The 57,064-nt window shown below is 71.7% G+C and carries 49 protein-coding genes, 1 tRNA gene, 5 pseudogenes and 1 riboswitch (2 of these 56 only partly in view); of the genes and pseudogenes, 32 read left to right on the plus strand and 23 right to left on the minus strand.

Features of this window, described 5'->3' with window-relative positions:
* Window positions 1-547, plus strand: the 3' portion of a protein-coding gene (locus AB0M62_RS02980) for a hypothetical protein (RefSeq protein WP_366072322.1). Its footprint begins 152 nt before the window's first position; 547 of the gene's 699 nt are visible here — the last part of the coding sequence; its start codon lies beyond the left edge, outside the window; the stop codon is at window positions 545-547.
* 15 nt (window positions 548-562) lie between these two features.
* Here AB0M62_RS02980 and AB0M62_RS02985 read toward each other — a convergent pair whose 3' ends face one another.
* From AB0M62_RS02985 to AB0M62_RS03005, 5 genes and pseudogenes are all read right to left on the minus strand, one after another.
* Window positions 563-1,360, minus strand: coding sequence for an enoyl-CoA hydratase/isomerase family protein (locus tag AB0M62_RS02985; RefSeq protein WP_366072323.1), 798 nt, complete (start codon window positions 1,358-1,360; stop codon window positions 563-565).
* Window positions 1,361-1,473: 113 nt separating this feature from the next.
* Complete coding sequence (locus AB0M62_RS02990) at window positions 1,474-1,695, minus strand: helix-turn-helix domain-containing protein (protein WP_366072324.1); 222 nt, start codon at window positions 1,693-1,695, stop codon at window positions 1,474-1,476.
* Window positions 1,696-2,058: 363 nt separating this feature from the next.
* Window positions 2,059-3,657 carry an ABC-F family ATP-binding cassette domain-containing protein gene (locus tag AB0M62_RS02995; RefSeq protein WP_366072325.1) on the minus strand — a complete coding sequence of 533 codons (1,599 nt, stop codon included), beginning with the start codon at window positions 3,655-3,657 and terminating at the stop codon, window positions 2,059-2,061.
* Window positions 3,658-3,856: 199 nt separating this feature from the next.
* Entirely contained in the window at window positions 3,857-4,552 is a 696-nt protein-coding gene (locus AB0M62_RS03000) for a hypothetical protein (protein WP_366072326.1), read from the minus strand.
* A 258-nt stretch (window positions 4,553-4,810) separates the two neighbouring features.
* A pseudogene (locus AB0M62_RS03005) lies at window positions 4,811-5,050 on the minus strand (neutral zinc metallopeptidase); the annotation flags it as partial.
* Between the two features lie 2 nt (window positions 5,051-5,052).
* Between AB0M62_RS03005 and AB0M62_RS03010 the strand changes: the two are divergent.
* A pseudogene (locus AB0M62_RS03010) lies at window positions 5,053-5,145 on the plus strand (neutral zinc metallopeptidase); the annotation flags it as partial.
* A 69-nt stretch (window positions 5,146-5,214) separates the two neighbouring features.
* Entirely contained in the window at window positions 5,215-5,613 is a 399-nt protein-coding gene (locus AB0M62_RS03015) for a VOC family protein (RefSeq protein WP_366072327.1), read from the plus strand.
* A gap of 95 nt (window positions 5,614-5,708) precedes the next feature.
* Here AB0M62_RS03015 and AB0M62_RS03020 read toward each other — a convergent pair whose 3' ends face one another.
* The 3 genes from AB0M62_RS03020 to AB0M62_RS03030 form a co-directional block, all read right to left on the minus strand.
* On the minus strand, window positions 5,709-7,100 hold the full coding sequence (locus AB0M62_RS03020; RefSeq protein WP_366072328.1) for a hypothetical protein: 1,392 nt from the start codon (window positions 7,098-7,100) through the stop codon (window positions 5,709-5,711).
* Between the two features lie 77 nt (window positions 7,101-7,177).
* Complete coding sequence (locus AB0M62_RS03025; protein ID WP_366072329.1) at window positions 7,178-8,305, minus strand: hypothetical protein; 1,128 nt, start codon at window positions 8,303-8,305, stop codon at window positions 7,178-7,180.
* 49 nt (window positions 8,306-8,354) lie between these two features.
* Window positions 8,355-9,020 (minus strand): class II aldolase/adducin family protein, encoded by a 666-nt coding sequence (locus AB0M62_RS03030; protein ID WP_366072330.1) that lies wholly within the window; start codon window positions 9,018-9,020, stop codon window positions 8,355-8,357.
* A 342-nt stretch (window positions 9,021-9,362) separates the two neighbouring features.
* Between AB0M62_RS03030 and AB0M62_RS03035 the strand changes: the two genes are divergently transcribed.
* The 9 genes from AB0M62_RS03035 to cobI all read left to right on the plus strand — a co-directional run bounded on the left by AB0M62_RS03035 (window position 9,363) and on the right by cobI (window position 22,301).
* Window positions 9,363-10,619 (plus strand): inorganic phosphate transporter, encoded by a 1,257-nt coding sequence (locus AB0M62_RS03035; protein ID WP_366072331.1) that lies wholly within the window; start codon window positions 9,363-9,365, stop codon window positions 10,617-10,619.
* Window positions 10,620-10,674: 55 nt separating this feature from the next.
* Window positions 10,675-10,905 carry a hypothetical protein gene (locus AB0M62_RS03040; RefSeq protein WP_366072332.1) on the plus strand — a complete coding sequence of 77 codons (231 nt, stop codon included), beginning with the start codon at window positions 10,675-10,677 and terminating at the stop codon, window positions 10,903-10,905.
* Window positions 10,906-11,090: 185 nt separating this feature from the next.
* Window positions 11,091-11,223, plus strand: a riboswitch (cobalamin riboswitch).
* Between the two features lie 152 nt (window positions 11,224-11,375).
* Window positions 11,376-12,335 (plus strand): cobalamin biosynthesis protein, encoded by a 960-nt coding sequence (locus AB0M62_RS03045; protein WP_366072333.1) that lies wholly within the window; start codon window positions 11,376-11,378, stop codon window positions 12,333-12,335.
* Window positions 12,332-13,927: a cobyric acid synthase gene (locus AB0M62_RS03050; protein WP_366072334.1), complete on the plus strand. Its 1,596-nt coding sequence runs from the start codon at window positions 12,332-12,334 to the stop codon at window positions 13,925-13,927. The genes AB0M62_RS03045 and AB0M62_RS03050 overlap by 4 nt, the downstream gene beginning before the upstream one ends.
* On the plus strand, window positions 13,924-17,592 hold the full coding sequence (gene cobN / locus AB0M62_RS03055; protein WP_366072335.1) for a cobaltochelatase subunit CobN: 3,669 nt from the start codon (window positions 13,924-13,926) through the stop codon (window positions 17,590-17,592). Before AB0M62_RS03050 ends, cobN begins: the two co-directional genes overlap by 4 nt.
* Window positions 17,589-19,613 carry a putative cobaltochelatase gene (locus AB0M62_RS03060; protein ID WP_366072336.1) on the plus strand — a complete coding sequence of 675 codons (2,025 nt, stop codon included), beginning with the start codon at window positions 17,589-17,591 and terminating at the stop codon, window positions 19,611-19,613. Before cobN ends, AB0M62_RS03060 begins: the two co-directional genes overlap by 4 nt.
* Window positions 19,613-20,212, plus strand: coding sequence for a cob(I)yrinic acid a,c-diamide adenosyltransferase (gene cobO, locus AB0M62_RS03065; protein WP_366072337.1), 600 nt, complete (start codon window positions 19,613-19,615; stop codon window positions 20,210-20,212). Before AB0M62_RS03060 ends, cobO begins: the two co-directional genes overlap by 1 nt.
* The gene (locus tag AB0M62_RS03070; protein WP_366072338.1) at window positions 20,206-21,573 is read left to right on the plus strand and encodes a cobyrinate a,c-diamide synthase; all 1,368 of its coding nucleotides are present in this window, start codon (window positions 20,206-20,208) and stop codon (window positions 21,571-21,573) included. The genes cobO and AB0M62_RS03070 overlap by 7 nt, the downstream gene beginning before the upstream one ends.
* Window positions 21,570-22,301 (plus strand): precorrin-2 C(20)-methyltransferase, encoded by a 732-nt coding sequence (gene cobI, locus AB0M62_RS03075; RefSeq protein WP_366072339.1) that lies wholly within the window; start codon window positions 21,570-21,572, stop codon window positions 22,299-22,301. Before AB0M62_RS03070 ends, cobI begins: the two co-directional genes overlap by 4 nt.
* A gap of 2 nt (window positions 22,302-22,303) precedes the next feature.
* Here cobI and AB0M62_RS03080 read toward each other — a convergent pair.
* Window positions 22,304-23,030: pseudogene (locus tag AB0M62_RS03080) on the minus strand (ZIP family metal transporter).
* A gap of 103 nt (window positions 23,031-23,133) precedes the next feature.
* Between AB0M62_RS03080 and cobM the strand changes: the two are divergent.
* The 6 genes from cobM to cobC are packed head-to-tail and all read left to right on the plus strand — an operon-like array spanning window position 23,134 to window position 29,583.
* The gene (cobM, locus tag AB0M62_RS03085; RefSeq protein ID WP_366072340.1) at window positions 23,134-23,964 is read left to right on the plus strand and encodes a precorrin-4 C(11)-methyltransferase; all 831 of its coding nucleotides are present in this window, start codon (window positions 23,134-23,136) and stop codon (window positions 23,962-23,964) included.
* A complete protein-coding gene (cbiE, locus tag AB0M62_RS03090; protein WP_366072341.1) occupies window positions 23,961-25,214 on the plus strand; it encodes a precorrin-6y C5,15-methyltransferase (decarboxylating) subunit CbiE in 1,254 nt (417 codons plus the stop codon). Before cobM ends, cbiE begins: the two co-directional genes overlap by 4 nt.
* Window positions 25,211-27,025 (plus strand): precorrin-3B C(17)-methyltransferase, encoded by a 1,815-nt coding sequence (cobJ, locus tag AB0M62_RS03095; RefSeq protein ID WP_366072342.1) that lies wholly within the window; start codon window positions 25,211-25,213, stop codon window positions 27,023-27,025. The genes cbiE and cobJ overlap by 4 nt, the downstream gene beginning before the upstream one ends.
* The gene (locus AB0M62_RS03100; protein WP_366072343.1) at window positions 27,022-27,609 is read left to right on the plus strand and encodes a precorrin-8X methylmutase; all 588 of its coding nucleotides are present in this window, start codon (window positions 27,022-27,024) and stop codon (window positions 27,607-27,609) included. The genes cobJ and AB0M62_RS03100 overlap by 4 nt, the downstream gene beginning before the upstream one ends.
* A complete protein-coding gene (locus AB0M62_RS03105; protein WP_366072344.1) occupies window positions 27,606-28,544 on the plus strand; it encodes a sirohydrochlorin chelatase in 939 nt (312 codons plus the stop codon). Before AB0M62_RS03100 ends, AB0M62_RS03105 begins: the two co-directional genes overlap by 4 nt.
* The gene (gene cobC / locus AB0M62_RS03110) at window positions 28,528-29,583 is read left to right on the plus strand and encodes an Rv2231c family pyridoxal phosphate-dependent protein CobC (protein WP_366072675.1); all 1,056 of its coding nucleotides are present in this window, start codon (window positions 28,528-28,530) and stop codon (window positions 29,581-29,583) included. The genes AB0M62_RS03105 and cobC overlap by 17 nt, the downstream gene beginning before the upstream one ends.
* A gap of 125 nt (window positions 29,584-29,708) precedes the next feature.
* On the opposite strand, the gene AB0M62_RS03115 is transcribed toward cobC, so the two are convergent.
* Entirely contained in the window at window positions 29,709-30,656 is a 948-nt protein-coding gene (locus AB0M62_RS03115; RefSeq protein WP_366072345.1) for an SCO1860 family LAETG-anchored protein, read from the minus strand.
* Window positions 30,657-30,965: 309 nt separating this feature from the next.
* On the minus strand, window positions 30,966-32,057 hold the full coding sequence (locus AB0M62_RS03120; protein WP_366072346.1) for an amidohydrolase family protein: 1,092 nt from the start codon (window positions 32,055-32,057) through the stop codon (window positions 30,966-30,968).
* A 100-nt stretch (window positions 32,058-32,157) separates the two neighbouring features.
* Here AB0M62_RS03120 and AB0M62_RS03125 point away from each other — a divergent pair, with 100 nt between their 5' ends.
* From AB0M62_RS03125 to thpD, 5 genes are all read left to right on the plus strand, one after another.
* Window positions 32,158-33,270, plus strand: coding sequence for an aminotransferase class V-fold PLP-dependent enzyme (locus AB0M62_RS03125; RefSeq protein WP_366072348.1), 1,113 nt, complete (start codon window positions 32,158-32,160; stop codon window positions 33,268-33,270).
* A 258-nt stretch (window positions 33,271-33,528) separates the two neighbouring features.
* Complete coding sequence (gene ectA / locus AB0M62_RS03130; RefSeq protein WP_366072349.1) at window positions 33,529-34,023, plus strand: diaminobutyrate acetyltransferase; 495 nt, start codon at window positions 33,529-33,531, stop codon at window positions 34,021-34,023.
* Window positions 34,024-34,073: 50 nt separating this feature from the next.
* Window positions 34,074-35,342, plus strand: coding sequence for a diaminobutyrate--2-oxoglutarate transaminase (ectB, locus tag AB0M62_RS03135; RefSeq protein ID WP_366072350.1), 1,269 nt, complete (start codon window positions 34,074-34,076; stop codon window positions 35,340-35,342).
* Between the two features lie 53 nt (window positions 35,343-35,395).
* Entirely contained in the window at window positions 35,396-35,800 is a 405-nt protein-coding gene (locus AB0M62_RS03140; RefSeq protein WP_366072351.1) for an ectoine synthase, read from the plus strand.
* Window positions 35,801-35,802: 2 nt separating this feature from the next.
* Window positions 35,803-36,693: an ectoine hydroxylase gene (gene thpD / locus AB0M62_RS03145; protein ID WP_366072352.1), complete on the plus strand. Its 891-nt coding sequence runs from the start codon at window positions 35,803-35,805 to the stop codon at window positions 36,691-36,693.
* 371 nt (window positions 36,694-37,064) lie between these two features.
* Here the strand turns inward: thpD and AB0M62_RS03150 are convergent, their stop codons facing one another.
* Window positions 37,065-38,132 (minus strand): alkene reductase, encoded by a 1,068-nt coding sequence (locus tag AB0M62_RS03150; RefSeq protein WP_366072353.1) that lies wholly within the window; start codon window positions 38,130-38,132, stop codon window positions 37,065-37,067.
* A gap of 136 nt (window positions 38,133-38,268) precedes the next feature.
* Here AB0M62_RS03150 and AB0M62_RS03155 point away from each other — a divergent pair, with 136 nt between their 5' ends.
* On the plus strand, window positions 38,269-38,856 hold the full coding sequence (locus AB0M62_RS03155) for a MarR family winged helix-turn-helix transcriptional regulator (RefSeq protein WP_366072676.1): 588 nt from the start codon (window positions 38,269-38,271) through the stop codon (window positions 38,854-38,856).
* On the opposite strand, the gene AB0M62_RS03160 is transcribed toward AB0M62_RS03155, so the two are convergent.
* From AB0M62_RS03160 to AB0M62_RS03170, 3 genes are all read right to left on the minus strand, one after another.
* On the minus strand, window positions 38,805-39,866 hold the full coding sequence (locus AB0M62_RS03160; RefSeq protein WP_366072354.1) for an aminotransferase class V-fold PLP-dependent enzyme: 1,062 nt from the start codon (window positions 39,864-39,866) through the stop codon (window positions 38,805-38,807). The genes AB0M62_RS03155 and AB0M62_RS03160 overlap by 52 nt on opposite strands.
* Window positions 39,867-40,070: 204 nt before the next feature.
* Window positions 40,071-40,616: a GNAT family N-acetyltransferase gene (locus AB0M62_RS03165; RefSeq protein WP_366072677.1), complete on the minus strand. Its 546-nt coding sequence runs from the start codon at window positions 40,614-40,616 to the stop codon at window positions 40,071-40,073.
* Window positions 40,617-40,745: 129 nt separating this feature from the next.
* Entirely contained in the window at window positions 40,746-42,275 is a 1,530-nt protein-coding gene (locus AB0M62_RS03170; protein ID WP_366072355.1) for an aldehyde dehydrogenase (NADP(+)), read from the minus strand.
* Between the two features lie 127 nt (window positions 42,276-42,402).
* Here AB0M62_RS03170 and AB0M62_RS03175 point away from each other — a divergent pair, with 127 nt between their 5' ends.
* The 3 genes and pseudogenes from AB0M62_RS03175 to AB0M62_RS03185 all read left to right on the plus strand — a co-directional run bounded on the left by AB0M62_RS03175 (window position 42,403) and on the right by AB0M62_RS03185 (window position 44,852).
* Window positions 42,403-43,173: an IclR family transcriptional regulator gene (locus AB0M62_RS03175; protein ID WP_366072356.1), complete on the plus strand. Its 771-nt coding sequence runs from the start codon at window positions 42,403-42,405 to the stop codon at window positions 43,171-43,173.
* A 3-nt stretch (window positions 43,174-43,176) separates the two neighbouring features.
* Window positions 43,177-43,677 (plus strand): GNAT family protein, encoded by a 501-nt coding sequence (locus AB0M62_RS03180; RefSeq protein ID WP_366072357.1) that lies wholly within the window; start codon window positions 43,177-43,179, stop codon window positions 43,675-43,677.
* Window positions 43,678-43,812: 135 nt separating this feature from the next.
* A pseudogene (locus AB0M62_RS03185) lies at window positions 43,813-44,852 on the plus strand (penicillin-binding transpeptidase domain-containing protein).
* A gap of 19 nt (window positions 44,853-44,871) precedes the next feature.
* Here AB0M62_RS03185 and AB0M62_RS03190 read toward each other — a convergent pair.
* From AB0M62_RS03190 to AB0M62_RS03200, 3 genes are all read right to left on the minus strand, one after another.
* A complete protein-coding gene (locus tag AB0M62_RS03190; protein WP_366072358.1) occupies window positions 44,872-46,326 on the minus strand; it encodes an NCS2 family permease in 1,455 nt (484 codons plus the stop codon).
* 366 nt (window positions 46,327-46,692) lie between these two features.
* On the minus strand, window positions 46,693-47,862 hold the full coding sequence (locus AB0M62_RS03195; protein ID WP_366072359.1) for a hypothetical protein: 1,170 nt from the start codon (window positions 47,860-47,862) through the stop codon (window positions 46,693-46,695).
* Complete coding sequence (locus AB0M62_RS03200; protein ID WP_366072360.1) at window positions 47,859-48,803, minus strand: 5-dehydro-4-deoxyglucarate dehydratase; 945 nt, start codon at window positions 48,801-48,803, stop codon at window positions 47,859-47,861. The genes AB0M62_RS03195 and AB0M62_RS03200 overlap by 4 nt, the downstream gene beginning before the upstream one ends.
* 228 nt (window positions 48,804-49,031) lie before the next feature.
* Here AB0M62_RS03200 and AB0M62_RS03205 point away from each other — a divergent pair, with 228 nt between their 5' ends.
* From AB0M62_RS03205 to AB0M62_RS03220, 4 genes are all read left to right on the plus strand, one after another.
* Window positions 49,032-49,856 carry an NAD(P)-dependent oxidoreductase gene (locus tag AB0M62_RS03205; protein ID WP_366072361.1) on the plus strand — a complete coding sequence of 275 codons (825 nt, stop codon included), beginning with the start codon at window positions 49,032-49,034 and terminating at the stop codon, window positions 49,854-49,856.
* A 67-nt stretch (window positions 49,857-49,923) separates the two neighbouring features.
* Entirely contained in the window at window positions 49,924-50,145 is a 222-nt protein-coding gene (locus AB0M62_RS03210) for a hypothetical protein (RefSeq protein WP_366072362.1), read from the plus strand.
* A 56-nt stretch (window positions 50,146-50,201) separates the two neighbouring features.
* Window positions 50,202-51,404 carry a TerD family protein gene (locus AB0M62_RS03215; protein WP_366072363.1) on the plus strand — a complete coding sequence of 401 codons (1,203 nt, stop codon included), beginning with the start codon at window positions 50,202-50,204 and terminating at the stop codon, window positions 51,402-51,404.
* A 138-nt stretch (window positions 51,405-51,542) separates the two neighbouring features.
* Window positions 51,543-51,719, plus strand: a complete 177-nt coding sequence (locus AB0M62_RS03220; RefSeq protein ID WP_366072364.1) for a hypothetical protein — start codon at window positions 51,543-51,545, stop codon at window positions 51,717-51,719.
* Between the two features lie 101 nt (window positions 51,720-51,820).
* Here AB0M62_RS03220 and AB0M62_RS03225 read toward each other — a convergent pair whose 3' ends face one another.
* From AB0M62_RS03225 to AB0M62_RS03245, 5 genes and pseudogenes are all read right to left on the minus strand, one after another.
* Complete coding sequence (locus AB0M62_RS03225; protein ID WP_366072365.1) at window positions 51,821-52,048, minus strand: hypothetical protein; 228 nt, start codon at window positions 52,046-52,048, stop codon at window positions 51,821-51,823.
* 61 nt (window positions 52,049-52,109) lie between these two features.
* A complete protein-coding gene (locus tag AB0M62_RS03230) occupies window positions 52,110-53,687 on the minus strand; it encodes a TROVE domain-containing protein (RefSeq protein WP_366072366.1) in 1,578 nt (525 codons plus the stop codon).
* 227 nt (window positions 53,688-53,914) lie between these two features.
* Window positions 53,915-53,984, minus strand: a tRNA-Tyr gene (locus tag AB0M62_RS03235).
* Window positions 53,985-54,026: 42 nt separating this feature from the next.
* A pseudogene (locus AB0M62_RS03240) lies at window positions 54,027-54,155 on the minus strand (alkaline phosphatase PhoX); the annotation flags it as partial.
* 124 nt (window positions 54,156-54,279) lie between these two features.
* Window positions 54,280-55,731 (minus strand): hypothetical protein, encoded by a 1,452-nt coding sequence (locus AB0M62_RS03245; protein ID WP_366072367.1) that lies wholly within the window; start codon window positions 55,729-55,731, stop codon window positions 54,280-54,282.
* A 192-nt stretch (window positions 55,732-55,923) separates the two neighbouring features.
* Between AB0M62_RS03245 and AB0M62_RS03250 the strand changes: the two genes are divergently transcribed.
* A protein-coding gene (locus AB0M62_RS03250) for an endonuclease/exonuclease/phosphatase family protein (RefSeq protein WP_366072368.1) crosses the window boundary here: on the plus strand, window positions 55,924-57,064 show its 5' portion. The gene runs 692 nt beyond the window's last position; the window shows 1,141 of its 1,833 coding nt (coding positions 1-1,141); the start codon lies at window positions 55,924-55,926; the stop codon falls past the right edge of the window.

Genomic DNA, 57,064 nt, shown 5'->3' on the forward strand with positions numbered 1-57,064 from the left:
CGTACCGGTGAGTCTGCGCGTGGGCCTGGCCGATCCGGCCGAGACGGCCGAGCCCGCGGTGCCGCCCCCGCCGGGCGCGCTGCCACCGGGGCCGCTGCGTATCGAGGCGGATTTCGCGGCAACCGCGGACGCGCCGCTGCCGGTTACGGCAGCGGCTCTGCGCGCGGCGCTGTTCACGGCGGCGCGGGAGTCCCTGGGGCTGCTGGTGACAGAGGTGGACCTGCGGGTGACGGATCTGCTCGATCAGGCACCGGCGGCCGCGGCCCCGCCAGAGGAACCGGCGGCCGTTCCTCCACCGGTGGAACCGGCGGCCGGTGCTGCGCCCACGGGAGCCGTCGCGGCCGTGGCGGCACGGGTCCCTGGAGTGGCGGTGCTGACCGGAGCGTTGGGCGCTCCTGTGCGCGAGGAGGACGGGCACATCCGTATCGAGCTGGCGACGACCCGGGAGCACCGCGCGCTGGACGTGGCGAAGGCGGTCCGGAGCGCGGTGACGGCCGGCCGGACGGACCGGCCGACCGTCACGGTCGTCATCACAGCTGTGGTGTGAGCGGAGTCCGGCAGGTCAGTCCGCGATACCTGCGAGATCGCGCAGCCGGCGGGCCTGGGCGGCACGCTCCGCGGTGCGCTGGTCCTCGTACGTACGGCCGGACGCTCCGCGCAGCAGCGCCTTCGTCTCGACGACCGCGTCACGCGGCGCGGCCAGCAGCGCCGAGGTCAGATCCTGGACCGCGCCACCGAGTTCCGCGACGGGGACGACCAGGTTGGCGAGTCCGGTCCGCTCGGCCTCCGCGGCGTGAACGAAGCGGCCGGTGGCGCAGATCTCCAGGGCGCGGGCATACCCCACCAGCGACACCAGGGGGTGCGTGCCGGTGAGATCGGGAACCAGGCCGAGGCTGGTCTCCCGCATGGCGAACTGCACGTCCTCGGCCACGACCCGCAGGTCGCAGGCGAGGGCGAGCTGGAAGCCCGCGCCGATGGCGTGCCCCTGTACCGCGGCGATGCTGATGATGTCGTTGCGCCGCCACCAGGTGAACGCCTCCTGGTATTCGGCGATGACCGCGTCGAGCTCCGCGTCGGAGCCGCGTGCGAGATCGATGAACGACGGCTCACCGTCGAAGCCCTCGGGGGTGAACGCCTGCCGGTCGAGTCCGGCGGAGAAGGATTGGCCTTCGCCGCGCAGCACGACCACCCGGACGCTGCCCGGCAACGCCCGCCCGGCTTCCGCCAACGCCCGCCAGAGAGCGGGGGACTGGGCGTTGCGCTTGGCCGGGTTGGTCAGGGTCACCGTGGCGACGGAGTCCTCGACGGTGAGCTGTACGCCGTCCTTGTCGAGGACGAGGACGTGGTCGGGCGAAGCCATGTGCGCCTCCGGTTCAGAGCAGTCAGCTACTCAAGCTACTCAACAGTAACCACCCGGTCGACCTCACGACCGACCGGGGGCCACCGAACCGGTGGAACGGCGGAAGACAGCCGTCAGGCCGTGACTGTCTTCTTGCCGCGTGTCGCACCGCCGCGTCCCCGCAGCGTGACTCCGGACTCACTGAGCATCCGGTGGACAAAGCCATACGAGCGGCCGGTCTCTTCGGCCAACGCTCGGATGCTTGCCCCGGAGTCGTACTTCTTCTTCAGGTCTGCCGCGAGCTTGTCGCGCGCGGCGCCGGTCACCCGGCTGCCCTTCTTCAGAGTCTCGGCCACCCGTGCCTCCTCATGGGAAGTGCGCTCTGGACTTCTCATGATCACCCCTCCCGGGCTTCCTGGCCACCCATTCGGCAAGGTCCGTCGCACAAGGTTTGCCCGGGCACGACGGGCCGCCATAAGCGGAGGAAGCCATTCCGCCCAGGCCTGACGTCCGGGCCGGCCCGGTTCACAAACGTATCGGCTGGTCAGCACGGCAAAACGATCAGCCGGGCGGCCTGGACCGCCCGGCCCAACACCCACGCCGGATTTTGTGTACGCCACACCGTGGTACGAGACGCACTCACACAGATGAAGGATCACGCATTAGCCGAATGATCCAGAAGGATGTGGATCAGAGCGGACCACAGCCCGGAGCGGACCTCAGGCCAGTGCGACGAGGTCCCGGTAGTCGGCACCCCAGAGGTCCTCCACGCCGTCCGGCAGCAGGATGATCCGCTCCGGCTCCAGCGCCTCGACGGCGCCCTCGTCGTGGGTGACGAGGATGACCGCGCCCTTGTAGGTGCGCAGCGCGCCGAGGATCTCCTCACGGCTGGCCGGGTCGAGGTTGTTGGTGGGCTCGTCGAGCAGCAGCACGTTGGCGGACGAGACGACCAGGGTGGCCAGCGCCAGCCGGGTCTTCTCACCACCGGAGAGCACGCCCGCCGGCTTGTCGACGTCGTCACCGGAGAACAGGAAGGAACCGAGGGTCTTGCGGACCTCGACGAGGTCGAGGTCGGGCGCGGAGGAGCGCATGTTCTCCAGTACCGTGCGGTCCGGGTCGAGCGTCTCGTGCTCCTGGGCGTAGTAGCCGAGCTTGAGTCCGTGGCCCGGGTTCACCTCACCGGTGTCCGGCTTCTCGACCCCTGCGAGCAAGCGCAGCAGGGTGGTCTTGCCGGCACCGTTGAGGCCGAGGATGACGACGCGGGAGCCCTTGTCGATGGCGAGATCCACATCGGTGAAGATTTCGAGCGAGCCGTACGACTTGGACAGGCCCTCGGCGGTGAGCGGGGTCCTGCCGCAGGGCGCGGGCTCGGGGAAGCGCAGCTTGGCGACCTTGTCGGACACCCGTACGGCCTCGAGGCCGGAGAGCAGCCGCTCGGCCCGCTTGGCCATGTTCTGTGCCGCGACGGTCTTGGTCGCCTTGGCGCGCATCTTGTCGGCCTGGGAGTTGAGGGCGGCGGCCTTCTTCTCGGCGTTCTGCCGCTCACGCTTGCGCCGCTTCTCGTCGGCCTCGCGCTGCTGCTGGTAAAGCTTCCAGCCCATGTTGTAGACGTCGATCTGCGAGCGGTTCGCGTCCAGGTAGAAGACCTTGTTGACCACGGTCTCGACGAGGTCGACATCGTGGGAGATCACGATGAAGCCGCCGCGGTAGGACTTCAGGTAGTCGCGCAGCCAGACGATCGAGTCGGCGTCGAGGTGGTTGGTCGGCTCGTCGAGCAACAGGGTGTCGGCGTCCGAGAACAGGATCCGGGCCAGCTCGACACGGCGGCGCTGACCACCGGAGAGCGTATGGAGCGGCTGGCCGAGCACCCGGTCGGGCAGCCCGAGCGCGGCGGCGATGGTGGCGGCCTCGGCCTCGGCGGCGTACCCGCCCTTGGTGAGGAACTCCGTCTCCAGGCGCTCGTACTTCTTCATCGCCCGCTCACGGGTGGCGCCCTTGCCGTTCGCCATCCTCTCCTCGTTCTCGCGCATCTTGCGCAGAACCGAGTCCAGGTCGCGCGCGGAGAGGATCCGGTCACGGGCCAGAGTGTCGAGGTCTCCGGTGCGCGGGTCCTGCGGCAGGTAGCCGACCTCGCCGGAGCGGGTGATGGCGCCTGCGGCGGGGATGCCCTCGCCCGCGAGGCACTTGGTGAGGGTGGTCTTGCCTGCTCCGTTGCGGCCGACGAGGCCGATGCGGTCGCCCTTGGCGATACGGAAGGAAGCGGACTCGATGAGGACTCGGGCGCCGGCGCGCAGCTCGATGCCGGTGGCGGTGATCACGGGAAATACTCCAGGGCGGTATGGGCGGCGGAAGGGAGCGGGCGGAGATTCTTCTACGCCGCTAATGCACAAGGAGATTTGCCATACGGCTCAGTCTACCGGGGACTCGCAACTGCTTTTGTGGCACGACCGCGGGCCCGGCCGCGGGGCGGAGGCGCGCCTGGCCTGCGGGCGGGCGGGACCGCTTCCGGGACCCGCCTCAGTTGCCCAGCGGTCTGCGGTCCGGGGTGATCCGGCCGAGGCCGTCCACCGCCACCAGCTCCGACGTCCAGGCCACGTCCTCCTCCCGGCAGGGCTGGGCGATCAGCAGCGCCCCGCGCGCATGGACGAAGCGGTGCGGATCGAAGACACAGCCTCGCCGGGCCGGCAGCACCCAGCGCAGATCGCCGTCCTCGGTGCGGTAGGCGGCGATGCGCTGCGGGGTCACGACGGCGAGCATCCGGTATGCCGGGTCGAGCGGCTGGAGGACACCGTCCGCCCGGGCCGGTCCGCCCGGGCGGCGGGCGATCGCGGGGACGGCGCGGTGCCAGCGCACCGCGCCTCCGTCCGCGAGGGCGTTGTCGGTGACCAGGCCGTCGTCCCACAGGGTGAAGGCGTGCCCCGGAGCCGCTCGCAGGGCGAGCGGCCGGCGGCCCTCGCGGGTGTACGTCCAGCGGGGCGCCGCGGAGTCCGGCCCGTACGCCTGAACGGCGCCGCCCTCGGCGCGGAGCAGCGGTTCCCCGTGCTCCCGGGGGGCCGGGGCATGCGCGGTGATGTGGTCCCCGTACGGCGCGGGGCGGGAGTGGTGGGCGGCGGTCACCAGCGGGAGCGCGAGGAACGCGGCCACCAGGGGGAGGGCGAGTCGGGCGCTGCGCCGGGTCCTGCTGTGCGGCACGCCGGTCGGCGGAGCGGCCAAGACTCACCTTCCGGTACCGGTGTCCACGGATCAGGCGCAGAGCGTAACGGCGGCTGTCCGGGGCGGCGGGGAAGCGCCGCCCCGACACGATGAGCGGGCCGGCCGCGCCCCCCTTTCAGCCCTGGTGCGGAGCCGTACTCCCATGCGCGTACCAGGATGAATCGGTTGATACTCGTCGGAGGTGGCGGGCATCGGCCGCGCGGTCTTCTTCACCGGCCGGGTCGGCACCGCCTGCGGCTCCGCCACCTCGGCCGTCGGCTCGGGCGTCACCCGTCCCTGGAGCTTCTCCTGGATCCGGTCGTCGCCGACCGTGGCTGCCGCGTCCTGCCCGTCGCGGATGTCGGCGTCCGTGAGCCGGGTGAGCACCGGTCGGCCGGACTCGTCCGGGGTGCGCGCTGCGTTGTGCGCCCAGACCCCGGCGTAGCAGTCGGCCTGCAACTGCACCCTGACGGCGTTGCTGTTCGCGCCCGGCCGTCCGTCCGGCGCCCTGCCGAGTGTGCACCTGGACACACGGCTCGGCGCAGCAGCGTCAGCAGTGGTTCTACACCGGCTACCTCACGGGTGACATGGCGCAGTGCAACACCTTCCGGTGACTGTCGGACCCGCCTGCCAGACTGTGCCCTGGATCACATCCGTACGTGAAACGAGAGGGAGTGATCGACATGGCAGGTACACCGAGCATCTGTCCGACGCTGGTCTACGCGGACGCGAAGACGGCGATCAGGCTGCTGACCGAGGGGTTCGGGTTCACCGAGGTCGCGGTGTACGAGGGCGAGGACGGCAGCGTGCTGCACGCCGAACTCGCCTACGGCAACGGCATGGTCATGCTGGGCAGCGAGGGCAAGGGCGGGGTGTTCGACAAGGCGATGGCGGACGCCGGTTCGGCCGGGGTCTATGTCGTGGTGGAGGACGTCGACGCGCACCACAAGCGGGCCGTCGAGCACGGGGTGGAGATCCTGATGGAGCCCACCGACCAGGACTACGGCTCACGGGACTACATGGCCCGGGACGCGGAGGGCAACGTCTGGAGCTTCGGAACGTACGCGCCCGGCGCCGCGTAGCCCGCGGCGGCGACCGCCGGGCGTCGGTCGCGTCGGGGCGTCGGCGCGCCGCGGCGGCGACCGCCGGGCGTCGGTCGCGTCGGGGCGTCGGCGCGTCAGACTCCCCCGGTGTGTACCTGGAACGCCGCCCGGCGGACCGCCTTGGCCAGCGCGGGATCGGGGTGGGCGGCGGCCAGGGCCACCAGGACCTGCACGGTGCGGGGATGGCCGACGGCCCGTACCTCGTCGAGCAGGGCGGGCACCGTGCCCTGCACCGCGGAATCGAGGTGACGGACCAGCAGTTCCGTCTCGCCGTGGTCGGCGACGGCCGCGGCGGTGTCCACCCAGAGCCAGGTGGACTCCTCCCGGGTCAGCACCTCGGCCGCGTCCTCGGCGTCCACCCCGTCGTACTCCGCCAGCCAGAGCAGGGCGTAGGGGCGGAGCGCGCTCTCGGCGGCCGCGGCCCGCACCTCGGACTCCGCGGGGGCGCCGACCACGCGCAGCGCTTCGAAGGCGAGCCCACGCAGCAATGCGTCCTCGCCGCGGGCGACGCCGAGGAGCTCGGCCACGGCGCTGCCGACGGTACGCGCGGCCAGCCAGGCCCGGTACTCGGCCCGTGCGGGGCCGGGGCTCAGGCGCGCGCAGCCGTGCAGCATGGCCTCAGCGGCCTGCTCGATGTTGCCGGCGGGGCTCTGGGCGGCCACGCAGATCTGCTCGAGCTTGACCCAGACCGCCCAGTTGCCGAGCGGCGTCAGGGTCGCCTGGCCCTCGCCCAGCGTCAGCGCGCCCACGGCGGCGAGGCCTTCCAGGGCCCAGCCGAGCAGGAGGGAGAGCGGACCGTTGCCGGGCGCCGGCTGCTCGGGGCCTGTCTGCGGTCCGTACGGCACCTCGCAGCGCTCGTCGCGCAGTTCGGCGACCCGCTGTTCGAGGAGATCGAGCAGCGCGGGCACGGGAACGGCACCGGCGGACAGCTGGAGCAGGGAGAGAAGCTGCGGTACGGCTTCGACGACCTCGGCGACGGCGGTCGGGGCGACGTCGGCCGGCGCCGGGTGGACCAGCGACCAGGCGTCGAACAGGGCCACCCAGCCGCGCAGTACGGCCGTGTCGTCGCGGTCCCAGGCGCGCAGTCGCCAGCCGGGGCGCGCGGTGCCTCCGTGCACTTCGACGAGCCCGGCCAGCCGGGCCCGGTCCCAGCCTGCCCGGACCTGGGCGGGCGTCAGTTCCAGGGCGGCGGCGGCCCGTTCCACGGCGTCCACGGAGAGAACTCCGGACTGTCCGGGGCGCAGGGCGGCCGCCGTGCCGCGCTGCAGATCGGCCCAGCGGGCTATCCGTACGGCGTCGGCGAGGCCCGCCCTGGCCTGATCGGCGAGCTCCGAGGGGGCCGGTGTGCCCTCGGGAGGGCGCGCCGCGGGCCGGGAGCGCCGGTCGGTCACGGCCTTGCGGGCGGCTGCGAGCGGACGCGGACGAACGAGTCGGAGCCTGGAGTCGCGCGGGTTACGGGACGTCACAGGAGCAGTCTTGCCTCTGACACGCCGAAAGCCCAAACGGAATCGGGATTGCCGCTCTCCGGAGGCCTGCGTAACGCCTACAGCAAGGGGGTGAGGAAGCGACGGAGGGTTTCCTCGTAGGACTCCGGGCCGGCATTCCACATGGCCGCGTGCGGAGCTCCCGGGACGGTCTGGAGCGTGATGAGGTCCGGGCGCCGCCGGGCCAGTTCGCGCGAGCCGTGCCAGGGGGCCAGCTGGTCGTCCGGCCCGTGGAAGATCAGGGTGGGGACGCGGACGGCGTCCGCGTCGGCGGAGGCCGGGAGGCGGTCGCTGTCCAGCCCGGTCCGGCCCTGGGCCGCCCGGACCGCGAGCGGCAGCAGTGGTGCCGGGACCCGGCGGGCGGAGGCCATAGCGCGCAGGGTGGCCTGCCAGTTGAGAACCGGGGAGTCGAGCACAAGACCGCTGATGCGGTCCCGCAGAGCCGAGTTGGCGGCGGCGTGCAGGGCCATGGACGCGCCGGTGGACCAGCCGTGCAGCACGATGCGCTCGGCGCCGTACCGGACGGCGTAGCGGATGGCCGCGTCCACGTCGCGCCACTCCGAGTCACCGAGGTGGCTGAGACCGTCCGGGGACCGAGGAGCACCCAGGTCGTTGCGGTACGCGATGTCGAGCACGGGACACCGCTGGCGGTGCAGAAACGGCATGATCACCATGGGGTGCTCGCGGGTGGTGCCGAGACCGTGCACGGTGATGACCCAGGTCTCGCGGGCGGCGGGCACGAACCACGCGGGCAGCGCGCCGAGTTCGCCGGGGACGTCGACGTCGGCGTGATCGAGGCCCAGCGCCGTGCGGGGATTGCCGATGTGGACCTGCGGGGTGATGCGGACCTTCGCGCCCGCCTCGAGCGTGCCGTGGGTGACCCGCTCCAGCTTGCGTACGACGGTGTCGGGGGCGTGCGGCACGTCCTTCAGGACGGGCCCCACGACGGCGTGCACCCCGGGTCCGTGCAGCCCGAACGTGCCGAGGCGCAGGGAGGCGAGGGAGCGGGTCAGGGTGACCCGTCCCTCCGCGGTGGCGTGGACGGTGAGCCGGGGGCCGAGGGACAGAGGCCGTTCCGGCGATGCCTTGAGCACGACGTCACTGGCGTACCGGCCCGCCGCCACAGCGGCCGCGCCGACACCCAGGAATGTGGTGACGGCTGCTGCCGTCGCTGTAGCCGGGCGCACTCTCTCAGTGTCGGTGGGTATGGGGACGGCTGCCAGTCAGCGGGTCCGCTCAGCGGGTCTGCCCGTATGCGCGGAGCTTCTCCGCGACCTCGTCGAGCTGGGCCGGAGAAAGCAGGCTGGGCTCGAGGCCGGGGACCGTGCTCGCGGTGAGCCAGAGCCGGCACATCCATTCCAGCTGAGCGGTGCGGTCGTACGCCTGGTCGAGTGTGTCTCCGTGGGCGACGGTGCCGTGGTTCTGCAGCAGGCAGGCGGTGCGTCCGTGCAGGGCGTCGAGCATGTACGCGGCAAGCTCGGGGGTGCCGTAGAGCGCGTAGGGCGCCACCCGCACGGGGCCGCCCAGCGCCGCGGTCATGTAGTGCACCGGCGGCAGTTCGGGCAGGAGCGTGGAGACGGCTGTCGCGTGCACGGCGTGGGTGTGCACGACGGCCCGGGCGGGGGTGTTCCGGTAGACGGCGAGGTGCAAAGGGAGCTCGCTGGTGGGGACGAGTCCTCCGGCGACCTGCTTCCCGGCCAGGTCGACGGCGACGGTGTCGTCCGGCCCCAGCCGGTCGTAGGGCACTCCGCTGGGCGTGACCAGCACCAGGTCGCCGACCCGCACGGAGACGTTTCCCGAAGTACCCACGACGAGCCCTTCGGAGGCTGTCCGGCGGGCGGTGGCCACCAGTTCGGCCCAGGCCTGCCCGATCGTCTGCTCGCCCGCGTCGCGATGCTCCATGGGCGTGATCCTGCCAGGCCCGGGTTCCGCCCCCCGTACTCCGGGGCGCACTCCGGTGTTCCCAAGACCCGGCTGCGCGCTGGACTCCGCACTCCGGGCGAGTGATATGGGTCTCTTCCACCCCCTCTCCCACCGGAGGCCGACCCGGCCGGAGCGGATTCGTACGAGGCCTGCGAGACCAGCCCTGGAGCGGATTTGTCGCGCTTCTTCTGCCCCTCGAAAGAACAAGCGGAATGAAGGCACTCCGTTGGAGTCACCGCACCGCCCGGCCCAGTTCATCTTCCGTTCATCCAGGTTGCCTACGTTCGCCGAGCCACTGACGTCAAACAGAAGCCTGGGTAAATGGAACACATCACGCTTCTCCTCGGGATCGTGATCGTCACCGCTCTCGTGTTCGATTTCACGAACGGTTTCCACGACACAGCCAACGCGATGGCGACGACCATCTCGACCGGCGCTCTCAAGCCCAAGACGGCGGTGGCCATGTCCGCCGTGCTCAACCTCGTCGGCGCGTTTCTTTCGGTGGAGGTCGCCAAGACGATCTCCAGCGGACTCGTCAACGAAGAAGGCATCAGGCCCGAAGTCATTTTCGCGGCGCTCGTCGGCGCCATCCTGTGGAATCTGCTGACCTGGCTGGTCGGACTGCCGTCCAGCTCCTCGCACGCCCTCATGGGCGGTCTGATCGGCGCCACGGTCGCATCGGTCGGCTTCGGCGGGGTCAACGGCGACGTCGTCGTCACCAAGGTGCTGCTCCCCGCGATCGCCGCGCCGCTCGTGGCCGGTATCGCCGCGATGCTCGCCACGCGCCTCACCTACAAGCTGAGCAGCAAGACCGACGAGAAGGCATCGGCCAAGGGCTACCGCATCGGCCAGATCGGCTCCGCCGGCCTCGTCTCGCTGGCCCACGGCACCAACGACGCGCAGAAGACCATGGGCATCATCACGCTGGCCCTGGTCACCGGCGGCGCCCTCGCCCCCGGCTCGAACCCGCCCATGTGGGTCATCCTCTCGGCCGGTCTCGCGATCGCGCTCGGCACCTACCTCGGCGGCTGGCGCATCATCCGCACCATGGGCAAGGGCCTCACCGACCTCCAGCCGCAGCAGGGCTTCGCCGCCCAGACCAGCGCGGCGAGCGTCATCCTGGCCTCCTCGAACCTCGGCTTCTCGCTCTCCACCACCCACTCGTGCTCCGGCGCGGTGATGGGCTCCGGTCTCGGGCGAAAGGGCGGTGTGGTCCGCTGGTCCACCGCGACCCGCATGTTCATCGCCTGGGGCCTGACCCTGCCGGCGGCGGGTCTCGTCGCGGCCGGCGCCGAGTTCGTGACCAAGCAGGGTGACTGGGGGGTCGCCGCCGTCGCGGTCTTCCTCGTCAGCTCCTGCCTCGCGATCTGGCTCATCTCCCGCCGTCAGGTCGTCGACCACACCAACGTCAACGAGACCGGCGTGGACGGCGAGCCCGCGGGTGTCGTGACCACCGCCATCGCCGCCGTCACCCCGCCTCCGGCGGGCGTCACCGCCGGCGCCACCGGCGAACTGAAGGCCACCATCCCGGGCCCGGTGCCCGCGGCCCCCGAACCTCCGCAGCCCGCGACCGTCTGACGGGGCCGGCCGCGCTCGGCGCCCGACGCGCTCGACGACTGAAGGAATCAGCAGTATGAAGATCGACTGGGCAGCTCTCGGCTCCGTCTTCGGAGTCAGCCTCACAGCCACCGTGGTCCTGGTGGGCCTGTTCACCCTCGGCATCGTGGGCCTCTCGAAGCAGGAGTCCGCCACCGCACAGGGAGGCTCCGCCGGCTCCGTGGCCATGGCCCGCACGGGCGCGTACGCCTGCTTCGCACTCTGCGCGGCGGCCGTGGCCTACGGGATCTATCTGATCGTCGTCTGACCGAACCGGCATCCGGACGAACCGGGCATCCGGACGCCCCCGGCAGGGTCCCCCCGAGGACTCCTGCCGGGGGCGTTCGCGTTCCCGCCGGTGTGGGTCTTCGCACACTGTCCCGCCGCAGGTCAACGGCGAGTTGACGGGCGTTCGCAGGCCGTGGTGGACTTCCGGAGCCAAACGGCGGCAGGAGAGGAAGTCCGGTGCGAATCCGGCGCGGTCCCGCCACTGTCACCGGGGAGCACTCCCCCACACCGGAAGTCACGGCCGCTGCGTAAGGGCTGGAAGGCCGGGGGAGTTGCCGATCCGGGAGCCAGGAGACTCTCACCGCCGGTCACGTCGAACCAGGGCGCGGACCCTGAGTGAGGACTTCGCCATGCCCGGCTGCGGTTCAGTTGTCCATGTGAGTGCCGTCCAACCGAGGACGGTCTTTCCGAGTACGGGGTCCCGCCGAGGCGTATCGGCCGGCTGAACCCATGCGTGCCGATCGCGTTTTCGCATACGGCGCGACAGCCGGCCTGATCGGCGACCTGGTCCTGGGCGATCCCCGCCGCGGACATCCGGTCGCGGCGTTCGGGCGGGCTGCCAGCGCTGTCGAGAAGGTCCTGTGGCGTGACCACCGCGGGTGGGGCTCGCTGCATGCCGTGGTGTGCGCCGGCGGCGCGGCCGCGGCCGGCGCGCTCGCCGCAAGCGCCTTGCGTTCCCGTCCCGTTGCCCATGCCGCGCTGACCGCCGCGGCGACCTGGGCCGTGGTGGGCGGGACATCACTGGGCCGCGAGGCGAGGGCCGTCGGCGGTGCGCTGGCGGTGGGCGACCTCGAGGTCGCCCGGGAGCGGCTGCCCCATCTCTGCGGGCGCGACCCCCAGTTCCTGGACGGGCAGCAGATCGCCCGCGCCGTCGTGGAGTCCGTCGCCGAGAACACCTCCGACGCCGTGGTCGGTGCCCTGGTGTGGGGAGCCGTCGCGGGCGTGCCCGGCCTGCTCGCGTTCCGCGCCGTGAACACCCTGGACGCCATGGTCGGGCACAAGTCGCCGCGATATCTGCGGTACGGCTGGGCCTCGGCGCGGCTCGACGACGTGGCGGGCCGGCCGGGCTCCCGGCTGACCGCCGCGGCCGCGCTGCTGGCCGGGCCCGACCGCCGGGGGGCGGTACGGGCCTGGCGGCAGGACGCGGCAAAGCACCCGAGCCCCAACGCCGGCCCGGTGGAGGCCTCGTTCGCCGGCGCCCTGGGCGTACGGCTCGGCGGGACCCTCTCGTACGCCGGCCGCGTCGAGCACCGGCCGGTGCTGAACGGCGGTGGCCGGCCGGTGGGAGTGGGCGACATCGAACGCGCGGTGAAGCTGTCGCGCGTGGTGACCGGGATCGCCCTGGGCGCGTGTGTCGCGGTCCGGCTGATCGCCGGCCGACTGGTCTCTGGACGGAGGGGAACCGCATGAGCGCTGGTGGACTGCTGGTTGCCGGCACCACGTCGGACGCCGGCAAGAGCGTGGTCACGGCCGGGATCTGCCGGTGGCTGGTACGTACCGGGGTGAAGGTCGCGCCCTTCAAGGCGCAGAACATGTCGCTGAACTCGTTCGTCACGCGCGAGGGCGCGGAGATCGGGCGCGCCCAGGCGATGCAGGCGCAGGCCGCGCGCGTCGAGCCGAGCGCGCTGATGAACCCCGTACTCCTCAAGCCCGGCAGCGACCGCAGCAGCCAAGTGGTGCTGCTGGGCAAGCCGGTGGGTGAGATGAGCGCGCGCGGGTTCTTCGGGGGGCCGGGGGCCGCGGCGGAGCCGTCCCCGGGCGCGCCGTCCCCCGGAGGGGCCTTGCGCGGCGGTCGGCAGGAGGGACTTCTCGGGACCGTCACGGCGTGCCTGGAGGAACTGCGGGGCACGTATGACGCCGTGATCTGTGAGGGGGCCGGCAGTCCTGCCGAGATCAATCTGCGCCGTACGGACATCGTGAACATGGGCATCGCGCGGGCGGCGAACTTCCCGGTGGTCGTCGTGGGCGACATCGACCGCGGGGGCGTCTTCGCCTCGTTCTTCGGAACGACCGCCCTGCTGAGCGCGGCGGACCAGGCGCTGATCGCCGGGTACCTGGTGAACAAGTTCCGGGGCGACGTGTCGCTGCTCGAGCCCGGGATGGAGATGCTCCGGGGACTGACCGGCCGTCAGACCTTCGGGGTGCTGCCGTTCCGGCACGGTCTGGGGATCGACGAGGAGGACGGCCTGCGCGTCTCCCTGCGGGGAGCCGTACGTGAGTCCGTCGTCGCCCCGCCGGTCGGCCAGGACGTGCTGCGGGTCGCCGTGTGCGCGGTGCCGCTGATGTCCAACTTCACGGACGTCGACGCACTGGCCGCCGAGCCGGGTGTCGTCGTGCGGTTCGTGGACCGCGCGGAGGAACTCCTCGACGCCGACCTGGTGGTGGTGCCGGGCACGCGTGGCACCGTCGGGGCGCTGGAGTGGCTGCGGGAACGCGGACTCGCGGACGCGATCGCGCGGCGCGCGGTCGAGGGCCGGCCCGTCCTCGGCATCTGCGGCGGCTACCAGGTGCTCGGGGAGCACATCGAGGACGAGGTCGAGTCGCGGGCGGGGGCCCTGAATGGGCTCGGACTGCTGCCCGTCCGGGTGCGTTTCGCCGTCGAGAAGACACTCGCCCGGCCCGTCGGCCAGGCGCTCGGCGAGCGCGTCGAGGGGTACGAGATCCACCACGGAGTCGCCGACGTGCTCGGCGGAGAAGCATTCGTCTCCGATGACCGGGGACGCGGCCTGGACGGCTGCCGGGTGGGCTCCGTCTGGGGCACCCACTGGCACGGGGCACTGGAGAGCGACGGCTTCCGGCGGGCGTTCCTGCGGGAGGTGGCCGCCGCCGCGGGGCGCCGCTTCCTACCGGCCCCGGACACCTCCTTCGGCACGCTGCGCGAGGAGCAGCTCGACCTCCTCGGCGACCTGATCGAGGAACACGCGGACACGGACGCGCTGCTGCGGCTGATCGAGTCGGGCGCACCGTCAGGACTTCCCTTCATCGCACCTGGAGCGCCATGAGCACCGTGCTGTTGCTGTCCACCGCCGATACGGACCTGCTGGCGGCCCGGGCCTCCGGCGCGCCGTACCGCATCGGCAACCCGACCCGCGTCGACGTCTCGGCGGAACTGCCCGCGCTGATCGAGGGAGCCTCGGTGGCCGTCGTACGGCTGCTGGGCGGGAAGCGGGCGTGGGAGGACGGGCTCGCCGTCCTCAAGGCGTCCGGGATTCCGACCGTGCTGCTGGGCGGCGAGACCGTACCGGACGCGGAGCTGATGGCCGAGTCGTCCGTGCCCGCGGGCGTGGTCGCCGAGGCGCTGCGCTATCTCGTCGAGGGCGGCCCGGGGAACCTCGTCGAACTGGCCAGGTTCCTTTCGGACACCGTGCTGCTGACCGGACAGGGCTTCGCCGAACCGCAGACGATGCCCGAGTGGGGGCCGCACGGCGAGCGCGGACTGGAAGCGGGGCGGCCGACCGTCGGCGTGCTCTTCTACCGGGCACACCACCTCTCCGGGAACACCGCCTTCGTCGACACCCTGTGCGACGCCATCGAGGCGAAGGGCGCCAACGCCCTGCCCGTGTACTGCGGTTCACTGCGCGGCGCCGACGCCGGGCTGTACGAACTGCTGGGCCGGGCCGACACGCTGATCGCCACCGTCCTCGCTGCGGGCGGTACGCGCGCCTCGGACGCCTCAGCGGGCGGCGACGACGAGGCGTGGGACATCGGCGCGCTCGCCGACCTCGACGTACCCGTACTGCAGGGCCTGTGCCTGACGTCCTCGCGCGCCGTCTGGGAGGACTCGGACGCCGCTCTCTCCCCCATGGACGCCGCGATGCAGGTCGCGATCCCCGAGTTCGACGGGCGGTTGATCACGGTTCCCTTCTCCTTCAAGGAGCAGGGCCCCGACGACGTGCCGGTGTACGTCGCCGATCCCGAGCGCGCCTCGCGGGTCGCGGGGATCGCCGTACGGCACGCCAGGCTGAAGCACAAGCCCAACGCTGAGAAGAAGCTCGCGCTCGTGTTCACCGCCTATCCCACCAAGCACTCGCGCGTCGGCAACGCGGTGGGACTCGACACACCCGCGTCCGCGGTACGGGTGCTGGACGCCCTGCGCGACGCCGGTTACGCGGTGGAAGGCCACCCGGACAACGGCGACGAGCTGATCCACCGGCTCATCGACGCCGGCGGGCACGACGTGGAGTGGCTGACCGAGGAGCAGCTCGCCGCCGCGCCGGCGCGAGTGCCGCTCGCCGACTACCGGGCCTGGTTCGACAAGCTGGAGCCCGGGCTGCGCGACGGCATGCTGGAGCACTGGGGCGAGCCGCCGGGCCAGTTGTACGTGGACGGTGACGACATCGTCCTGGCGTCCCTCCGGTTCGGGAACGTCGTCGTGATGATCCAGCCGCCACGCGGCTTCGGGGAGAACCCGATCGCGATCTACCACGACCCCGACATGCCGCCCTCGCACCACTACATGGCGGCGTACCGCTGGCTGGAGTCCACGACGTCCGAAGGCGGCTTCGGCGCCGACGCCATCGTCCACATGGGCAAGCACGGCACCCTGGAGTGGCTGCCGGGCAAGGGCCTCGGCCTGTCGGCGGGCTGCGGTCCCGACGCCGTACTGGGCGAACTGCCGCTGGTGTACCCGTTCATCGTCAACGACCCGGGTGAGGGTACGCAGGCCAAACGCCGCGGCCACGCCACGGTGGTGGACCATCTGGTGCCGCCGATGGCCCGCGCCGACACGTACGGCGATCTGGCGAAGCTCGAGCAGCTGCTCGACGAGTACGCGCTCGTCAGCGACCTCGACCCGACGAAGGCGCCGGCCGTCCGCGCCCAGATCTGGACGCTGGTCAAGGCCGCCGAGCTCCACCACGACCTGCATGTCGACGAGCAGCCCGACGACGGCGACTTCGACGAGTTCGTCATGCACATCGACGGTTACCTGTGCGAGATCAAGGACGTCCAGATCCGTGACGGCCTGCACATCCTGGGCGGCGGTCCCGAGGCCGGGGCCCGCGTCAACCTCGTCCTGGCGGTGCTGCGCGCCTCGCAGGTGTGGGGCGGCCGGGCGAACGCGCTGCCGGGGCTCAGGGCAGCTCTCGCCGAGCACTTCGGGCTGGAGGAGAAGTCCCTGCTCGGCGAGCCGGGTGCGGCCGTGAAGGTGCCGGTGGAACTCACGTCGCTGGTCGGCGGTCCAGCACGCACCGGTGCGGACGCGATCGACCTGCTGGAGCAGCTGTGCCGGCGTCTCGCCGAGGGCATGGAGGAGCGCGGCTGGGACGTCGCGGCGGTGGCCGGGCTGGTCGGTGACGTCCTCGGTCACGTACTCCCGGACGCCGTGGCCGTCCTTGGCTTCGCCTGTGCGGAGGTGGTGCCGCGGCTGGCGCGGACGACCGACGAGATCGGCAACATCCTGCGGGCGCTCGACGGCGGTTACGTCCCAGCCGGGCCGTCCGGCTCGCCGACGCGCGGGCTGGTCAACGTCCTGCCGACCGGCCGCAACTTCTACTCCGTCGACCCCAAGGCGATCCCGTCCCGGCTGTCGTGGGAGGTGGGCCAGGCGCTCGCCGACTCGCTCGTGGCCCGCTATCTCGCGGACACGGGCGACTACCCCAAGTCCGTGGGCCTGACGGTCTGGGGTACGTCCGCGATGCGCACCCAGGGCGACGACATCGCCGAGATCCTCGCCCTGTTGGGCTGCCGCCCGGTGTGGGACGACGCCTCGCGGCGGGTGACCGGCTTCGAGGTCGTGCCGGTGGCGGAACTCGGCCGTCCGCGCATCGACGTCACCGTCCGTATCTCGGGCTTCTTCCGGGACGCCTTCCCGCACGTGGTGGGCCTGATCGACGACGCCGTGCGGGCGGTCGCCGAACTGGACGAGCCGGCCGAGTCGAACTACGTGCGCGCGCACGCCGACGAGGACACCGCCGAGCACGGCGACCGCCGCCGCGCCACGGCTCGTGTCTTCGGCTCCAAGCCGGGTGCGTACGGGGCGGGTCTGCTGCCGCTGATCGATGCCCGGAACTGGCGCTCGGACGCCGACCTCGCCGAGGTGTACGCGGTGTGGGGCGGCTATGCGTACGGGCGCGGGCTCGACGGGCGGGCGGCGCGCGGGGACATGGAGACGGCGTTCCGGCGGATCGCGGTGGCGGCGAAGAACGTCGACACGCGTGAGCACGACCTGGTCGACGCGGACGACTACTTCCAGTACCACGGCGGCATGGTCGCCATGGTGCGGCATCTGACGGGGGCCTCCCCCGAGGCGTACGTGGGTGACAGCGCGACGCCCGACCAGGTGAAGACCCGCACGCTGGGCGAGGAGACGCACCGCGTCTTCCGCGCCCGGGTGATCAACCCGCGCTGGATGGCGGCGATGCGACGCCACGGCTACAAGGGCGCCTTCGAGATGGCCGCGACCGTGGACTACCTCTTCGGGTACGACGCGACGGCGGGCGTGGTCGACGACTGGATGTACGAGAAGCTCTCGGCCGAGTACGTCTTCGACCCGGAGAACCGGCAGTTCATGGAGAAGTCGAACCCGTGGGCGCTGCGCGGGATCACGGAGCGGCTGCTGGAGGCCGCGGAGCGCGGGCTGTGGGCCGAGCCGGACGCCGAGACGCTGGAGCGGCTCCGGGCGACTTATCTGCAGCTCGAGGGCGACCTGGAGGGTGACGACGCATGAGTACGCCTTATCCGTTCACCGCGATCGTCGGGATGGACGATCTGCGGCTCGGGCTGCTGCTGAACGCCGTGTCGCCGGCCGTGGGCGGTGTGCTGGTCCGGGGTGAGAAGGGCACGGCCAAGTCGACGGCCGTACGTGCCCTTTCGGCGCTGATGCCGGAGGTCGCGGTCGTCGCCGGATGCCGCTTCTCGTGCGCGCCCGGTGCGCCCGATCCCGCGTGTCCGGACGGCCCCCACGAGACGGGGGCCGGGACCGCGCGGCCGGCCCGGATGGTGGAACTGCCCGTCGGAGCGTCCGAGGACCGGCTCGTCGGCGCGCTCGACATCGAGCGGGCACTCGCCGAGGGCGTGAAGGCCTTCGAACCCGGGCTGCTGGCCGACGCGCACCGCGGGATCCTGTACGTCGACGAGGTCAATTTGCTGCACGACCACCTGGTCGACCTGTTGCTCGACGCGGCCGCCATGGGCGCCTCCTACGTCGAGCGCGAAGGCGTGTCGGTGCGGCATGCCGCCCGTTTCCTGCTCGTCGGCACCATGAACCCGGAGGAGGGCGAGCTGCGCCCGCAGTTGCTCGACCGCTTCGGGCTCACCGTGGAGGTCGCCGCCTCTCGCGAGCCCGACCAGCGGGTGGAGGTCGTACGGCGCAGGCTCGCGTACGACGACGACCCGGACGGCTTCGCGGCCAAGTGGACCGCCGAGGAGGAGGCCCTGCGGGCGCGCATCATCGCCGCGCGGGCCCTCCTGCCGGAGGTCCGCATCGGGGACGCGGCACTGCGGCAGATCGCGGCGACCTGCGCGGCGTTCGAGGTGGACGGTATGCGCGCCGACATCGTGATGGCCCGCACCGCGACGGCGCTGGCTGCCTGGGCGGGGCGTACGGACGTGGTCGCGGAAGACGTACGGCAGGCCGCGCTGCTCGCGCTGCCGCACCGGCGCAGGCGCAACCCCTTCGACGCGCCCGGCCTCGACGAGGACAGGCTCGACGAGACGTTGGAGCAGTTCGGCGGGGAGGACGACGATCCGGACCCGGACGGGCCGGACGGCGGTGGCGGCCGGCCGCCGCAGGGCGACGGTCCCGACGCACCTCCCGCCGGGGAGCAGCACGCCGCGGAGGCCGAGGAGGCCGCGCGGCCCGAGGCGTCCGAGGGGGACGAGAGCAAGGCGTCGGCGGGCAGTGGTGAGCAGTCGGCCGCGCGGGCGGGCGAGCCGTTCCGTACGAAGGTGCTGAGCGTGCCGGGGCTGGGTACGGGAGCGGCCGGGCGCAGGTCCCGGGCCCGGACCGAGCACGGCCGGACCACCGGGGCCAGGCGGCCCCGGGGAGCGCTCACCAAGCTGCACCTGGCAGCGACCGTTCAGGCCGCGGCACCCCACCAGCGGGTACGCGGGCGCAGCGGCCCGGGGCTCGTCGTACGCCGGGACGACCTGCGGCAGGCGACGCGGGAGGGCCGGGAGGGCAACCTGATCCTGTTCGTCGTGGATGCCTCCGGATCGATGGCGGCGCGGCAGCGCATGGGCGCGGTCAAGGGCGCGGTGCTCTCACTATTGCTGGACGCGTACCAGCGGCGCGACAAGGTCGGCCTGATCACCTTCCGGGGAAAGGACGCCGAGCTGGCGCTACCGCCCACCTCGTCGGTCGACGCGGCCGCGGCCCGGCTGGAACGACTGCCGACGGGTGGGCGCACGCCGCTGGCTGCGGGCCTGCTCAAGGCGCACGAGGTGCTGCGTGTCGAGCGGCTGCGCGATCCTTCGCGCCGCGCGCTGCTGGTCGTCGTGACGGACGGACGCGCGACCGGCGGCGTCGATCCGGTGGCGCTCGGGGCGCGGGCCGCGCGGCTGCACGCGGTGTCGGGCACCGCGTCCGTCGTCGTGGACTGCGAGTCGGGGCCGGTGCGGCTCGGACTCGCCGGTGCCCTTGCCCGTGAGCTCGGCGGTACCGCCGTCACGCTCGACGAGCTGCGGGCCGACAGCATCGCCGGGCTGGTCAAGGACGTACAGGGAAATCGAACCGGGAGGGCCGCGTAATGCCCCAGGGACAGCCGTCCGTCGTACCCGACGACGGGCTCACCACCCGCCAGCGCCGCAACCGTCCCCTCGTCGTAGTCCACACGGGCATCGGCAAGGGCAAGTCGACGGCCGCCTTCGGGCTGGCGCTGCGCGCCTGGAACCAGGGGTGGCCGATCGGGGTGTTCCAGTTCGTCAAGTCCGCGAAGTGGAAGGTCGGCGAGGAGAACGCGCTGAAGGTCCTCGGTGACTCCGGCGAGGGCGGGACGGTCGCCTGGCACAAGATGGGCGAGGGCTGGTCCTGGGTACAGCGTGACGAGCAGCTCGACAACGAGGAAGCGGCCCGGGAGGGCTGGGAGCAGGTCAAGCGCGACCTGGCGGCCGAGACCTACAAGGTCTACGTGCTGGACGAGTTCGCCTATCCCATGCACTGGGGGTGGGTCGACACCGACGAGGTGATCGAGGTACTGCGCGACCGGCCGGGCGCACAGCATGTGGTGATCACCGGTCGCAACGCACCCGCGAAGCTGGTGGACTTCGCGGACCTGGTGACTGACATGTCCAAGATCAAGCACCCGATGGACGCGGGCCAGAAGGGCCAGAGGGGCATCGAGTGGTGACGATCCCGCGACTGGTCGTCGCCGCGCCGGCCTCCGGCAGCGGCAAGACCACCGTCGCAACGGGCCTGATGGCGGCGTTCGCCTCCGCGGGGCTTTCGGTGTCCCCGCACAAGGCAGGGCCCGACTACATCGACCCGGGCTATCACTCCCTGGCCACCGGCCGTCCGGGCCGCAATCTCGACGCCTACATGTGCGGTACGGAGTTGATCGCGCCGCTGTTCGCTCACGGCGCGTCCGGCTGTGACCTGGCCGTGGTCGAGGGCGTGATGGGCCTGTACGACGGGGCGAGCGGTTTCGGCGAACTGGCCTCCACCGCACAGGTGTCGAAGCTGTTGCGGGCGCCTGTGGTGCTGGTTGTCGACGCGTCGTCGCAGTCCCGGTCCGTGGCCGCGCTGGTGCACGGCTTCGCGTCCTGGGACCCCGGCGTGCGCATCGGCGGCGTGATCCTGAACAAGGTGGGCTCGGACCGGCACGAGGCGCTGCTCCGCGAGGCGCTGGACGAGTCGGGTGTACCGGTCCTGGGTGTGCTCCGGCGCGCCGAGACGATTGCCACGCCGTCGCGGCACCTGGGGCTGGTGCCGGTCGCCGAGCGGCGGGCGGATGCGGTGGCGTCGGTCGCGGCTCTGGCGGAACAGGTGCGCCAGGGGTGCGACCTGGAGGCTCTGCTCGCTCTGGCGCGTACGGCTCCGCCGCTGAGCGAGGCTGCGTGGGAGCCGGGGGCCGCGCCGGCGGGCCGGGGCACGTCGCACGGGCCGGGTCGGCGCCCCGTGGTGGCCGTCGCCGGCGGGGCCGCGTTCACGTTCTCGTACGCCGAGCATGCCGAGCTCCTCACCGCTGCCGGTGCGGAGGTGGTGACCTTCGATCCGCTGCGGGACGAGCAACTCCCTGACGGCACCGCGGGGCTGGTCGTCGGCGGCGGTTTTCCCGAGGTTTACGCCCCCGAGCTGTCCGCCAACGAGCCGCTGCGCAAGGCCGTGGCCGAAATGGCACACAGGGGCGCGCCCGTCGCCGCGGAGTGCGCGGGCCTGCTCTACCTCGCGCGTTCGCTGGACGGCAGGCCGATGTGCGGCGTGCTGGAGGCGGAGGCCCGGATGTCGGAACGGCTGGCACTGGGCTACCGCGAAGCCGTGGCCGTCTCGGACAGTGTGCTGGCACAGGCCGGAACCCGGCTGCGGGGGCACGAGTTCCACCGCACGGCGCTGGAGCCGGCGGCCGGGCCGGCGCCCGCGTGGGGGCTGGTGCACCCGGAGCGCCGGGTCGAGGGGTTCGTACAGCGGGGCGTGCACGCGAGCTACCTGCATGCGCACTGGGCGGCCACGCCCGGCATCGCACAGAGGTTTGTCGAGAGGTGTGGAGCATGAGCAGCAGGCTGGTCGGTGTCGGGGTGGGTCCCGGCGATCCGGAACTGGTGACCGTCAAGGGGGTCAGGGAGCTCCGGGAGGCCGACGTCGTCGTCGTTCCCGTGATGGACAGTGGAGAGCGCGGCCGGGCCGAGGCGACCGTGCTGCACTATGTCGAACCCGGCAAGGTCGTACGGGTCGTCTTCGCGCTCAACGAGCGCAGCGACCGGGCACGGCGTGAGGCCGCCTGGGACGCCGCGGGTGCCCGCGTCGCCGAACTGCTGGGCGCGCACGGCTCCGTGGCCTTCGCCACCATCGGTGATCCAAACGTGTATTCGACCTTCACCTATCTTGCCCAGACCGTGGGCGAGCTGGTCCCGGGAACGGTCGTCGAGACCGTGCCGGGGATCACCGCGATGCAGGACCTGGCCGCGCGCAGCGGAGCGGTGCTCACCGAGGGGACAGAGCCGCTGACGCTCGTCCCGGTGACGGCGGGATCGGCCGTACTCAAGAACGCGCTCGAAGGGCCGGGCACGGTCGTGGCGTACAAGTTCGGGCGGCTGGCCCATGAAGTGGAGACGGCGCTGCGCGAGACCGGCCGGACCGAGGGCGCGGTGTGGGGTTCGGCCCTGGGGCTGGACGACGAGTCGATTCGTCCGGCCACCGAACTTTCGGACGGACCGCTGCCCTATCTCTCGACGCTCATCGCGCCCGCGCGGCGCGACGGTGGCCGTGGAGGCAAGTTGTGAGCTCAGCCCGCGACGCCCACCACCAGCCAGATTCCGGCGACTCCCGCGACTGTGCACAGCAGGGTGGAGAGCGCCGGATGGTCGTGGTGCGCCTCGGGAAGGATCTCCGCGGCGGCGAGGTAGAGCAGCGCACCGCCGAAGAAACCCAGGTAGCTGCCGAGGAGGTCCCCGGGAAGGGTGAACAGCACGGTGGACGCGGCGCCGACGACGGGCGCCAGGGCGTCGGCGAGGAGCATGAGCGCGGCCTTGCGACGGTCGTTCCCGTACAGGCTGGTGAGCGTGTACGTGGTGAAACCGTCGGCGAAGTCGTGCGTGATGACCGCGATCGCGACCGCGACACCCATGCCGCCGCCCACCTGGAACGCCGCGCCGAGAGCGATGCCGTCCATCAGGCTGTGCCCGACCATCGCCGCGGCTGCGGTCAGGCCGACCTGCGGTACTCGCTCGCCCGGGCCGGCGCCCGTGCGCCGCCTGCCTCACCGCGAGCAGCCGTTCCACGACGTGCGCCACGAGAAAGCCGCCGACGAACAGCAACAGGGCGGCGGGTACGCCGAAGACGGGGTCGCCCGCCGCCTCCATCGCCTCCGGCAGCAGGTCGAGTCCGACCACGCCGAGCATCAGTCCGCCCGCCAGGCCGAGCACGAGATGGCGGCGGTCGGTGACGCGTCGCGCCGTCCACCCGCCCGCCAGCGTCATCAGGAACGCGCCGAGCGCGACGATCACCGCCATGCGCCCCTGCTTACCTGACCCGACCCTCCTTCCGCACATCCGCGTTCCATCCCGTTGACCCCGTGCACACGGACCGACGGAAAACCCGAGAGGACCCCCGCTCATGGCCGCTGCCCCCACCGGCAAAGTGACCTTCGTCGGTGCCGGACCCGGCGCCGCCGACCTGCTGACGTTCCGGGCCGCCAAAGCCATCGCCGACGCCGATGTGGTCATCTGGGCCGCGAGCCTGGTGCAGGCCGAAGTGCTGGACCACGCCCGGGAGAGCGCGGAGATCCTGGACTCGGCGGCGATGTCGCTGGAGGACGTCGTCGCGGTGTACGAGCGGGCGGTACGGGACGGTCTGCGCGTGGCGCGGGTGCACTCCGGCGACCCGGCCCTGTGGGGCGGCACACAGGAGCAGGTGGACCGGTGCGCGGCGCTCGGTGTCGAGGTCGAGATCGTGCCCGGCGTGTCGTCGTTCTCGGCCGTGGCGGCGATAGCCCAGCGGGAGCTGACCATCCCCGAGGTCGCCCAGTCGGTGATCCTCACCCGTCTCGGTGGCGGCAAGACGCCGATGCCGCCCGGCGAGGAGGTACGGGAGTTCGCCCGGCACGGCACGACCATGGCCGTCTTCCTCTCGGCGGCCCGGTCGGGGCAGCTGACGGCCGAACTGCTGGAGGGCGGCTATCCGACGGACACCCCGGTGGTCGTCGCTTACCAGGTGACGTGGCCGGAGGAGCTGGTGCTGCGCTGCACGCTGGGCACGCTGGAGGAGACGGTCAAGGAGCACAAGCTCTGGAAGCACACGCTGTTCCTGGTGGGTCCGGCCCTGTCCGCCTCGGGCACGCGCTCGCACCTCTACCACCCCGGCCATTTCCACGGCTTCCGGAAGGCCGATCCGGCGGCCCGCAAGTCGCTGCGCGCGGCGCGGGGCGCCCAGGAGGCCGATTCGTGATCACGGTCATAGGTACGGGAACGGGCGCCCCGCCGGCCGGCCGCGACCGCGCCGCGCTGGACGCCGCCACCCTGGTGGTCGGCGGACAGCGGCATCTGGACGCCGCCGGGGTGCCGGAGCGCGCCGCGCGGGTGGTGCTCGGGCCGCTGGCTCCCGCGTTCGACGCGATCGAGGAGCACTTGGCGAAGGACGGCCCGCGCGTTGTGGTCCTCGCCTCCGGCGACCCCGGATTCTTCGGCGTCGTACGGGCGTTGGCCGAGCGCTTCGGGGTGGACGCGCTCGACGTCCGGCCGGGGGTCGCGTCGGTGGCGGTGGCCTTCGCGCGGCTCGGACTGCCCTGGGACGACGCGGTGGTGGTCAGCGCACACGGGCGGGACCTGCGGACCGCGGTCAATGTGTGCCGGGCCCAGCCCAAGACCGCCGTACTCACCGGTCCCGGAGCCGGGCCCGCGGAACTGGGAGCCGAACTGGTCCGCCGGACGGTGGACCGCACCATGGTGGTGGCCTCGGCGCTGGGTGATCCGGAGCACGAGCGCCTGGAGCGGGTGTCGCCGGCCGAGGCCGCCGCCCGCGACTGGGCCGGCGTGAGCGTGGTGGTGTGCCTCGACGAGTCGCGGGCGCTGTCGCCGGTACGGACGATCGCCGGCCCGCGGCCCGTCCCGTCCCGATGGGCCCTGGCCGAGGACGAGTTCACCCACCGGGACTCGATGATCACCAAGTTCGAGGTGCGGGCCCTGGCCCTGGCCCGCCTTGGCCCGCGCCTGGGCGACCTGGTGTGGGACATCGGATCGGGATCGGGGTCGGTGGCCGTGGAGTGCGCGCGGTTCGGCGCGGCGGTGGTCGCGGTCGAGAAGACCGCGGACGGCGTCGGGCGCATCCGGGCCAACGCGGCCGCCCACGAGGTGGACGTGCGGATCGTGCACGGTGCGGCTCCCACGGTCCTGTCCGATCTCGCCGACCCGGACGCGGTGTTCATCGGCGGTGGCGGCCGGGAACTGCCCTCGATCGTCACTGCCTGCGCCCGGCGGGCCCGGCGCAGCGTGGTCGTCGCCATGGCGGCGCTGGACAGGGTGCCCGCGGTGCGAAGCGCGCTGTCCGGCGCCGGGTTCGTGGCCGGCGGCGTACTGCTGCAGTCGTCGCGGCTCGCGCCGCTGCCCGGTGACGTGCACCGGCTCGCCGCCACGAATCCCGTCTTTCTGTTGTGGGGCAACCGCCCCTCGGACATGGCAATCGAAGGAGCAGTCGAGTGATCGGCCTGATTTCCGCCACGGCGGCCGGCGCAGTCGCCCGCGACCGGGTGGCCGCGGCCTGGTCCGGCCGCAGCCGGGTCTACGAAGGCCCGGTGCGGGAGGCCGTGGAACGGGCCTTCGCGGAGTGCGAGCAGCTGGTGTGCTTTCTCGCGACGGGGGCGACGGTCCGGCTGATCGCGCCGCTGCTCGCGGGCAAGTCGTCCGACCCGGGTGTCGTCACGGTGGACGAGTCCCTGCGCTACGCGGTGGCCCTGCTGGGCGGCCACGGCGGCGGGGCCAACGACCTCGCCTACGCGGTCGGGGACGTCCTCGGCTGCGCCCCGGTGGTGACGACGGCGACGGACGCGACGGGCGTTCCGGGGCTGGACACGCTGGGCCGCCCGGTGGAGGGAGCGGTGGCCGCGGTCACGCGGGCGATCCTGGACGGCGAGCGGGTGGCCGTGCGGGCGGACGCGATCTGGCCCCTGCCCCCACTGCCGCCGAACGTGGTGCAGTCGCCGGAAGGCTCCGCCGCTCAGGACCCCGGAAGGGCTGAGGCTGCCGAGGAGGCCAAGTCGGGCGACGCGCCGGTTGCCGCGCGGGAAGCGGCCCACGACGAGCGCGGCCGGACGGCGGCCGGCGCGACGCTGTGGGTCACCGACCGGATTGTTCCGCTCGGTGAGCGGGAGGCCGTCGTGCGGCCGCCGTCGCTGGTCGTCGGGGTCGGCGCCAGCAAGGAGGCGCCCGTCGACGAGGTGCTCGGGCTCATCGAGGGCGCCCTGCGTGACGCCGGGCTCTGCGCGGACTCCGTCGTGGAGTTGGCGACCGTGGACGCCAAAGCCGGCGAGGCCGGGATCGTCGGGGCTGCCGCCCGCCTCGGCGTGCCGGTCAGGACGTACGACGCCGGGACGCTGGCCGGCATCGCGGTGCCGAACCCGTCCGGGGCTCCACTCGCCGCCGTCGGGACGCCCTCCGTCGCTGAGGCCGCCGCCCTGGCCGGCGGAGGCGAACTGCTGGTACCGAAGCGGAAGTCGGCGCCCGAGGGGCGTGCCGCGATGGCCACCTGCGCCGTCGTGCGGCGGGCGCCGCGCGGCCGGCTGGCCGTCGTCGGCCTCGGTCCGGGAGCACGGGACCTGCTCACCCCACGCGCCAGGGAGGAACTGCGGAGCGCCTCGGTGCTGGTCGGGCTCGACCAGTACGTCGACCAGATCCGCGACCTGCTCCGGCCCGGGACCACGATCCTGGAGTCCGGCCTCGGCGCCGAGGAGGAGCGGGCCCGAACCGCGGTCGCCGAGGCGCGCAGGGGTCACGCCGTCGCCCTGATCGGCTCGGGCGACGCGGGTGTGTACGCCATGGCGTCGCCCGCGCTCGCCGAGGCGGCCGACGACATCGACGTGGTGGGCGTCCCGGGGGTGACCGCCGCCCTCGCGGCCGCCGCCATCCTCGGTGCGCCGCTCGGCCACGACCACGTGTCGATCAGTCTCTCCGACCTGCACACGCCGTGGGAGGTCATCGAGCGGCGCGTACGGGCCGCGGCCGAGGCGGACATCGTGGTGACCTTCTACAACCCGCGCAGCCGCGGCCGTGACTGGCAACTGCCCAAGGCGCTGGGCATTCTCGCCGAGCACCGCGCGCCCGCCACCCCGGTGGGTGTCGTACGGAACGCGTCCCGCCCGGACGAGAGCAGCCGGCTGACCACGCTCGCGGGACTCGATCCGACGACGGTGGACATGATGACGGTGGTGACCGTCGGGAACACGGCCACGCGGGAGATCGCGGGCCGGATGGTGACGCCCCGGGGCTACCGGTGGCAGTCGGAGGGAGCACGGTGACCAGGGTCGTCCACCCCATCGAGCAGGAGTCGTTCCGCAGGCTGCGGACCCGCATCGACACCTCGCACTTCCCTCCGCTCACCCGGGCGGTGGTCGAGCGTGTCATCCACTCCAGCGCGGATCTGGCGTACGCGGACGACCTCGTCTGCGACGAGACCACGCTGCGCGCGGCCCACACCGCGCTGCACGCCGGCGCGCCCGTGGTCGCCGATGTCGAGATGGTCGCGGCGGGCATCACCCGCCGCGAGTCGGTGTGCCGGCTGAAGGAGGCCGAGTCGGGCCCCGGACTGACGCGTTCGGCGCACGCGATCAGGCTGGCGTACGAACAGGTCGGGCCCGGCGCGGTCTGGGTGATCGGCTGCGCACCCACCGCACTGGAGGAGCTGCTCGTCCTCGACGCGGCGCCCGCGCTCGTCATCGGCCTGCCGGTCGGCTTCGTCGGAGCGGCCGAGTCCAAGGCCGCGCTGCGTGAGAGCGGCCTGCCCGCAGTCAGCAACGTTTCGGAGAAGGGCGGTTCGGCGGTCGCCGCGGCCGCGCTCAACGCCCTGCTCTACACCCCCCTCAGCACCAAGGAGAACGCGTGACCACCCCGCCCCCCGCACTGCTCATCGCAGGCCACGGCACCCGGGACGAAGCGGGAGCCGAGGCCTTCCGCGACTTCGTACGGGAGCTTGGCCGCCGCAACCCCGAACTGCCCGTCGCGGGCGGCTTCATCGAGCTGTCTCCGCCTCCGCTCGGCGAGGCCGTGACGGAGCTGGTCGAGCGTGGGGTGCGGCGCTTCGCGGCCGTCCCCCTGATGCTGGTGTCGGCCGGACACGCCAAGGGCGACATCCCGGCGGCGCTGTCCCGCGAGAAGGAGCGGCACCCCGCCATCTCGTACTCCTACGGCCGCCCGCTGGGCCCGCACCCGGCGCTGCTGTCCGTGCTGGAGCGGCGCGTCGGCGAGGTCCTCGGGAATCGCGCGGCCGGCGACGCCGACCGCTCGGACGTGACCGTGCTGCTGGTCGGCCGGGGCTCCACCGACCCGGACGCCAACGCCGAGGTGCACAAGGCGGCGCGACTGCTGTGGGAGGGGCGCGGTTATGCAGGCGTGGAGACCGCCTTCGTGTCGCTGGCGGCGCCCGACGTGCCCTCGGGGCTCGACCGGTGCGTGAAGCTCGGGGCGGGCCGCGTCGTCGTCCTGCCGTACTTCCTCTTCACCGGCATCCTGCCGGACCGCGTGCGTACGCAGACGGCGGAATGGGCTGCGGCGCACCCGGGGACCGAGGTGCTGTCGGCCGATGTCATCGGTCCCACCGAGGAGTTGCTCGGCCTGGTGATGGAGCGCTACCGCGAGGCCGTACAGGGGGATCTGCGGATGAATTGCGACTCCTGTGTCTACCGGATCGCGATGCCGGGATTCGAGGACAAGGTGGGCCTGCCTCAGCAGCCGCACTTCCATCCGGACGACGACGGTCATGGTGGGCACGGACACGGCGGACCTCACCAGCACCACAGTGGCCATGCACACGCCCACTGACGCCCACGACCTGCGTCACCACGGGGACGCGGAGGTGCGCGGTGGGGATCTCACCGATCTCGCGGTGAACGTACGGGCCGGGACTCCCCCGGCCTGGCTGAAGGAGCGCATCGCCGCGTCCCTGGACACCCTTGCCGCCTACCCCGACGGACGGGCGGCGCGGGCGGCGGTCGCGGGGCGGCACGGGCTGCCGGTGGACCGGGTGCTGCTGACGGCCGGCGCGGCGGAGGCGTTCGTGCTGATCGCGCGTGCTCTTCCGGTGCGCAGGCCGGTCGTCGTGCACCCGCAGTTCACCGAGCCGGAGGCGGCGCTGCGGGAGGCGGGACACACGGTGAGGCGGGTACTCCTCGCCGAGCGGGACGGCTTCCGGCTCGATCCGGCGGCCGTGCCGGAGGACGCGGATCTGGTGGTGGTGGGCAACCCGACCAACCCGACGTCCGTACTGCATCCCTCACGGACCCTGTCCCGGCTGGCCCGCCCGGGGCGCACCCTCGTGGTGGACGAGGCGTTCATCGACGCGGTGCCGGGTGAGCGCGAGGCGCTGGCGGCGCGGACGGACGTGCCGGGACTGGTGGTCCTGCGCAGCCTCACCAAGACATGGGGGCTGGCGGGTCTGCGGATCGGTTACGTGCTTGCCGAGCCGGAGACCGTCGCCGCGCTGGAGCGGGCGCAGCCGCTCTGGCCGGTCTCGGCGCCCGCGCTGGCGGCCGCCGAGGCGTGTGTGACCACGGCGGCGCTGGCCGAGGCCGCGCACGCCGCACACCGGATCGCGACCGACCGGGCGCATCTGCTGGCTGGACTGGCCGAGTTCGACGAGGTGCGGGTGGTGGAGCAGGCGGAGGGACCCTTCGTACTGATCCGGACGGCACGGGCGTACGCGGTACGGGAGCGGCTGCGCGGCCTGGGCTTCGCCGTCCGGCGTGGCGACACGTTCCCGGGCCTGGGCCCGCAGTGGCTGCGCCTGGCCGTACGCGACCGAACGACGACAGGCCGCTTCCTCCAGGCCCTGGACCAGGCCCTGGTCCTGTCGGAACGCTGACTTCCCACGGCAGCTGGCGGGGCCACGCCGAGCGGCCGCTCGCGGGACCCCGCCATCCCGCCGCCCGCGACGCCGGGGTGGCGGTGGCGGGGTGGCGGGTGGCGGGGCAGGTGCACCCCGGGCGGTCAGACCTTGCCGCGGCCGCGTGCCAGTACCAGTCCTGCGGCGCCGACCGCGACGAGCACGACCGCGCCGCCCGCGACGTACGGCGTCGTGGAGCTGCCACCCGTCTCCGCGAGGGACTCCTCGGCCGGCACGGCACCCTCCGACTGGGCCTCCACCCCGGAGGCCTCCTGCTCCTGCTCCTGCTCCTGCTCCTGCTCCTGCTCGGCGGGTGCCTTGGGCGAGGCGCACGTCGCCTCTGCGAGTGTCACCTCACCGTCGACCTCGGCGACGTTCAGCTTCAGCGGGTTGACCGACACCTTGAGCCGCAGCGCGGTGGCCGCCGCGGTGGATGACGTGGTTCGCGTCTCCGACAGGTCGAGCCGCACCTCGCCGACGCCCGGTACCTCGACGGTCGTCGTACCGCCCGTGGTCAGTGTCGTCCGCTTGCCCAGCACGGTGACCGCGCCCAGCACGTTCGACTCGGCGACCGGCTGCCTGCCCGCCTCGCAGACGGCCTTCGAAGTGACCTTCTCCACCTCGATCAGAGAGAGCAACGGCAGCCCGGGCACATGGACCCTCGCCTTGACGATGTTGGTGTAGCCCTCCGCCCGGTGCCTGTCGGCGGTCGCCTTCGCGGTGGCGACGTCCGCGCGCAGCACCTGGAAGGGCCTCCCCCGGTCGACACCCTCCAGGGTGACCGCCAGCGCGGTCTTCTCGGCGCTCGCCGGGGCGTGCACCTCGTTGAGAGTGGCCTTCAGCGGCACCTGGACGGTCTTGTTCAGCAGGGAGACATCGAGCCCGGTCCGCAGCACGACGGCGCTCGCTCTGCCGTCACCGCCGGAGCCGTCCCCGTCGGTGGCGTGGGCGGGGGCCGCGGCCGTCAGGGTCGCCGGACCGGCGACCAGGGCGGCGGCCGCGACGGCGGAGGCGCAACGGCGTGCGGGCATGCGGAAGGTGTTGCTGTTCACGGTGGTGGAACCCCCACAGGAGACATGGAGCCGCCGGCGCCGCCGATGGGGGACATCGCGGACGCCGACGGCGTCGACTCCGAAATCTTTACGCGCGGAGAGTGAACGGTCAGCAACCTGGCGTGAGTTCACTCCAAAGTGCGGTTTCCGCGCTCGTATTCGATTCTGCTGGCACGCGGGTTCCCGTACGTCTCCCCCGCAACGGACAAAGGGCGCGCGCCCCGGCAGTCACGCCGGGCACGCATGGGAAGGTTCAACGAGAGCGTCCAGCCGCGAGTAACGCTCCGTCAACCCAGCGCGTCCTGCGGCTCAGCCGACGATCCGGCCGTTGAGCACGGTCGCCCGGGGCGCCGCCAGCACCCGGACATCCGCCCGCGGATCCTCCTCGTACACCACCAGGTCGGCAGGTGCGCCCTCCTCCAGCGACGGGCGGCCCAGCCACGCGCGTGCGGCCCACGCCGTCGACGACAGCGCGTCCAGCGGTGGGATGCCGGCCTTCACCAGCTCCGCGACCTCCGCCGCGACCAGGCCGTGCGCGAGGGAGCCGCCGGCATCGGTACCGACGAAGACCGGGATGCCCGCGTCGTAAGCCGCGCGGACCGTGTCGTACCGGCGCGCATGCAGCCGGCGCATATGGTCCGACCAGCGGGGAAACCTGTCCTCACCACCCGCCGCGAGCTGCGGGAAGGTCGCGATGTTCACCAGCGTCGGCACGATCGCGACGCCGCGCTCGGCGAAGAGCGGGATGGTCTCCTCGGTGAGGCCGGTGGCGTGCTCGATGCAGTCGATGCCCGCCTCGACGAGGTCGCGCAGCGATTCCTCGGCGAAACAGTGCGCGGTGACCCGGGCGCCGAGCCGGTGCGCCTCGGCGATGGCCGCCTCGACCGCCTCCCGCGGCCAGCAGGCGGTCAGGTCGCCTGCGTCCCGGTCGATCCAGTCGCCGACGAGTTTGACCCAGCCGTCACCCCGCCGCGCCTCGTGGGCGACGTACTCGACGAGGTCGTCCGGCTCGATCTCGTGGGCATAGTTGCGGATGTAGCGGCGCGTACGGGCGATGTGCCGCCCGGCGCGGATGATCTTCGGGAGGTCCTCACGGCCGTCGATCCAGCGCGTGTCCGACGGCGACCCGGCGTCCCGGATGAGCAGGGTGCCGGCGTCCCGGTCGGTGAGCGCCTGCTTCTCGCTGGTCGCGTCGTCGACCGGGCCGTGGTGGTCGAGGCCGACATGGCAGTGCGCGTCGACCAGCCCGGGCAGCGCCCACCCCTCGACCGTGGTCACGTCGCGCACGCCGATGGGCCGCTCGTACGAGATCAGGCCGCCGACGGCCCACAGCTCGTCCCTGACCTCCTCAGGGCCCACCAGCACCCGACCCCTGACATGCAGCACCGGCTGATCGCTCATGTCAGGCACTCTACGAGGCCGTGAGTACCCTCGGCCCAGCAGCCCGGACAAACCATGAACCGCGCGCACCCGAAGAACCCACCGCGAAGAGAGCACCGCCGTGACGCACCCCCTTCTGGACCTGGCCCCTCTGACCGCCGCGCACTTCGCGTCGATCGAGCGGCGTGTGGCCGCACTGCTCTCGACCGAGCAGGACGTGGTCGTCACCCAGGGCGAGGCGCTGCTCCCCCTGGAGGGCTGCATCCGCAGCGGCGCCCGGCCCGGCTCGACCGCGCTGAACGTCGTCACGGGTCCGTACGGGCAGACCTTCGGCAACTGGCTGCGGGACTGCGGTGCCTCGGTGGTCGACCTGGCTGTGCCCTTCCACACGGCGGTCTCCGCCGAGCAGGTGGGGAAGGCGCTGACCGAGCACCCGGAGATCGACTTCGTGTCCCTGGTCCATGCGGAGGCGGCGACCGGAAACACCAACCCGGTCGCGAAGATCGGTGAGGTGGTACGGGCCCACGGTGCCCTGTTCATGCTGGACGCGGTCGCCTCGGTGGGCGCCGAGCCGCTGCTGCCGGACGCGTGGGGCGTCGACCTGTGCGTGATCGGCGCACAGAAGGCGATGGGCGGGCCGGCCGGGGTCTCGGCGGTATCGGTGAGCGACCGCGCCTGGGCCCGGTTCGCCGCCAACCCGCAGGCTCCGCGCCGGTCCTACCTCTCGCTGCTGGACTGGAAGGAGCGCTGGATCGACAGCGGCCGCAAGGCACTGCTGCACGCGCCGGCGCAGCTGGAGATGCTGGCCCTGGACGCCTGCCTGGAGCGGATCGAGACCGAGGGACCGGCTGCGGTGATGAACCGGCACGCGGCGGCCGCGGCAGCCACCCGGGCGGGTGCTCCGGCTCTCGGCTGCGGCCTCGCGCCGTTCGTCGGCGTGGCGGCCGAGGCGGCGCCCGTGGCCACGACCCTGCGTACGCCGGCCGGCGTCGACGCGTCGGAGGTGGTCGCCGCGGCGCTGGCCGCCGACCCGTCGCTGCCGTTGGCCGCGGGCGGCGGTGCACTGGCCGGGGAGATGATCCGGGTCAACCACTACGGCCCCGACGCGGCCCAGGACGTGGTGCAGGCCTCACTGGCGGCGCTCGGCACCGCACTCGGGCGCCACGGGCACACGGCGGATCTCGATTTTGCCCGAAAGGTGATTTCGGAAACCTGGCTGAGCGCGTCGAATTAACGAATTTCCGACACCGGGAAATGTGAATTTCCTGGCCGCTTCCCCGCTATTCACGTCTGCCCTGGTTCTCCATCCGTAAACACCAAGATTTCGACAACGTCCACGGGCGTGTGACCGACTCCACAGTGGGGGCGTTTTGCCCGGTAATTTTCGGGCAAAACGCCCCCACCTCACGCCCGCGTGATAACACAGCACGGATTCTTTCGTAACCCCCACGCCGGATGCGATTTCCGAATTCGCTCGCTAAATTCGCACCCCATGACCGCAGCGCATATCGACACTCCGAAGGTGGAAGACGGCGCCGCGATGTGGCGAATCGCGCGCGACTCCGTGACCCTGGACCTCAACTCCTCCTACAGCTATCTGCTGTGGTGCCGCGACTTCGCCGCGACCTCGGCGGTCGCGCGCCGTGCGGACGGCGAGCCGGTCGGCTTCATCACCGGCTACGTGCGCCCCGAGAGCCCGCGGACCCTGGTGGTCTGGCAGGTCGCCGTGGACCGTGGGCACCGCGGGCGCGGCCTGGCCGGCGCACTCCTGGAGGACCTGGCGGTGAAGGTCGCCGGCTCCCACGGGGTCGACCGGATCGAGACCACGATCACCCCGGACAACACGGCCTCCGAGCGCCTGTTCACCTCCTACGCCGAACGGCGCGGGGCTTCCGTGAGCCGTGAGGTCCTTTTCGACGCGGGACTGTTCCCCGACGGGGGGCACGAGCCGGAGGTGCTGTACCGCATCGGCCCGATCGCCGCCTGACAGCCCGCACGACGGCCCCGCACGAAACCCCCCACGAACAGGAGAACCTGGTGACCATCACCCCGCCCGCCCTCAGCGTCTTCGAGACCCTGGAGTCGGAGGTCCGCAGCTACTGCCGCGGCTGGCCGGCCGTGTTCGACCGGGCTCAGGGCAGCCGCCTCCACGACGAGGACGGCCACACGTACCTCGACTTCTTCGCCGGTGCCGGCTCACTCAACTACGGCCACAACAACCCGGTGCTCAAACGCGCGCTCATCGACTACCTGGAGCGCGACGGCATCACCCACGGCCTGGACATGGCCACCACCGCGAAGCGTGCCTTCCTGGAGTCGTTCCAGAACGTGGTGCTGCGCCCCCGCGACCTGCCGTACAAGGTGATGTTCCCCGGCCCGACGGGCACCAATGCCGTCGAGTCCGCGCTCAAGTTGGCGCGCAAGGTCAAGGGCCGCGAGTCGATCGTCTCCTTCACCAACGCCTTCCACGGAATGTCGCTGGGCTCGCTGGCCGTCACCGGCAACGCCTTCAAGCGGGCCGGCGCCGGCATCCCGCTGGTGCACGGCACGCCGATGCCGTTCGACAACTACCTCGACGGCCGCACGCCGGACTTCCTGTGGTTCGAGCGGCTGCTGGAGGACCAGGGCTCCGGGCTCAACCAGCCCGCCGCCGTGATCGTCGAGACGGTGCAGGGCGAGGGCGGCATCAACGTGGCCCGGCCCGAGTGGCTGCGTGCGCTCGCGGACCTGTGCCGTCGTCGCGACATGCTGCTGATCGTCGACGACATCCAGATGGGCTGCGGCCGTACCGGCGCGTTCTTCTCGTTCGAGGAGGCCGGCATCACCCCGGATATCGTCACGCTTTCCAAGTCCATCAGCGGCTACGGCCTCCCGATGTCCCTGTGCCTGTTCAAGCCGGAACTGGACATCTGGGAGCCGGGCGAGCACAACGGCACCTTCCGCGGCAACAACCCGGCGTTCGTCACCGCCGCCGCCGCGCTCGACGCCTACTGGGCCGACGGGCAGATGGAGAAGCAGACCATCGCGCGCGGCGAGCAGGTCGAGCAGGCGTTGCTGGCCATCTGCGACGAGCACACCCGGCTCGGCGCCGAGTACCGGGGCCGCGGCCTGGTGTGGGGCATGGAGTTCACCGAGAAGTCGCGCGCCGCGGCCGTCTGCGCCCGCGCCTTCGAACTCGGTCTGCTGCTGGAGACCTCAGGCCCGCAGAGCGAGGTGGTGAAACTGCTGCCGCCGCTCACCGTCACGCCCGAGGAGCTGGACGAGGGCCTGCGGATCCTGGCCCGCTCGGTCCGCGAGACCGCGTAAACCCCGCGGCACACGACAGCTCAGCACCCGTACACAGAAAGGCAACACCCACCGTGATCGTCCGATCGTTCAAGGACATCGAAGGAACCGAGCGCCATGTGAAGGCCGCGTCCGGCACCTGGGAGAGCAAGCGCATCGTCCTCGCCAAGGAACGGGTCGGATTCTCGCTGCACGAGACCACTCTGTACGCGGGTACCGAGACGTCGATGTGGTACGCGAACCACATCGAGGCCGTCCTCTGCGTCGAGGGCGAGGCCGAACTCACCAACGACGAGACAGGTGAGACGCACTGGATCGAGCCCGGCACGATGTACCTGCTGGACGGCCACGAGCGCCACACCATGCGCCCCCTGACCGACTTCCGCTGTGTCTGCGTCTTCAACCCGCCCGTCACCGGACGGGAGGACCACGACGAGAACGGCGTCTACCCGCTGCTGACCGAGTCCGAGGAGGGCTGACCATGACCGCCGTACTGACCGACCTCTACCCGACCCGCGGTGCCACCGAAGTGACCGTCCCCCGCAAGGACCCGGTGGTGTGGCAGGGCCCGGGTACCCCTGGGCCGTTCCGGCCGTCCGAGCTGGCCGGCTTCGAGCGGGACGGCTTCGCCGCGGTCCCGCAGCTGATCACGCCGGACGAGGTCGCGCTCTGCCACGACGAGCTGGAGCGGCTGATCGCCGATCCGGCGGTGCGGGCGGACGAGCGCTCCGTCATCGAGCCCAAGTCCCAGGCCGTCCGGTCGGTGTTCGAGGTCCACCGGATCAGCAAGGTCTTCGCGGAGCTGGTACGTGATCCGCGCGTGGTGGACCGCGCCCGGCAGATCCTCGGTTCGGACGTGTACGTCCACCAGTCCCGGATCAACGTCAAGCCGGGCTTCGGGGCCTCCGGGTTCTACTGGCACTCCGACTTCGAGACCTGGCACGCCGAGGACGGCCTGCCGAACATGCGGACCGTGTCCGTCTCGATCGCGCTGACCGAGAACCACGACACCAACGGCGGCCTCATGATCATGCCGGGGTCGCACCGTACGTTCCTCGGCTGCGCGGGCGAGACGCCGAAGGACAACTACAAGCAGTCGCTGAAGATGCAGGACGCCGGCACCCCGTCCGACGAAGCCCTGACGGCGATGGCGGAGCAGCACGGTATCCAGCTCTTCACCGGCAAGCCCGGCTCGGCAACCTGGTTCGACTGCAACTGCATGCACGGCTCGGGCGACAACATCACCCCGTATCCGCGCAGCAATGTTTTCATCGTCTTCAACAGCGTGGAGAACAAGGCGGTTGAACCGTTCGCGGCGCCCGTGCGGCGGCCCGACTTCATCGGAGCGCGGGACTTCACTCCCGTCAGCTAGCCCGTCGCAGATCCGGTCCAGCCGGCTCTGCGGGGTGAGGGGCAGCGACCAGGTGTCCGGCCCGGTGATCTGAGCGGGCGACTTCCCGTCCTTGCCCAGATCGCCGGTCGGCGCGCCGCTGAGGGAGAAGAGGGGACGAGCGCACCGTCCTCGCTGTCCGGGACCTCCACCAGAACGGCGCTGCCGTCTTCGAGCGTGATCTCACCGATGGACGGTACGAACCCTCCCCGTAGTTGCCCGTCCGCAGGCGGACAGCGACTCGTTGTCAACGTCGAGCCAACGGTGAGACCAGCGCCACTGCAACATCACTGTCAGCGGGCCCCCGATCGGTCGGCGCCTGCCGACGGGCGTTGTCCGGCCGGACAACTGCCTTACACGGTCGGGTAGTCGAGGTAGCCCTTGTCGTCGCCGCCGAAGAAGGTGGCCGGATCGGGGGTGTTGTAGGGGCCGTCGGACGCGAGCCGGGCCGGCAGGTCCGGGTTGGCCAGGAACAGGGCGCCGAAGGCGACGATGTCCGCGGTGCCGTCCTCGATCAGCCCCAGCGCGTCGGCGCCGGTGGGACCCTCGGTCGCCGGGTTGAGGATGAAGGCGCCGGTGAACCGCTTCCGGAGGGCGAGTGCCAGCTCCCGGGCCTCCGGGCCGGCCTCGACCATGTGCAGATAGGCGAGAGCGAGCGGCTCGATGGCGTCCACCAGTGCGGTGTAGGTGGGCTCCGCCTCCGGCTCGTCGATGTCGTTGTACGGGTTGCCCGGCGAGATCCGCAGTCCTGTCCGGTCCGCTCCGATCTCCGCGGCCACGGCCTTGGTGAGCTCGACGGCGAAGCGGATGCGGCTCTCGACGGAGCCGCCCCAGGCATCGGTGCGCAGGTTGGTGTTGGGGGCGAGGAACTGGTGGATCAGGTAGCCGTTGGCGCCGTGCAGCTCGACGCCGTCGAAGCCGGCCTCGATGGCATTGCGGGAGGCGGAGACGAAGTCGTCTATGGTCGCCCGCACTTCGGCGTTCGAGAGCTCGCGCGGCGTGATGAACCGCTTCGGCCCCTCATGCGTGTACACCTGCCCCTCGGCGGCGACCGGCGAGACGCCGACCGGGACCAGGCCGTCGGGCAGCAGTACGGGGTGGCCGATGCGGCCGGTGTGCATGATCTGGACGAAGATCCGGCCACCGTTGGCGTGTACGGCGTCAGTCACCTTGCGCCAGGCAGCGATCTGCTCGTCGCTGTGCAGTCCCGGGGTGTCCGGATAGCCCTGGCCCACCACCGAGGGCTGGACGCCCTCGGTGATGATCAGGCCGGCGGAGGCGCGCTGGGCGTAGTAAGCGGCGGTCGAGCCGGTCGGGGAATTCCCCGGTCCGTACGCCCTGGAGCGAGTCATCGGGGCCATGGCGATGCGGTTGGCGAGGGCCGCGCCGCCCAGGTCGATCGGATCGAATGCGGTGGTCATGGGAGCCCCCAAGAGATTTATGTGGTCGGCCAAGTAATCGGGCCGAGTGCCACTGTAACGCATTGCTTGGCCGACCAAGGTAAAGTTTTGGGAGATGCCCGACCGGCAGTCGCCGCACCACCTCGAGGAGTCCGCCATGACCGGCCCCACCGGCCCCAAGGCAGCACAGGGAGACCCCGCCTGTACCGGGCTGCCGAGCTCCGCCCGCGGCGGCCCGGTCAGCCACGCCGTGTCCCGGGTGGCGCGGCTGCACCGGATCGCCGCCGGAAAACTGCTCAAACAGCTCGGCCTCTACCCCGGGCAGGAGTTCCTGATGATGCACCTGTGGGAAGCCGGGCCTGTTCGTCAGTCCGATCTCATCAAGTCGGTCGACCTCGACCCGTCGACCGTCACCAAAATGCTCCAGCGCCTGGAGCAGACCGGTCATGTGCGGCGCTGCCCGGACCCCTCGGACCGCCGGGCCGTGCTCGTCGAGGCCACCGAGGGCAGCTGCGCCCTGCTCGCCGACGTCGAGCGCGCCTGGACCGGGCTGGAGGAGCTCACCCTCGCGGGCCTCGACGACGGGGAGCGCAGGGAACTGGCCCGGCTGCTCGCCAGAGTCGAGGACAACCTCTGCACCGATACGAGGGGCTGCCCGCAGCCGCGCGGCGGCCCGGCGGCCGGGCCGGCGGCTCAGCCGGAGAGCACGTCCAGCAGCCGGTCCACATCGGCGGCCGAGTTGTAGAAGTGGAACGCCGCGCGAAGGTTCCCGGCACGGGCGGAGGTCTGGATGCCCGCCCGTGCCACGTCCTCCTGCCGGTGCGCGAGTCCGGGCACCGAGACGATCGCCGACTCGCCCGGCACGGGCGCGAGCCCCAGCTCCAGGAGTCCGGCGCGGCAGCGGGCGGCCAGGGCGGTGTTGTGGCCGTGGATGCGCTCGACCCCGATCCCCTCGATGAGGGCGAACGACTGCTCGGCCGCGTGGTAGGCGACGAAAGCGGGGGCCTCGTCGAACCGGCGGGCGGAGTGGGCGAGTTCCTCCACCGGGCCGTACGTCGACTCCCAGGGGTTCTCCCCCGAGAACCATCCCGCGTGGATCGGCACCAGTGACTCCTGGGCCTCCTCGGTCACCGTCAGGTAGGAAGCCCCGCGCATGGCCAGGAGCCACTTGTAGCCGCCGGTGACGGTGTAGTCGAAATCGCCGGCGTTCAGCGGCAGCCAGCCGGCGGCCTGGCTGGCGTCCACCAGCGTACGGGCACCATGGGCGGCGGCCGCTGCCCGGATCGCGGGCAGGTCGGCGATCCGCCCGTCGGCCGACTGCACGGCACTGACGGCGACCAGTGCGGTGCCGGGGCGCACCGACTCTGCCAGCGAATCCAGCGGCACCAGCCGCACCTTGAGATCCCGGCGCACCGCGAACGGATTGACCACCGAGCTGAAGTCGCCCTCGGCAACCAGGACTTCCGCCCCCTCCGGCAGAGAGGCGGCGATCAGCCCCACGTGTGTGGCCACCGCAGAGCCCGTGGACACCCGCTCGGCCGGGACACCCATCAGGCGGCCGAAGGCCGCGCGGGCGGCGGTCAAGGAGTCCAGACTGCCGAGCGAGGCGGCACTGCCGGCCACGGCGTCGTCGGCGAACGCCCGGACCGCCGCGGCGGTACGCCTCGGCAACAGGCCGCAGCTGGCGGTGTTCAGGTACGTCCTGCCGGGCGCGAACTCGGCGGCTGCCACGTCAGTCAGAGAAAGGGGTTCCATGCCCCCACTCTGCTGTCTAACCGACTCCCCGTCCATTGCGTTTGATTGACGGAAACCCCCAAGCACCGCTTATGCATGGACGCTGACCTGCGGAGCCTCGCACGAGCCGTCCGCGTCGCGGGCGGCTCGCCCGGCTGGCCGACACCGCCTTGCCCGGCCCGTGACCATGCCCGTGCGGTGGGGCAGGCGTGCGGTGCGGCCGGCTCAGTCGACGTACACGCTGACCCCGAACTCGGAGACCAGCTCCTCGCGGGTGCCGCCCCGCTCCCCTGGGCGTCCGACACCCAGCCGCAGTGCGAGATGCGCTGAGTCCGGGGCGCGCGGAGCGTCGGGGTCCGGCCGCCACCCGTGCTTGGCATAGAACGACTGGGCGCGCAAATTGTGCTCGTACACCTCGAGGCGCGCGGCAGTGACCCCGGCCCGGCGCCACTCCTCGACGCAGGCGCCGTGCAGCGCGCCGCCCAGGCCCCGGCTCCAGCGGTCGGGGTCCACATGGAGCTGGGTGAGGGTCATGGCACCATCGATCGCGCGGTACGCGGCGACGCCGGCGACCGTCCCGCCCTGCTCCGCGCAGAGCACACTGCCGTCGCCCCGCGCGAGGGCCCGCTGCCAGCCCTGCCGGGTTCTGGCCAGCTCGCCCGGTCCGGCGTAGTCCTCCTCGGGGATGTGGCCGCGGTAATAGGTGGCGCGGGCCCGGGTGTGCACATCGGCGATGGCGTCGAGGTCCGCGGCGGTGGCGATTCTGATCACGCGGTTGGGGACGCCGTCCGCGGCGCCGCCGGTTGCAGAGCTCAGCTCCCCTCGCGCGGCGGTCCCGGACATCGCCCGCACGCCGCGCGACGGGCCGGCCGGCCCGTCGGAGACCTGCCGGCCCGCCGCTCAGCTCTCCGGACGGCCGTCGATGCGCCGCGGCAGGCGGAGCGGGTTGTCGTCGTGCAGCTCCGGCGGGAGCAGGGCCTGCGGCATGCCCTGGTACACGACCGGGCGCAGCCAGCGCTCGATGGCCGTGCCGCCCACGGAGGTGGCTGTCGAGGTCGTGGCCGGGTAGGGGCCGCCGTGGTGCTGCGCGGGGGCGACGGCGACGCCGGTGGGCCAGCCGTTGACCAGCACCCGGCCGGCGAGCGGGGTGAGTGCGGCGACCAGTGCGGCGCCGCTGCCCTCCGTTCCCCCGGCCTCGGCGGCGGAGAGGTGGACGGTGGCGGTGAGGTTGCCGGGCAGCCGGGAGAGCACGGCGGTGATCTCGTCCTCGTCCCGGTAGCGGGCAACCACGGTGACCGGCCCGAAGCACTCCTCCAGCAGCAGATCGTGCGCACCGCCGGCCAGGCGCTGCGCCGGTACGGTCAGGAACCCGGCGCCGACGGTGTGCTCGCCGCCCGCTCCTGGGGTGACCGGGGCCTCGACGTCGGGAAGCGCGGCCCGCTCCCGTACCCCGGCGACGAAGTTGTCGCGCATCCGGTGGTCGAGCAGCACGCCGGCCTCGGTCTCGCTGACCGCTTCGGTGAGCGACTTGGCCAGCCGGTCGCCGTGCGCACCGGAGGGCACCAGGACAAGGCCCGGCTTGACGCAGAACTGGCCGACGCCCAGCGTCATCGAGCCGGCCAGCCCGGCGCCGATCTCCTCGGCGCGCTCCGCGGCGGCGGCCTCGGTGACCACGACCGGGTTGAGGGAGCCGAGTTCGCCGTGGAAGGGAATGGGAACGGGCCGGGCGGCCGCAGCGTCGAAGAGGGCCCGCCCGCCTCGTACGGAACCGGTGAATCCGGCGGCGGACACCAGGGGGTGCCGGACCAGTTCGACGCCCGCGTCGAAGCCGTGGACGACCGAGACCACGTCTTCCGGCAGCCCCACCCGGGCGGCTGCCCGGCGCAGCACGGAGGCGCACAGCTCGGAGGTCGCGGGATGGCCGGGGTGTGCCTTGACGACGACCGGGCAGCCCGCGGCGAGCGCGCTGGCGGTGTCGCCGCCGGGCACCGAGAAGGCGAGCGGGAAGTTGCTGGCGGAGTAGACGGCGACGACGCCCAGCGGCACTTTGCAGCGGCGCAGGTCGGGGCGCGGAGGGACGAGAGTGCCGTCGGCGTGGTCGATGCGTACGTCGAGGAACGCGCCCTCCTCCACGATGTCGGCGAAGGTCCGCAACTGATAGGTTGTGCGCCCGAGTTCGCCGGTGAGCCGGCCGGGGCCGAGAGCCGTCTCGGCGTCGGCCGCCTCGATCACGTGCTCGCCGGCCTCGTCGAGGAGGCCCGCGGCCGCGCGCAGCAGTGCGGCGCGTACCGTACGGTCGGCGAGGGCGCCCCGGGCGGCGTGCGCGGCGCGTACCGCCTGGTCCACTTCCCCCGGTGTGGATTCGACGGCAACCTGCTCGCGCGGCTTCCCGGTTCGGGGGTCGACACTCCAGACTGGTGCTGCTGTCACCGCGGGTCCTCCCGGCTCCTCTGTCACCCATCAGGCGCGTTCGGTATTCTGAACAGAGTTCCTGATGATGAATGTTTCCGGGGACTCTATTTCCGGGCGTTCTGCGTTGACAAGAGGGGCAAGGGCAATGACGACTGCGGATACGGGTGGGGCACAGGTCAAGTCCGCGGTGCGGACGGTGGAGCTGCTCGAGTACTTCGCCGGGCGGCCCGGCATGCACAGTCTCGCGGCCGTCCAGGAAGCCGTCGGCTACCCCAAGTCCAGCCTCTACATGCTGCTGCGCACCCTGGTGGAGCTGGGCTGGGTGGAGACGGACGCGACGGGTACGCGGTACGGCATCGGCGTACGCGCCCTGCTGGTCGGCACCTCGTACATCGACGGTGACGAGGTGGTCACCGCCGCCCGCCCCACCCTGGACCGGCTGTCCGACGACACTACCGAGACGATCCACCTCGCCCGGCTGGACGGCGTGAACGTGGTCTACCTCGCCACCCGCCAGTCCCAGCACTATCTGCGGCCGTTCACCCGGGTCGGCCGCCGGCTGCCCGCGCACTCCACCTCGCTCGGCAAGGCGCTGCTCGCCACCTACACCGACGAGCAGATCCGCAAGATGCTGCCGGAGATCCTGCAACCGCTCACCGAGCACACCATCACGGACCGCGAGAAGCTCATCGAGGAGCTCCACACCGTCCGCGAGCAGGGCTACGCGGTGGACCGCGAGGAGAACACCCTCGGTCTGCGCTGCTTCGGCATCGCGATCCCGTACCGCACGCCGGCCCGCGACGCGATCAGCTGCTCGGTGCCGGTGGCCCGGCTCACGCCCGCCCATGAACAGATGATCAAGGACGCGCTGTTCGACGCCCGCGACCGCCTGACCCTCGCGACCCGTAGGCTCTGACCGGTGAACATCTCCCTGCGCGAGGTGCGCGACAGCGATCTGCCGGTCTTCTTCGGCCAGTTGAACGACCCGGTGGCGAACCGCATGGCCGCCTTCACCCACGAGGACCCCGCGCACCGGGGACACTTCGCGACGCACTGGGCGCGAATCCGGGGCAATCCAGAGGTCACCGTGCGCACGGTCGTGGGGGCCGATCCGCTCGGTCCGGAGGGCGCCGACGAGATCATCATCGGCCATGCCGCCGTCTTCGGCCCGCCTGAGCAGCGCGAGGTCACCTACTGGATCGGACGGGAGCACTGGGGCCACGGGCTGGCCTCGGCGGCCCTGCGGGCCCTGCTCGCGCTCGTACCGGACCGGCCGCTGCACGCACGCGCCGCGGCCGACAACACCGGCTCGATCCGGGTGCTGGAGAAGTGCGGGTTCGTCGTCACCGGGCACGACAAGGGCTTCGCGAACGCGCGCGGCGAGGAGATCGACGAGGTCGTCCTCACCCTCCCGGTCTGAGGCGACTCACCGTCCGGGCCTGAGGGCCTCTCGCACCAGCTGGGGGTGCCCACCGCCCCGGCGGCAGATGAATGAATCGTGAGAACCGGGACGGACCGGAACGACGCGGGTGCGCCCGCTCGTCCCTGCTGTGGGATGAACAAGACGATCAGGCGCGCTTCGGTCTTCTCCCTGCTGCTCATACTCGCCCTGCTGGTGCGGGTCACCTGGGTGCAGGCGTACAAGGCCGAGGCCCTCGCAGACGACAAGCACAACCGGCGGACCACCATCGCGCGCTACGACACGGAGGCCTGGAAGCAGCTGACCGGGGACGCGGACAAGCCGCTGGTGAACCGCGCGCTGCGGCAGCCGCTGCCGCCCGGTTCGACCTTCAAGCTGGTGGTCGCGGCCGCGGCACTTGAGGAGGGGCTGTACGCGTCCGTGGACTCACGGACGGACAGCCCCGACCCGTACAGCCCGCCCGGCACGAGCCGCGTCCTGGAGAACGAGAACAAGTCCGCGCCCTGCGAGAACGCGACCCTTCGCACCGCTCTGCAGTACTCCTGCAACAACGTGTTCGGGAAGCTGGCGGTCGACCTGGGCGAGGACAAGGTCAGGGCGATGGCGGAGAGGTTCGGCTTCAATGACGACAAGCTCGACGTGCCGGTACGGGCCTCCAAGAGCATCTATCCGTCCGGGATGGACAAGCCGTCCACGGCCTACAGCGGCATCGGCCAGTTCGAGGTCACCGCGACCCCGCTGCAGATCGCCATGGTCTCCGCGGCGATCGCCAACGGCGGGGCGAGCTGGTGGCCCCGCCCATGGTCTCCGAGGTCACCGACGCCGACGGCAGCACACTGCAGAGCTTCGAGGATCCGGAGTCCGAACAGATCGTCAGCGCGTCGACGGCCGAGCAGCTGAGCAGCGCGATGCGGACCGTCGTCGAGGACGGCACCGGCAGCAACGCGAGGATCAGCGGCACGGAGGTCGGCGGCAAGACGGGCACGGCCCAGCACGGCGTGGGCAACAGCAAGACGCCGTACGCCTGGTTCACCTCCTACGCGAAAGGCGGCGACGGCGAACAGGTCGCCGTCGCCGTGATCATCGAGGACTCCGGAGCGGCTCGTTCCGAGGTCAGCGGCAACGGACTGGCGGCGCCGGTCGCGCAGAAGGTGATGAAGGCAGCCCTGCGGTAGTGCCCGGCGCCGGGCCCGCTCAGGTCACGCCGAGCAGCTGCTCCACCGGGTCGATCGCGAAGTACACGGCGAACAGAGCCGCGGTCCCCCACAGCAGCCAGTGGACCTCCCGGGCCCGGCCCAGCACCGACTTGATGACGACGTACGCGAGGAAGCCCGCGCCGATGCCGTTGGTGATCGAATAGGTGAACGGCATCACCGCGATCGTGAGGAAGGCCGGGATCGCGACCTCGTACTTCTGCCAGTCGATGTGGCGTACCTGCGTCATCAGCAGGAAACCCACGGCGACCAGCGCGGGCGCCGCCGCCTGGGCCGGCACGACCGTGGCGAGCGGGGTGAGGAAGAGGGCAAGGGCGAACAGCCCTCCGGTGACGAGAGAGGCGAAGCCGGTGCGCGCGCCCTCGCCCACGCCGGCTGCCGATTCGATGTACGAGGTGTTGGAGGACGCCGAGGCTGCGCCGCCCACGGCAGCCGCCGCACCGTCGATCAGCAGGACCCGGCCGAGGTCGGGGACGTTGCCGCGCTCATCGAGGAGACCGGCCTCGTTGGAGACGCCGACGACCGTGCCCATGGTGTCGAAGAAGTCGCTCAGGATGAGCGTGAACACCAGCAGCACGAGCGTGATCACACCGACCTGCTCGAACGCGCCGAACAAGCTGAAGGAACCGACCAGTCCGAAGTCGGGGGCCGCGACGATGTCGTCGGGCACCGCCGGGACGGTCAGGCCCCAGGCGATCGGCTTGATGTCGGCGATCCCGTTGATGACGATCGCGAGCACCGTCATGGCGACGATGCTGAGGAGGATCGCGCCCTTCACCTTGCGGGCCAGCAGTGCGACGGTGAGCAGAACGCCCAGGCAGAAGACCAGAACGGGCCAGCCGGACAGCTGACCGGCCGTCCCCAGCTGGACCGGGACGGCTCCGGCGTCGCCGGGGATGCGCGTGGCGAAGCCCGCGTCGATGAAGCCGATGAAGGCGATGAAGAGGCCGATGCCGACGCTGATGGCCTGCTTGAGGGACTGCGGGATGGCCTGCATGACGGCTTGGCGCAGTCCGGTGGCGACCAGGACGCAGATCAGCAGCCCTTCGAGGACGATCAGGCCCATCGCGTCCGGCCAGCTCATCAGTGGCGCGATCTGGAAGGCGACCACGGCGTTGAGGCCGAGCCCGGCGGCGATGGCAAGTGGGAGATTGCCGCCCAGACCCATGATCACGGTCATGACGGCGGCCACCAGGGCGGTAGACGTTACGAGTTGGGCCCCAGACAGGTGGGACCCGAATTTGTCCTCGACGCTGCCGAGGATGATGGGGTTGAGCACCAGGATGTACGCCATGGTGAAGAACGTGGCGAAGCCGCCGCGTATCTCCCGGCCGAAGGTGGAGCCGCGGGCGGTGATCCTGAAGTACCGGTCGACCGCGTTCTGGGACGGTGGGGCGGGTGGTGGCGCGGCTTTCTCCGTAACCTGTCCTGACATGGCTCTCCTCGGTGGCGGGTGATCCATTGCTGGGTAGCTGGATTGTTCCCGTCCGAGGGGAAGTTCAGGTTCCGTTCAGGTAACGCATTGGACAGCCCGGTGACGCATGGGACAGTCCGGTCCGTCAGCCGGCGTACGGGGCCGGCACCTGCCCCGGGCGGGGCACGGGCTGCCGTACCGCCCCTGGCTGGACCGGCTGGCGGAGTTCAGCCGCGGCGAGTGCTGTTCGCCCACGACCACGCCGTGTGGGAGGCGTGAGACAGGGCGACTGCCCGGTCCGCAGGGGCCTCCTGGGTGGCCGTGGCGGACCACCGCCTGCTGCTGGCGTGCACCGAGTGGCCGGGCTGCTGACCGCGATGGTGCCGGTCAGCTCAGCGCGGCCCGTACGAGCGCGAGATCGGCGTCCGACGCCAGCCCCGCGTGGTACAGCCTGAGCTCCGTCGCGCCGAGCGAGGCCGCATGGGCGGCGTCCTCCGCGAGAGTGCCGGGGCTGCCGCCCATACCTGAGACGACCGTGAAGTTGGCGGCAAGGACGGAGGCGTCGGTGCGGTGGGCGGTGAAAGGCGTGAGCATCGACTCCGCGCCACCGCCCGTGCAGGGCAGCACCACGCCGTCGGCGACGGAGAGGATGCGGGCCGGGTCGACGCCGGCGTTGGCGCCGCAGTGATGGGCGACCGGGTCGGCATGCAGCAGGACCTGGAAACCGGGCGGAGCCGTCGCCCGTACCGCCGCGACCGCCTTGTCCTGGAGCGTACGGGCGGTCCTCGCGCGCCAGGCGAGGGTGGCGGCCGCCAGGTCCGGGCCGAGGAGTTTCTCGATCCCGGCGGGGCCCGGGCGGCCGGTCGCCGCGCCGGACCAGACGGGCTCCAGGGCGGCCCGTACCGCTGCGCTCAACTCGTCGCCGGAGAGCTCGAGTCCGGCGTAGCCGTCGGAGCATGCCGGGCAGAAGCAGAGCGACATCAGATACTGGGCCGCGTCCCCCAGCCCGATGCCCGCGATCTTGTCATGGGCGTGCAGATGGGCCAGGCCGTACCAGCCGCAGGACTCCAGTTCGGTGCCGCGCGCCCCGGGCCGTACGGCCGCCTCCGCCGCGAGGTCCACCAGGTACGCGAGGACGGCCGGCTGGGCGATGCAGGGCGCCCAGGGGTACCGGTCACCGTACGCGTTCACGACGGAGGTGTCCGGATGCTCGGCGCCCAGCCGGGAGTTGTGGGCGAGAACCACCCAGGTGTGGACATCGAGCCCGGCGTCCCGGAGGGCCCCGGCGGCCTCGCCGTACGCGTCGCCCGGCGCCCAGGGGCCGGCGGCGTAGGGACGCGGTACGCGGCCGGCCCAGCGGCGGTCGTCCACCGGATAGAGCACGGCCGCGTGCTCGGCGGTGACGATCCGGTGACGCGGGTGGCGCGGGGTGAGGGCCCGCGTCGAGTGGTAGGCGGAGGCGAGAGTGACCTGCTGGACACCGAGGTCCGCGGTGCGTGCGGCGGCATCCGGGTCGCCGGTGACGTCCCAGGGGTAGAGGAAGGCGGAGGTCTTCACTCGCCGCCGCCGAGCAGCGCCCGTCCGCGCTCGATCAGTTCACCCAGTTCCTTGATGTGCGCGGCGGACGGCTCGCTCAGCGGCGGGCGGACCTCGCCGACGTCCAGGCCGCGCAGCCGTACGCCGGCCTTCACCAGCGAGACGGCGTATCCGCGGCCCTGGTTGCGCAGTTCCGCCAGAGGCCGGTAGAAGCCGTCGAGCAGGCGGTTCGCCGTCACGTCGTCGCCGGTGTTCAGGGCCTGGTGGAAGGCGAGGGCGATCTCGGGGGCGAAGCAGAAGACCGCGGAGGAGTACAGCAGCACCCCGATGCCGCGGTAGGCGAGCCCGGTGAGCTCCGCGGTGGGCAGGCCGTTGAAGTAGAGGAAGTCCCGGTCGGGCAGTCCGGTCCGGACGGCGCTGACGATGCGCTGCATGAGGTCGAGGTCGCCGTACCCGTCCTTCAGGCCGATGATGCCGGGGACGCCGGCGAGTTCCACGACCGTCTCCGGGGTGAAGACGGCGTTGTCGCGCTGGTAGACGACGACGTCGAGCGACGTCGCGGCGGCGAGGGCGGAGTAGTGGCGCAGCAGCCCCTCCTGCGCGGCGACCACCAGGTACGGCGGCATGGCCAGCAGACCGTCGGCGCCCGCCTCCTCGGCGATCCGGGCGTACTGGACCGCGAGGGCGGTGCCGTAGCCGGTACCCGCGACCACGGGCACCCGGCCCGCGGCCTCCTCGACGGCCGCGGTGACGCACCTGCGGAACTCCTCGGCGGTCAGCGCATGGAACTCACCCGTGCCGCAGCAGGCGAAGACGGATGCTGTGCCCGCCTCGACCCCACTGCGCACATGGGCGCGGAAGACATCGAGGTCGAGGCCGCCGTCCGGTCCGTACGCGGTCACGGGGAAGAACAGCGGCCCACTGGTCCGGGCGAGTCGAACGGCGAGCGGTGCTGAGGTCACAGGCTCTCCCTGACGTGCATGTCTCTGATCGATGTCTATATTTCTGAACGCGACCACGCTAGGGCAGTCTCGCGGGGCGGTCAAGACGAGAAACCGCAACCCCGACCCAGACGCGGGCACTCCGCGCGACACTTGACGGGCTCCGGAGCCACTCCCTAACTTGTCCACGCATGTGAATACTGTCCATGGATGAATCCCTGATCGAATTCATGCCCAGGAGACCCGCTCATGCCCGCTACGCGCACCGTCCTGCTCACCGGCGCCGCAGGCGGCCTCGGCACCCTGATGCGGGGACTGCTGCCCGCCTACGGCTACGAGCTTCGGCTCTTCGACATGGCCCCCGTCGACGGCGAGCCGGCGGCGGTCACGGCCGAACTCGCCGACAAGCAGGCGGTGCGCGAAGCCGTCCGCGGCGTCGATGCGATCATCCATCTCGCGGGCATCTCCCTGGAGGCACCCTTCGACAAGATCCTGCGAGCCAACATCGAGGGCACGTACAACCTCTACGAGGCCGCCCGCGAGGAAGGCGTCGGCCGGATCGTCTTCGCCTCCAGCAACCACGCCGTCGGCTTCACCCCGCGCCCCCAGGGCACGGCCCCGCTCGACGCGAGCGCGCTGATCCCGGTGCACACCCCGCGCCGCCCGGACACCCTCTACGGCCTCTCGAAGTGCTTCGGCGAGGATCTCGCCCAGCTCTTCTGGGACCTTCACGGCGTGGAGACCGTCTCCGTCCGCATCGGCTCCTGCTTCATGGAGCCCAGCTCGGTGCGCATGCTCTCGGTCTGGATGAGCCCGGGCGACGGCGCGCGGCTCTTCCACGCGGCGCTCACCGCCGGGGACGTCGGGCACACCGTCGTCTACGGCTCCTCGGCCAACACGCGCCTGTGGTGGGACCTCTCGACCGCCAGGGCGCTCGGCTACGAACCGCAGGACGACTCCGAGCAGTACGCCGAGAAGCTCATCGCGGAACAGGGCGAGCTCGACCCCGCCAACCCCGACCACGCGCATCTGGGCGGCCACTTCTGCACCCACCCGCCGATGTGGCCCTGCTGAGTCCCGCCGGCCCGCCGGCAAGAATAATCGGACGACTCGCGGGAGCGGCAGCAGGCAGCATGTCGGCATGCCGAGACCTCATGGGTTCACGTACGAACAGCGCGGCGACGGGACGGTCGTCATCACCCACCTGGGACGGGCCGCGGGCAGCCTGCGCGGCTCCCGGGCGGAGAAGTTCCTGACCGAGGTCGAGTCCGGCGACAGTCAGCTCGTGATGGCCCGGTGGACCGGCGCGTACAAGCACGGCAACGAGCGCACGGCCCGCGAACACCCGCGCAACCGCCGCTGAACCCGTCGGGGCGAAGGTAAGGGAACGGCAAAGCGGCCTCGGTCGTTACCCGGGACATGACCGCTATGACCCCCGGCTCGAACATCCCGCTGTCCGCCGTCCGTGTGGCGGTGGACGTCGCCGCCCCGGTGCGGCTCGACGTCTCGGGCCTGCTGCTCACCGCCGACGGCAAGGTGCGCACCGACGACGACTTCATCTTCTACAACCAGCCGTCGGGAGCCGGTGTCACCTACCGGTCCGGCGGCGGGACCGCCCCCGACTCGATCGTCGTGGACACGGCCGCCGTCCCGCCCGGCATCGAGAAGATCGTGGTCACCGCCAGCCCCGACGCCGCCGGCCAGACCTTCCAGGGCATCGAACCCACGGCCACCATCCGCAACGCCGACGACGGCAGCGTGCTCGCCACCTTCACCCCGCCGCAGCTGGGCGCCGAGACCGCACTCGTGGTCGTCGAGGTCTACCTGCGCGGCGGCGCCTGGAAGGCGCGCGCGGTCGGCCAGGGGTACGCCAACGGCCTGGCGGGCATCGCCACCGACTTCGGCGTCTCGGTCGAGGAGCCCGCGGCCCCTGCGGCGCCGCCCGCCCCGGCGCCCGTGGCCCCGGCTCCGGTCGCCGCCGCCCCTGTGACCCCGCCCGCCCCGCCCGCCCCCCAGGCACCGGCGGCCGCGCCGGCAGGCACCGGAAAGATCAACCTGGACAAGGGCCGGGTCAGCCTCCAGAAGAACCAGACCGTCTCCCTCGTCAAGGGCGGCCGGCCGCTCCTCTCCCAGGTCAAGATGGGTCTCGGCTGGGAGCCCGCCTTCCGCGGCAAGGACATCGACCTCGACGCCTCCGTCATCGCGTACGGCCCGCAACGCAACCACCTCGACAGTTGCTACTTCGGCAAGCTGTCCATCCTGAACGGCTCCGTCAAGCACTCCGGGGACAACCTCACGGGCGAGGGCGCGGGAGACGACGAGGTGATCGTCGTCGACCTGGGCCGGCTGCCGGCCGAGGCGACCGGGCTTGTCTTCACGGTCAACTCCTTCTCCGGCCAGAAGTTCACCGAGGTCGCCAAGGCCTACTGCCGGCTGATCGACGCCGGCACCGGTGAGGAGCTGGTCCGCTTCGACCTGACCGGCGCCGAGCCGCAGACCGGCGTGATGATGGCCAAGCTGATCAAACAGTTCTCCGGCGAGTGGGAGATGACGGCGATGGGCGACTTTGTGAAGTCGCGCACGGTCCGCGGCATGGTCAAGCCCGCGGCGCAGGCGCTCTAGGAGCCCGCCATGCAGGTCAGGGGCGGGCTGGACGCGACCCGAAGGGACATCCCGAGAGTGACGGGCGGGCACTCCACGTGACCGACGCCACGACCGGAATGGGGTTTGATGTCAGTGCCCGCCCGTAGCCTTGTAGGCATGTCCACCATTCCGATGTCCGCCGGTCCTGAGCGTCCTTCCGCCTCCCAGGCGAACGAAGCGATCCGCCGGCTCGTCGAGACCCGCGTGGACGGCGACTGGCCCTCCGAGGAGTACGAAGTGCTTCTGCTGGAATGGGCGGCGGCCACCAGCGGCGCGATCGAGCGCGCGGCCTAGCCTTCGGTTCCGGTTCCCGACGCACACGGAGTGCGGACAGACGTCCGTCCCGTACCCGAGGGATCGGGTACGGGACGGCGAAACACTCTCCCTGAGCTGCCTCAGAGCTTGGTCAGTTTGCTGTAGGGACTGAGAATCCTTCCCTGGCGACCCGAGAAGTCGATGAGCACGGCGGCGTCACCCTCGACTCCGACGACTCTTCCAAGGCCGAACTGGTCATGTGAGACCCGGTCCCCCACAGCGAAAATCTCGATCGGTGGGGCGGCCGGGGCCGGTACGTTGAAGGGACTGGACGGCAGGTGGCGCCGGGCTCCGGCTGACTTAGTCATTACCTTCAGTATGCGCCCCCGAGCCCCGCCAAGCCATCCCCGTCGGGCACCGGACCCTGGATCAGCCCCAGGGCCAGGCGGCGTCCCGTCCCGCTTCGAGCAACGGCACCATCCGGAAGGCCGTGTCGGTGAGGCCTCCGAAAGTGTGCCGGCCACGCGTTCCGGCCGGCGCGTGGCCCGCCCGGTAACCCGCCAGGTTCCAGGTGTAGACCGGAATCCGCTCCGGGACCTGGGCTGTCACATCGCCGTGGTGGCTGTACGCCGTCTGCTCGTCCGTGACGATGAGGACACGATCGTGCTTCCGGTAGTGGGCCCGCACCGCCTCGGCCGTGCAGGTGCCGCCCAGGTCACCGAATCGCTTCAGCACCTTGAGGACGGACTCGCCCTTGCCGTACATGACGCGGGCGCTGCTGGTGCCGAACTCCACCAGGTCCGCCTCGGCGGCCCGCATCGCCACCGCCGTACCGAAGACAGCCGCCGCGTCGGCCCGGTTGAGCTGCGACCGGTCCGAGAGGGGCGACCACATGGAGCCCGAACGGTCGACCAGGATCAGCGTCCGGCCGGGCAGCGACGGCACATTGGCCAACGAGTGGCCGAGCGCCTTCTCCAGCGGGTACGACCAGCGCAGCGACGGCGCGTGCTGGTACGCGGCAAGGTAGCGGAAGGGAAACTGCCGCGAGCGCGCGACCTCGTCCGGGTCGGAGATCTTCGCCGCCACCCGAGCGGCGACCGCGTCCGAGACTCCCGCCTCGTCGAAGTTCCTCAGGTTCCGCATCAGAGCCATCGCCCCCATGGACGGAATCACGGCCTCCCAGGCCGCGGCGTCCATGGGACCCTGCAGCCAGCCGGCCAGCGCCTCCCACGTCAAGCCCGCCTCGGCGAGGCGCTCCGCGCCGTCCGGTGCGGTGACGACCGCCCGACGCTCCTCGGCCGGGACGGCCATCAGCGCCCGGTGGGCCGTCAGCGTGCGGTTCGAGGCGGGCGGCTCCGCGGTCTCCGGGTTGTGCCGGCGGTCGAGCGCGTACCGGAACAGTTCGCCCTGCCACGGCTTCGCCGGGTCCGGCGAGGCGTGCACGAGGTTGAGGATGTCGCCGAAGCGGTAGCCCTTGGATGCGGTGTCGTACTTGAGCAGGGACTTGCCGTTGTAGAGCCGCTGGACGGCGTCGGCGATGCCCCGCTTGACGGGCTTGGGCACGTTGCGCCCGTACTGCGAGGTCCAGTAGGCGAGCAGCTCACCGGGCTCGTCGGCGCGCCGCAGCACGGAGGCGACGACCTGGCGGTTCGTCGGTCCGGACTCCGCGGACACGTCGAGGCGAGCCTTCACGTACTCGGCGGCGCCGACGATCGAGGCGGTCCGCATGTTTCCGTCGCCGCGCAGCCAGGCGAGCAGACCGGCCGTCCAGTGCGGGTCCTCGACAGCGAGCTTGCGCACGAGGGCTGTGAAGCGGTCGTCGCGGGCGCCGGGCGACTCGTAAAAGGACTTCTGCGAAACGAAGTTGGCAACCGCGAGCGGGAAGAGCTCGGAGCGTGCGTCCCGGAGGAAGCCAAGGCCGCCCTGGTGGGTGGACGCGGCGCGCCCGGTGGTCTGCACGGGCGAGGTGGCCTGCGCCCTGGTCGTACGGAGATTGAAGCGTGCCATGACAATTCCCCCGAATTCGGCAGGGGGAAGCACAGCACGGAACGGGGGTGCTCACAAGAGGCACCCCGTGCTGGGCCTCCCGAGATCAGAAGTGGCGGCGGCGTGTTTCGTGGAAGGAAGTAGCCGCAGCCTGCGCACCGGGAGGTGCATGAAGTCGAAGTGTCCAGAGATCGAAGTCGGCGGAACCGACAAGGTGCTCTACCAACTGAGCTACACCGGCCCGAAGCCGATGACGGGACTCGAACCCGCGGCCGCCCCATTTACAGTGGAAGTAGGTCCTGCCTTCGCACCTGGACGTGCATCACCTTAGGAGGGCAACTCTGCGGGGCGCCAAGCCTTTTATTGCTGCGTCCGACGCTTCCACGGGCCGGTGATGGCCAGCAGGATGCCCGGGGTCTGGATATTGGCGTACAGCGTCCGGCCGTCGGGCGAGAAGACGACGCCCGCGAACTCGCTGTACTCGGGCTCCGCCACGTAAAGCCGCGGACGAGCGGGAGTTGAACACGGGGCCGACGACGAAAGGCACACCTTCGGGGCGTCCGGTCCGGCGCGGAAGGACGCCCCGGTCCGGTACCGGGGCGCACCGCTGTCCCTACCGGCGGGACCGGGCCTTGAACGCCGCCTTGCGCGCGTCCTTCGCCACCTTCCTGTCCGGGTGCAGCCGGCCCATCGCCTCCAGGACGTCCGCGGTGGCCGGATGGTCCACCCGCCAGGCCGCATCGAAGAAGCCGCTGTGCTGCCCCACCAGGCCCTCGACGAGGCCCTGCAGCTCCGCCGAGTCGCCCTCGGCGCCGAGCTGCGCGGCGATCGTGTCGATCGTCAGCCAGAAAACCATGGACTCCGGCGGCGCCGGCACGTCGGCCGCGCCCCGCTCGGCCAGCCAGACCCGGGCCAGGCCGCCCAGTTCCGCGTCGTCGAGCACTGCGCGCAGTGCGGGTTCGGCCTCCGGCCCGGTCAGGGACAGCGCCTGCTGGCAGCGGAGCCGGCGCAGCGGGGCGCCCTGGTCCGCACCGCGGGCTGCGGCCAGCAAATCGCGTGCGGCGCCGAGGTTTTCACGGCGTGCGAGCCACTGCTCGATCTCCGCCTGGGCAGAGGTCTCGGGGAAGCGGGCGACGGAGTCGAGCAGGACGTCGGCGCCCTTGTCCACCAGGTCACCGACGGCGGGCGCGTCGAAGCCCGCTTCGAGCATGCGCGCCCGGATGCCGTACAGACCGAGCGGGGTGAGCCGGACCATCCCGTATCGGGCAACGTCGTCCTCGTCGGTGGGCTCGGCGTAGTCCTCGTCCGTCTCGGACATCAACTCGTCGTCCACCGGCCGGTATTCGACGAGTCCGATCGGCTCCAGCAGCCGGAACTGGTCGTCGAGCCGCATCATCGCGTCCGAGACCTGCTCCAGGACGTCGTCGGTGGGCTCGCCCATGTCGTCGGGCACGATCATCGACGCGGCGAGGACGGGCAGCGGCACGGGCCCCTCTCCGGAACCGCCCTCGTTGACGGACAGCAGATAGAGGTTGCCGAGAACGCCGTCCAGGAAGTCGGCCTCGCCCTGCGGGTCCCAGTTCAGCGTGCTCAAGTCGATCTCGCCGCCCTCCTCCATGGCGTCGACGAGATCGTCGAGCGGGGGCACTGTCGCGTCGGCGAGTACGGCGTCCAGTCCGGCGAGCCACAGTTCGAGGACCTCCCGCGGGCTGCCGGAGGTGACCAGAGCCAGGTCCTCGCCCGCGGTGACGGTGGCGCCCGGGGCGCCGTCCCCGGCGCCCGCCGCCGGGTCCTCGACGTCGACGAGCCCGGTGTCGACCGCGAGTCGCCACGCTTCGCTCGCGTACGCCGGGCCGTCCTCGTCCGCGCCGAGTCCGAGCTCCTCGGCGGCGGCCTGCAGCTGCTCCTCGACGAGTTCACCGCCCGCGCCGACCCGGGTGCCGGGTCCGGCCCAGCGTGCGAGCCGCACGGCTCGGGCCATCAGCGGCGTGGCGAGCGCGTCGCGTGCCAGCTCGGCGTCGGAGTGCAGCCGCACCGGCGGCAGGGTCGGGCGCTCTGCGGACATCTGCTGGTTCTCCTCGGAGGGTACGGATCGGTCGGCGCCCCAGCGTAGACGCATTTCGCCCCATCTCATCGGGTTCATGTACCCGTCAGGTTTCGTATACCTGCGAAGCCTTGACAACTCCCCTGGCCACACAAGAGATTGACGCGCGTAGACCTCTCACTCCGTCCCTCATTGACCACCCGGAGTCCATACATGTCAGCCCGTTCATCCGTTCCGAGATCCGCCGCTGTAGCGGCCGTCGTGGCCGGCGCTCTGGCCACCGGCCTGCTCGCCGGTTCCTCCTCCGCGTCCGCCGCCGAGGTACGGATCCACGACATCCAGGGCACCACACGGATATCCCCGCTCGCCGGCCAGCAGGTCACCGATGTCCAGGGCATCGTCACCGGTGTGCGTACGTACGGTTCCAGGGGCTTCTGGTTCCAGGACCCGCAGGCCGACGACAACGCCGCGACCAGCGAGGGAGTCTTCGTCTTCACCGGCTCGGCGCCGACGGTCGCCGTGGGCGACGCGGTCAAGGTCTCCGGTCTCGTCGGAGAGTTCGTCCCCGGCGGCATCAACTCCGGCAACCAGTCGGTCACCCAGATCTCCAAGCCCACGGTGACCGTGGTCTCTTCCGGCAACGCGCTGCCCGCGCCGGTCACCATCTCGGCCAAGTCCGTGCCCGCGGCGTACACCCCGCAGGGCGACGCGGCGGCCGGCGGCAGTATCAACGCACTTCCGCTCACCCCGCGTGCGTCCGCCCTGGACTACTACGAGTCCCTGGAGGGCAGCAACGTCCGTATCGGCACGTCCCGTGTCGTGGGCGCCACCGACCCGTTCAACGAGCTGTGGGTGACCGTCAAGCCGCGCGAGCACGACAGCCGGCGCGGCGGCACGGTCTACGGCTCGTACACTTCCCAGAACACGGGCCGGCTGCAGATCCAGCAGCTCACGCCGGTCTCGCAACAGCCGTTCCCCAAGGCGAACGTCGGGGACTTCCTGACCGGTACGACCGAAGGCCCGCTGGACTTCAACCAGTTCGGCGGCTACACCCTGACGGCGCGCACGCTCGGCACGGTCACGGACGAGGGTCTGGAGCGCGAGTCCACCCGGCCGCAGCGACGCGGCGAGCTGGCCGTGGCCACGTACAACGTCGAGAACCTCGACCCCGGCGACCCGCAGGAGAAGTTCGACGCGCTCGCGGGTGCCGTCGTCGACAACCTCGCTTCGCCCGACATCCTGGCCTTGGAGGAGATCCAGGACAACAACGGCGCGAAGAACGACGGCACGGTCGCCGCGGACCAGACGCTGAAGAAGTTCACGGACGCGATCGTCGCCGCCGGGGGCCCGGTGT

This window comes from Streptomyces sp. NPDC051219 (assembly GCF_040682335.1).
GTDB lineage: Bacteria > Actinomycetota > Actinomycetes > Streptomycetales > Streptomycetaceae > Streptomyces.

Bases quoted from the DNA above. Each gene is read 5' to 3' on its own strand.
- AB0M62_RS02985 (WP_366072323.1), bottom strand. From the start codon at position 1,360: ATGGCTTCGCCCGACCACGTCCTCGTCCTCGACAAGGACGGCGTACAG.
- AB0M62_RS03015 (WP_366072327.1), top strand. From the start codon at position 5,215: ATGGCAGGTACACCGAGCATCTGTCCGACGCTGGTCTACGCGGACGCG.
- AB0M62_RS03030 (WP_366072330.1), bottom strand. From the start codon at position 9,020: ATGGAGCATCGCGACGCGGGCGAGCAGACGATCGGGCAGGCCTGGGCC.
- AB0M62_RS03035 (WP_366072331.1), top strand. From the start codon at position 9,363: ATGGAACACATCACGCTTCTCCTCGGGATCGTGATCGTCACCGCTCTC.
- AB0M62_RS03040 (WP_366072332.1), top strand. From the start codon at position 10,675: ATGAAGATCGACTGGGCAGCTCTCGGCTCCGTCTTCGGAGTCAGCCTC.
- AB0M62_RS03045 (WP_366072333.1), top strand. From the start codon at position 11,376: ATGCGTGCCGATCGCGTTTTCGCATACGGCGCGACAGCCGGCCTGATC.
- AB0M62_RS03050 (WP_366072334.1), top strand. From the start codon at position 12,332: ATGAGCGCTGGTGGACTGCTGGTTGCCGGCACCACGTCGGACGCCGGC.
- cobN (WP_366072335.1), top strand. From the start codon at position 13,924: ATGAGCACCGTGCTGTTGCTGTCCACCGCCGATACGGACCTGCTGGCG.
- AB0M62_RS03060 (WP_366072336.1), top strand. From the start codon at position 17,589: ATGAGTACGCCTTATCCGTTCACCGCGATCGTCGGGATGGACGATCTG.
- cobO (WP_366072337.1), top strand. From the start codon at position 19,613: ATGCCCCAGGGACAGCCGTCCGTCGTACCCGACGACGGGCTCACCACC.
- cobI (WP_366072339.1), top strand. From the start codon at position 21,570: ATGAGCAGCAGGCTGGTCGGTGTCGGGGTGGGTCCCGGCGATCCGGAA.
- cobM (WP_366072340.1), top strand. From the start codon at position 23,134: ATGGCCGCTGCCCCCACCGGCAAAGTGACCTTCGTCGGTGCCGGACCC.
- cobC (WP_366072675.1), top strand. From the start codon at position 28,528: ATGCACACGCCCACTGACGCCCACGACCTGCGTCACCACGGGGACGCG.
- AB0M62_RS03120 (WP_366072346.1), bottom strand. From the start codon at position 32,057: ATGAGCGATCAGCCGGTGCTGCATGTCAGGGGTCGGGTGCTGGTGGGC.
- ectA (WP_366072349.1), top strand. From the start codon at position 33,529: ATGACCGCAGCGCATATCGACACTCCGAAGGTGGAAGACGGCGCCGCG.
- thpD (WP_366072352.1), top strand. From the start codon at position 35,803: ATGACCGCCGTACTGACCGACCTCTACCCGACCCGCGGTGCCACCGAA.
- AB0M62_RS03150 (WP_366072353.1), bottom strand. From the start codon at position 38,132: ATGACCACCGCATTCGATCCGATCGACCTGGGCGGCGCGGCCCTCGCC.
- AB0M62_RS03155 (WP_366072676.1), top strand. From the start codon at position 38,269: ATGACCGGCCCCACCGGCCCCAAGGCAGCACAGGGAGACCCCGCCTGT.
- AB0M62_RS03160 (WP_366072354.1), bottom strand. From the start codon at position 39,866: ATGGAACCCCTTTCTCTGACTGACGTGGCAGCCGCCGAGTTCGCGCCC.
- AB0M62_RS03175 (WP_366072356.1), top strand. From the start codon at position 42,403: ATGACGACTGCGGATACGGGTGGGGCACAGGTCAAGTCCGCGGTGCGG.
- AB0M62_RS03190 (WP_366072358.1), bottom strand. From the start codon at position 46,326: ATGTCAGGACAGGTTACGGAGAAAGCCGCGCCACCACCCGCCCCACCG.
- AB0M62_RS03205 (WP_366072361.1), top strand. From the start codon at position 49,032: ATGCCCGCTACGCGCACCGTCCTGCTCACCGGCGCCGCAGGCGGCCTC.
- AB0M62_RS03210 (WP_366072362.1), top strand. From the start codon at position 49,924: ATGCCGAGACCTCATGGGTTCACGTACGAACAGCGCGGCGACGGGACG.
- AB0M62_RS03215 (WP_366072363.1), top strand. From the start codon at position 50,202: ATGACCGCTATGACCCCCGGCTCGAACATCCCGCTGTCCGCCGTCCGT.
- AB0M62_RS03220 (WP_366072364.1), top strand. From the start codon at position 51,543: ATGTCCACCATTCCGATGTCCGCCGGTCCTGAGCGTCCTTCCGCCTCC.
- AB0M62_RS03225 (WP_366072365.1), bottom strand. From the start codon at position 52,048: ATGACTAAGTCAGCCGGAGCCCGGCGCCACCTGCCGTCCAGTCCCTTC.
- AB0M62_RS03230 (WP_366072366.1), bottom strand. From the start codon at position 53,687: ATGGCACGCTTCAATCTCCGTACGACCAGGGCGCAGGCCACCTCGCCC.
- AB0M62_RS03245 (WP_366072367.1), bottom strand. From the start codon at position 55,731: ATGTCCGCAGAGCGCCCGACCCTGCCGCCGGTGCGGCTGCACTCCGAC.